This is a genomic window from Gracilibacillus sp. HCP3S3_G5_2 (assembly GCF_052063305.1).
Classification (GTDB): domain Bacteria; phylum Bacillota; class Bacilli; order Bacillales; family Amphibacillaceae; genus Gracilibacillus.
In genome coordinates this window covers 1-57671 of record NZ_JBQHXU010000002.1, presented here as the reverse complement: position 1 = coordinate 57671, position 57671 = coordinate 1, and the positions used below count along the sequence as shown (strand labels likewise).

55 protein-coding genes (1 of these 55 running past the window's edge) are annotated in these 57671 nt (G+C 35.9%); all 55 read left to right on the top strand.

Annotated features, from left to right (window positions below; translation table 11 throughout):
* A protein-coding gene (locus ACTNEP_RS02670; protein WP_441160046.1) for a chemotaxis protein CheA crosses the window boundary here: on the top strand, window positions 1-636 show its final stretch. The gene continues 1398 nt to the left of window position 1, outside the view; 636 of the gene's 2034 nt are visible here — the last part of the coding sequence; the start codon falls outside the window, past its left edge; the stop codon is at window positions 634-636.
* Between the two features lie 10 nt (window positions 637-646).
* Window positions 647-1114: a chemotaxis protein CheW gene (locus ACTNEP_RS02665; RefSeq protein WP_441160045.1), complete on the top strand. Its 468-nt coding sequence runs from the start codon at window positions 647-649 to the stop codon at window positions 1112-1114.
* 4 nt (window positions 1115-1118) lie between these two features.
* Window positions 1119-1745: a chemotaxis protein CheC gene (locus ACTNEP_RS02660; protein WP_441160043.1), complete on the top strand. Its 627-nt coding sequence runs from the start codon at window positions 1119-1121 to the stop codon at window positions 1743-1745.
* Window positions 1742-2233, top strand: coding sequence for a chemotaxis protein CheD (locus ACTNEP_RS02655; protein ID WP_441160042.1), 492 nt, complete (start codon window positions 1742-1744; stop codon window positions 2231-2233). The genes ACTNEP_RS02660 and ACTNEP_RS02655 overlap by 4 nt, the downstream gene beginning before the upstream one ends.
* A gap of 30 nt (window positions 2234-2263) precedes the next feature.
* Window positions 2264-3043 (top strand): FliA/WhiG family RNA polymerase sigma factor, encoded by a 780-nt coding sequence (locus ACTNEP_RS02650; protein WP_441160041.1) that lies wholly within the window; start codon window positions 2264-2266, stop codon window positions 3041-3043.
* A 2-nt stretch (window positions 3044-3045) separates the two neighbouring features.
* The gene (locus ACTNEP_RS02645; protein ID WP_441160040.1) at window positions 3046-4413 is read left to right on the top strand and encodes a DUF342 domain-containing protein; all 1368 of its coding nucleotides are present in this window, start codon (window positions 3046-3048) and stop codon (window positions 4411-4413) included.
* A 64-nt stretch (window positions 4414-4477) separates the two neighbouring features.
* Window positions 4478-4783, top strand: a complete 306-nt coding sequence (locus ACTNEP_RS02640) for a hypothetical protein (protein WP_441160038.1) — start codon at window positions 4478-4480, stop codon at window positions 4781-4783.
* A 10-nt stretch (window positions 4784-4793) separates the two neighbouring features.
* Window positions 4794-5267 (top strand): DUF6115 domain-containing protein, encoded by a 474-nt coding sequence (locus tag ACTNEP_RS02635; protein ID WP_441160037.1) that lies wholly within the window; start codon window positions 4794-4796, stop codon window positions 5265-5267.
* A 158-nt stretch (window positions 5268-5425) separates the two neighbouring features.
* Entirely contained in the window at window positions 5426-6193 is a 768-nt protein-coding gene (gene rpsB, locus ACTNEP_RS02630) for a 30S ribosomal protein S2 (RefSeq protein WP_441160036.1), read from the top strand.
* Between the two features lie 79 nt (window positions 6194-6272).
* Window positions 6273-7160 (top strand): translation elongation factor Ts, encoded by an 888-nt coding sequence (gene tsf, locus ACTNEP_RS02625; RefSeq protein WP_441160035.1) that lies wholly within the window; start codon window positions 6273-6275, stop codon window positions 7158-7160.
* 342 nt (window positions 7161-7502) lie between these two features.
* Complete coding sequence (gene pyrH, locus ACTNEP_RS02620; protein ID WP_441160033.1) at window positions 7503-8225, top strand: UMP kinase; 723 nt, start codon at window positions 7503-7505, stop codon at window positions 8223-8225.
* 2 nt (window positions 8226-8227) lie between these two features.
* Complete coding sequence (frr, locus tag ACTNEP_RS02615; protein ID WP_441160032.1) at window positions 8228-8785, top strand: ribosome recycling factor; 558 nt, start codon at window positions 8228-8230, stop codon at window positions 8783-8785.
* A gap of 130 nt (window positions 8786-8915) precedes the next feature.
* The gene (locus tag ACTNEP_RS02610; protein WP_441160030.1) at window positions 8916-9686 is read left to right on the top strand and encodes an isoprenyl transferase; all 771 of its coding nucleotides are present in this window, start codon (window positions 8916-8918) and stop codon (window positions 9684-9686) included.
* Between the two features lie 14 nt (window positions 9687-9700).
* Complete coding sequence (locus tag ACTNEP_RS02605) at window positions 9701-10483, top strand: phosphatidate cytidylyltransferase (RefSeq protein WP_441160029.1); 783 nt, start codon at window positions 9701-9703, stop codon at window positions 10481-10483.
* Between the two features lie 25 nt (window positions 10484-10508).
* Entirely contained in the window at window positions 10509-11651 is a 1143-nt protein-coding gene (gene dxr / locus ACTNEP_RS02600) for a 1-deoxy-D-xylulose-5-phosphate reductoisomerase (protein WP_441160027.1), read from the top strand.
* A 29-nt stretch (window positions 11652-11680) separates the two neighbouring features.
* Entirely contained in the window at window positions 11681-12937 is a 1257-nt protein-coding gene (rseP, locus tag ACTNEP_RS02595; protein WP_441160026.1) for an RIP metalloprotease RseP, read from the top strand.
* 34 nt (window positions 12938-12971) lie between these two features.
* Entirely contained in the window at window positions 12972-14672 is a 1701-nt protein-coding gene (locus ACTNEP_RS02590) for a proline--tRNA ligase (RefSeq protein WP_441160025.1), read from the top strand.
* A 682-nt stretch (window positions 14673-15354) separates the two neighbouring features.
* Window positions 15355-19641, top strand: coding sequence for a PolC-type DNA polymerase III (locus ACTNEP_RS02585; RefSeq protein WP_441160024.1), 4287 nt, complete (start codon window positions 15355-15357; stop codon window positions 19639-19641).
* Window positions 19642-20279: 638 nt separating this feature from the next.
* Window positions 20280-20753: a ribosome maturation factor RimP gene (gene rimP / locus ACTNEP_RS02580; RefSeq protein WP_441160023.1), complete on the top strand. Its 474-nt coding sequence runs from the start codon at window positions 20280-20282 to the stop codon at window positions 20751-20753.
* Between the two features lie 14 nt (window positions 20754-20767).
* The gene (gene nusA / locus ACTNEP_RS02575; RefSeq protein WP_441160022.1) at window positions 20768-21916 is read left to right on the top strand and encodes a transcription termination factor NusA; all 1149 of its coding nucleotides are present in this window, start codon (window positions 20768-20770) and stop codon (window positions 21914-21916) included.
* Window positions 21917-21928: 12 nt separating this feature from the next.
* Window positions 21929-22198 (top strand): RNase P modulator RnpM, encoded by a 270-nt coding sequence (gene rnpM / locus ACTNEP_RS02570; protein ID WP_441160021.1) that lies wholly within the window; start codon window positions 21929-21931, stop codon window positions 22196-22198.
* A 1-nt stretch (window position 22199) separates the two neighbouring features.
* Window positions 22200-22520, top strand: a complete 321-nt coding sequence (locus ACTNEP_RS02565) for a YlxQ family RNA-binding protein (protein WP_441160019.1) — start codon at window positions 22200-22202, stop codon at window positions 22518-22520.
* A 4-nt stretch (window positions 22521-22524) separates the two neighbouring features.
* The gene (infB, locus tag ACTNEP_RS02560) at window positions 22525-24591 is read left to right on the top strand and encodes a translation initiation factor IF-2 (protein WP_441160018.1); all 2067 of its coding nucleotides are present in this window, start codon (window positions 22525-22527) and stop codon (window positions 24589-24591) included.
* Window positions 24591-24869, top strand: a complete 279-nt coding sequence (locus ACTNEP_RS02555; RefSeq protein ID WP_441160017.1) for a DUF503 domain-containing protein — start codon at window positions 24591-24593, stop codon at window positions 24867-24869. The genes infB and ACTNEP_RS02555 overlap by 1 nt, the downstream gene beginning before the upstream one ends.
* A 27-nt stretch (window positions 24870-24896) precedes the next feature.
* A complete protein-coding gene (gene rbfA / locus ACTNEP_RS02550) occupies window positions 24897-25253 on the top strand; it encodes a 30S ribosome-binding factor RbfA (RefSeq protein ID WP_441160016.1) in 357 nt (118 codons plus the stop codon).
* 143 nt (window positions 25254-25396) lie between these two features.
* Entirely contained in the window at window positions 25397-26308 is a 912-nt protein-coding gene (gene truB, locus ACTNEP_RS02545) for a tRNA pseudouridine(55) synthase TruB (protein WP_441160015.1), read from the top strand.
* Window positions 26309-27262: a bifunctional riboflavin kinase/FAD synthetase gene (locus ACTNEP_RS02540; protein ID WP_441160014.1), complete on the top strand. Its 954-nt coding sequence runs from the start codon at window positions 26309-26311 to the stop codon at window positions 27260-27262.
* Window positions 27263-27389: 127 nt separating this feature from the next.
* Complete coding sequence (rpsO, locus tag ACTNEP_RS02535; protein ID WP_441160013.1) at window positions 27390-27659, top strand: 30S ribosomal protein S15; 270 nt, start codon at window positions 27390-27392, stop codon at window positions 27657-27659.
* A gap of 255 nt (window positions 27660-27914) precedes the next feature.
* Window positions 27915-30014 (top strand): polyribonucleotide nucleotidyltransferase, encoded by a 2100-nt coding sequence (pnp, locus tag ACTNEP_RS02530; RefSeq protein ID WP_441160012.1) that lies wholly within the window; start codon window positions 27915-27917, stop codon window positions 30012-30014.
* A 506-nt stretch (window positions 30015-30520) separates the two neighbouring features.
* Window positions 30521-31738 carry a M16 family metallopeptidase gene (locus ACTNEP_RS02525; protein ID WP_441160011.1) on the top strand — a complete coding sequence of 406 codons (1218 nt, stop codon included), beginning with the start codon at window positions 30521-30523 and terminating at the stop codon, window positions 31736-31738.
* A 19-nt stretch (window positions 31739-31757) separates the two neighbouring features.
* On the top strand, window positions 31758-31997 hold the full coding sequence (locus ACTNEP_RS02520; RefSeq protein ID WP_441160009.1) for a YlmC/YmxH family sporulation protein: 240 nt from the start codon (window positions 31758-31760) through the stop codon (window positions 31995-31997).
* A 227-nt stretch (window positions 31998-32224) separates the two neighbouring features.
* Window positions 32225-33103 carry a dipicolinic acid synthetase subunit A gene (dpaA, locus tag ACTNEP_RS02515; protein WP_441160007.1) on the top strand — a complete coding sequence of 293 codons (879 nt, stop codon included), beginning with the start codon at window positions 32225-32227 and terminating at the stop codon, window positions 33101-33103.
* A gap of 105 nt (window positions 33104-33208) precedes the next feature.
* Window positions 33209-33799 (top strand): dipicolinate synthase subunit B, encoded by a 591-nt coding sequence (locus ACTNEP_RS02510; protein ID WP_441160006.1) that lies wholly within the window; start codon window positions 33209-33211, stop codon window positions 33797-33799.
* A 96-nt stretch (window positions 33800-33895) separates the two neighbouring features.
* Window positions 33896-34951, top strand: a complete 1056-nt coding sequence (gene asd / locus ACTNEP_RS02505) for an aspartate-semialdehyde dehydrogenase (RefSeq protein WP_441160005.1) — start codon at window positions 33896-33898, stop codon at window positions 34949-34951.
* Between the two features lie 9 nt (window positions 34952-34960).
* Window positions 34961-36175, top strand: coding sequence for an aspartate kinase (dapG, locus tag ACTNEP_RS02500; protein ID WP_441160004.1), 1215 nt, complete (start codon window positions 34961-34963; stop codon window positions 36173-36175).
* A gap of 164 nt (window positions 36176-36339) precedes the next feature.
* On the top strand, window positions 36340-37215 hold the full coding sequence (gene dapA / locus ACTNEP_RS02495) for a 4-hydroxy-tetrahydrodipicolinate synthase (RefSeq protein ID WP_441160003.1): 876 nt from the start codon (window positions 36340-36342) through the stop codon (window positions 37213-37215).
* Between the two features lie 257 nt (window positions 37216-37472).
* On the top strand, window positions 37473-38192 hold the full coding sequence (locus tag ACTNEP_RS02490; protein WP_441160002.1) for a ClpP family protease: 720 nt from the start codon (window positions 37473-37475) through the stop codon (window positions 38190-38192).
* Window positions 38189-38410, top strand: a complete 222-nt coding sequence (locus ACTNEP_RS02485; protein WP_441160001.1) for a YlzJ-like family protein — start codon at window positions 38189-38191, stop codon at window positions 38408-38410. The genes ACTNEP_RS02490 and ACTNEP_RS02485 overlap by 4 nt, the downstream gene beginning before the upstream one ends.
* Window positions 38411-38557: 147 nt before the next feature.
* The gene (locus tag ACTNEP_RS02480; RefSeq protein ID WP_441159999.1) at window positions 38558-40870 is read left to right on the top strand and encodes a DNA translocase FtsK; all 2313 of its coding nucleotides are present in this window, start codon (window positions 38558-38560) and stop codon (window positions 40868-40870) included.
* A gap of 121 nt (window positions 40871-40991) precedes the next feature.
* Window positions 40992-41702: a GntR family transcriptional regulator gene (locus tag ACTNEP_RS02475; RefSeq protein ID WP_441160584.1), complete on the top strand. Its 711-nt coding sequence runs from the start codon at window positions 40992-40994 to the stop codon at window positions 41700-41702.
* Window positions 41703-41927: 225 nt separating this feature from the next.
* On the top strand, window positions 41928-43214 hold the full coding sequence (gene yfmF / locus ACTNEP_RS02470; protein WP_441159998.1) for an EF-P 5-aminopentanol modification-associated protein YfmF: 1287 nt from the start codon (window positions 41928-41930) through the stop codon (window positions 43212-43214).
* Entirely contained in the window at window positions 43204-44490 is a 1287-nt protein-coding gene (gene yfmH / locus ACTNEP_RS02465; RefSeq protein WP_441159997.1) for an EF-P 5-aminopentanol modification-associated protein YfmH, read from the top strand. Before yfmF ends, yfmH begins: the two co-directional genes overlap by 11 nt.
* Window positions 44491-44502: 12 nt before the next feature.
* On the top strand, window positions 44503-45222 hold the full coding sequence (gene ymfI, locus ACTNEP_RS02460; RefSeq protein WP_441159996.1) for an elongation factor P 5-aminopentanone reductase: 720 nt from the start codon (window positions 44503-44505) through the stop codon (window positions 45220-45222).
* Between the two features lie 134 nt (window positions 45223-45356).
* Window positions 45357-45614: a DUF3243 domain-containing protein gene (locus tag ACTNEP_RS02455; protein WP_441159994.1), complete on the top strand. Its 258-nt coding sequence runs from the start codon at window positions 45357-45359 to the stop codon at window positions 45612-45614.
* 256 nt (window positions 45615-45870) lie between these two features.
* Window positions 45871-46749, top strand: a complete 879-nt coding sequence (locus ACTNEP_RS02450; protein WP_441159993.1) for a helix-turn-helix domain-containing protein — start codon at window positions 45871-45873, stop codon at window positions 46747-46749.
* Window positions 46750-46892: 143 nt separating this feature from the next.
* On the top strand, window positions 46893-47471 hold the full coding sequence (pgsA, locus tag ACTNEP_RS02445) for a CDP-diacylglycerol--glycerol-3-phosphate 3-phosphatidyltransferase (RefSeq protein ID WP_441159992.1): 579 nt from the start codon (window positions 46893-46895) through the stop codon (window positions 47469-47471).
* A complete protein-coding gene (locus ACTNEP_RS02440; protein WP_441159991.1) occupies window positions 47471-48718 on the top strand; it encodes a competence/damage-inducible protein A in 1248 nt (415 codons plus the stop codon). The genes pgsA and ACTNEP_RS02440 overlap by 1 nt, the downstream gene beginning before the upstream one ends.
* Before the next feature lie 197 nt (window positions 48719-48915).
* Window positions 48916-49953, top strand: a complete 1038-nt coding sequence (gene recA, locus ACTNEP_RS02435) for a recombinase RecA (protein ID WP_441159990.1) — start codon at window positions 48916-48918, stop codon at window positions 49951-49953.
* 290 nt (window positions 49954-50243) lie between these two features.
* A complete protein-coding gene (gene rny, locus ACTNEP_RS02430; RefSeq protein ID WP_441159988.1) occupies window positions 50244-51800 on the top strand; it encodes a ribonuclease Y in 1557 nt (518 codons plus the stop codon).
* 138 nt (window positions 51801-51938) lie between these two features.
* Window positions 51939-52736 (top strand): TIGR00282 family metallophosphoesterase, encoded by a 798-nt coding sequence (locus ACTNEP_RS02425; RefSeq protein WP_441159987.1) that lies wholly within the window; start codon window positions 51939-51941, stop codon window positions 52734-52736.
* A gap of 127 nt (window positions 52737-52863) precedes the next feature.
* Entirely contained in the window at window positions 52864-53124 is a 261-nt protein-coding gene (locus ACTNEP_RS02420; RefSeq protein ID WP_003468886.1) for a stage V sporulation protein S, read from the top strand.
* Window positions 53125-53523: 399 nt separating this feature from the next.
* Complete coding sequence (locus ACTNEP_RS02415) at window positions 53524-54441, top strand: dipeptidase (RefSeq protein ID WP_441159986.1); 918 nt, start codon at window positions 53524-53526, stop codon at window positions 54439-54441.
* A 107-nt stretch (window positions 54442-54548) separates the two neighbouring features.
* Window positions 54549-56126 (top strand): tRNA (N6-isopentenyl adenosine(37)-C2)-methylthiotransferase MiaB, encoded by a 1578-nt coding sequence (gene miaB, locus ACTNEP_RS02410; RefSeq protein ID WP_441159984.1) that lies wholly within the window; start codon window positions 54549-54551, stop codon window positions 56124-56126.
* Window positions 56127-56546: a RicAFT regulatory complex protein RicA family protein gene (locus tag ACTNEP_RS02405; RefSeq protein ID WP_441159983.1), complete on the top strand. Its 420-nt coding sequence runs from the start codon at window positions 56127-56129 to the stop codon at window positions 56544-56546.
* Window positions 56547-56815: 269 nt separating this feature from the next.
* Window positions 56816-57511 (top strand): vancomycin resistance response regulator transcription factor, VanR-F/VanR-M family, encoded by a 696-nt coding sequence (gene vanR, locus ACTNEP_RS02400; protein ID WP_441159982.1) that lies wholly within the window; start codon window positions 56816-56818, stop codon window positions 57509-57511.
* Window positions 57512-57671 lie beyond the last annotated feature (160 nt).

Below are 57671 nucleotides of genomic sequence, written 5' to 3'. Positions count from 1 at the left end.
GCAATTTCCAATAACGTGATTACAACTGAAGAAGCTAATCAGTTAACAGATAAAGAAGTATATCAACTAATTATGTCTAGTGGCTTTTCAACTGCAGATAAGATTAGTGATGTCTCTGGTCGTGGTGTCGGTTTAGATGTTGTGAAGAATACTATTGAATCACTTGGTGGTAACATTACGATCGAATCTGAAGAAGGCAAAGGCTCGCTATTTTCCATACAACTACCATTAACTCTATCCATCATCTCTGTATTATTAGTAGAAGTTGAAAAGGAAAAATATGCAATCCCATTATCGTCTATTATTGAAACTGCCATTATTAATAGATCAGAAATTTTAAATGCACATAATAAAAAGGTCATTGACTTTAGAGGAAAAGTAGTACCGTTACTAGATTTAAAAAATGTATTTGAAGTACCAACTGAGAATGAAGAAGAGGAGTTATCTTCCGTTGTTATTATCCGAAAAGGAGACAAGATGGCAGGACTTGTTGTTGACTCCTTCATCGGTCAGCAAGAAATTGTTTTAAAATCGTTAGGTGACTATTTAGGAGATGTGTTTGCTATTTCAGGTGCTACCATTCTAGGCGATGGACAGGTAGCGCTAATTGTCGATACAAACTCATTAATAAATTAGGAGGGTTAACATGGAAGAAGCAATCAGCAATCACAAGTCGATTATTATCGAGTTGGACCAAGAAGAATATGCGATTCCTGTTGAAGTTGTTGGTGCGATTGAACGGATACAGCATATTACTAGAGTTCCGAAAACAGCAAATTTCGTTAAAGGTGTTATTAATCTCCGAGGAGTTGTGACACCAATTATTGATTTGCGAGAGCGATTCGGTATGACTACTACAGAATATACGGAAAGCACAAGAATCATCATTATTCATTTGGAGAAATATGATGTAGGCTTTATTGTCGATGCTGCTTATGATGTGTTAGAAATTCCAGAAGATATAATTGAACCTGCTCCACAAGTTATTGGAACAATTGATGCAGATTATATAAATGGGGTAGCAAAAGTCGGCAAGAGACTCATCATGCTTTTAGATCTGGAACGAGTATTATCACTAGAGTCATATCGCGCTGCAGCAGGGCAAGAAGGTTAAGTAAATGGTCAATATGGATAACCTATCGCAACAACATTTAGACGTGTTAAAGGAAATAGGTAATATTGGTGCTGGGAATGCTGCTACCGCACTGTCAAGTTTATTAGGAAAAAAAATAGAAATGACAGTCCCCTCAATTAAAATTGTCGGATTCAATGAATTAATGGAATATGTAGGTGGACCTGAACAAGTAATCGTTAGTGTATTCTTAAGAATACAAGGTGAAGCACCAGGAAGTATGTTCTTTGTGCTGTCACCCGAGGAATCGAGTTTATTAGTTGAACAATTAACGGGCGTATCCGGTGAAAATTTGGAAGAAAATGAACTGGCTATTTCAGCTATATCAGAGATAGGTAATATTCTTTCAGGGTCTTATTTGTCAGCTTTATCTGATTTTACATCTATTAATATGCAACCGACAGTACCTAATTTGGCGATTGATATGGCAGCAGCTATTTTGATGCAAGGACTTCTTGAGATATCTCAGGAAAGTGACTACGCAATTATTGTTGATACGAAGATAGAGGAAGAAGAACAATCAAATGAGTCGGTGAAAGGACATTTCTTTTTATTACCCGACCCTGACTCTTTTGATGAAATATTCAAAGCACTAGGGGTCGAAGAGAAATGACAACCATCGCAACTGTTGTTAAAGTAGGGATTGCAGATTTACAGGTTACAAAGATACCAAATACATTAAAAACTTCTGGATTAGGTTCTTGCGTGGGCGTTGTCATCTATGAACAATCTATAGCCGGACTTGCGCATGTGATGTTACCAGAATCAACTGCATCCAAAAAAGCAATAGCGAACGTAATGAAGTATGCAGATACAGCGATTGATTTACTTTTAGAACAGCTACTTTCTGAAGGAGCACGTAAATCAAAATTGAAAGCAAAAATTGCTGGAGGAGCACATATGTTTTCGTTTCAATCTGATAATAATATGTTGAAAATTGGTGAAAGAAATGTGGAAGCGGTGCTTGCAAAATTAAAAGAGCATAGAGTTCCTGTTGTAGCACAAGATGTTGGTGGAAATAAAGGGAGAACAATTGAATTCAATATTGAAACAGGTATGCTGGAAGTTCGAACAGTAAACAGTGGGGTTATGCAAATTTAAATAGTATTAGTATAGAAATGAGGTGATTCGATGGTCAAAGATACAATTGCAGAAAAAAGTTTGTGGAATAAATGGTTACATAATAAAGATGAGAAAAATACGAATGAATTAATTGAAAATTATATGTATCTTGTTCAATATCATGTCCAACGAATTGCTGTCAACCTACCGAAAAGCGTAAACAAAGATGATATTAAAAGTTTGGCACTTTTCGGATTGTATGATGCGATTTTAAAATTTGATAACACTCGTGATCTAAAATTTGACACTTATGCTTCGTTCCGTATAAAGGGAGCCATTATAGATGGGTTAAGAAAAGAAGATTGGTTACCTCGAACAACGCGTGATAAAGTAAAGAAAATAGAACATGCAATCGAAGTGTTAGAGCAATCGTTGCAGCGTGAAGCAACCCCTAATGAAATTGCAGAATATTTAGGGTTAACAACGGAAGAGGTAGAGGATTCATTAAAAGATAGCTTTTTTGCTAATCTTTTGTCAATGGAGGAGAAAAGTAAAAATACCTCAGAAGAAACAAAAGAAGGAATCGGCTATCTTATCCCAGATGATAGAGAACCTTTACCTGAAGAAAATATAGTACAAAAGGAAAATCACCGGGAATTAATAAAATGTATCCAACAATTAAACGAAAATGAGCAAATGGTATTAAGTTTGTTTTATGATAAAGAATTAACATTCACAGAAATTGGTAAAGTATTAGGCTTAACAACTTCAAGGATTTCACAAATTCATAAACAAGCCATAGTAAAGGTTCGTCATTTATTTAAAAAAAATAGTATAGGCGGGGCTTGATCATGAATGAAATAAAAGAAAAAATAGATATAAAAATCTCCAAAAATCGATTAGTAGCTACGTTGTATCTGAAAGACCCAGATACTATTGAAGAAATTACGCAAGAAGAAATTCTTCAGTTACTGGATAATTATGAAATAGTATTTGGAGTTATTAACTTATCTGAATTCGATTGGAAGCAAAAACTAAAAGATGATAGTGAATTTATCATTGCAGAAGGAAAAAAACCGGAAAATGGTATAGATGGAAAATTAATTGTGAAGCAGTCTACCGACAGTTCTTTAGCAGAAGAAGAAAAAAAGAATTTTAGAGATGTTACCAAAATTCCGATGGTTCAAGAAAATGATATATTAGCTCAATTAATACCTCCAACTGACGGTGAACCAGGAATTGATGTCTTTAATAACCTTCTTAAACAAAAGAAAGGTAAGCCTTACAAATGTAAACCAGGGGAAAATGTATCTTTTAATGAATCTGATCAAACTTTTATTGCCACCTCAGATGGACAATTATCCGTTGGTAATCACCTAATAAGCGTATATCCATTATATGAAATAAGTGGTGACCTATCACTTAAAACTGGTAATATTGAATTTAATGGTTCAGTAATCATAAAAGGAAATGTTCCTACCGGTTATCGTGTCACAGCTAAAGGCGATATAACTGTCTATGGGATTGTAGAAGCCTCTTTTATCGAAGCTGGTGGCAATATTTTAATAAAAGAAGGAATTGCAGGCATGGAGAAAGCAGTTATTACAGCTGGTTTGGATCTGGAAGCTGGTTATATTAATCAAGCAGAAGTGAAAGCAGGTAAAGACCTAAAAGTGAGAAAGTCAATCATGCATTCTAATTGTGTTGCACAAGATAATATTTTCTGTATTAATGGAAGTATTATTGGTGGTAGTTGTTCAGCTGGAAAAGTGATCGAAGTAAAAAACCTCGGAAATCTAGCTAATTCCAAAACAGAATTAGCGTTTGGCATCCAAAAACAGATATTAGATCGTGTAAGCGGTTTAAAGAAAAAACAAAAAGAATTAACGGAAAATCAACAGAAATTACAAATATTAGGAGAACGTTTAAAGCAGAAGAAAGATTCTGTTGGTGAGTTGTCAACGAAAGAAAGAATTACGTTACTTAAGCAGCGTAATATGCTAGAAAAAATGACAGAAAAACTACTAATAATTGAAAATGAATTAAATCAATTACAATTTGAAATAGGGAATTATAAAGGGATGAAATTAATTGTTAAAGGCAAAGCATATGAGAATGTTGAGTTAATGTTTGGCAAGTACAAGCGTGTTTTACATCAGGAGCATCGGTACTTTCAAGCTTACTTAGAAGAGAAAGAAATTACTATACAATCTCTTTAGCTAAACTGTTATACTAAAAGCAGAAAAATCTATCATTATTCATTTCAAATATAGGAGGCCTCCTATGAGTTGGAAAGCTGTAGAAATGCAGGTTGCATTACCTAGAACACAGGATGCTGGTAAGATACAAGATCAACTCCAGCAACAAGGAAGAATTGTTCAAAATCAACTGGCACAGTCAATGGCTAATGAGGAACTAAGAAAACGTAAACAGGTTTTAGAACAACAAGCAAGTGAACAATTAAAGAATAATAAGAAAAAAAGTGATAACCAATTTGAAGCAGCTTCAGGCGGTAAGAAAAAAGAAAACATCCATCCATATCATTATAGACATCCTTACTTAGGAAATAAAGTAGATTTTAGCGGTTAAGAGGTAAATTATGGTATATATATTATTATTAAGTAGTTTTATTATTCATATTGTAACATTTGTGATTATCCGTCAACTGAAATTAAAACAAGATACATTAGTAACAGTAGAAGAGAATGTCAATCAGCAAGTTAAAAATATTGAAGACACACTTGCTGTCTATCTAGTGGAATTAAAACAGGAGAATGAAAACTTTATGAAGCAAGTAGAAAAGTTTCATGAGCCTAAACATAAGATGGAAAATAAGAGCGAGGAACAACAAGTTAATAAACAACCAGTTGAAGTGGTCAATACTTATTCTGATACAACGGGGTATCAACCAATCTCAGATGTGGAGCAAGTGGAAGATGTGGTGGAGCATTCTATTACTGCATCTGTTCTTCATTTGTATGAAAAAGGTTATACTGTTGAAGAAATCGCTAAACAACTAGACAAAGGGAAAACAGAAATAGCACTTTTATTGAAATTTCAACAAAAAAAATGAATTATCGCTTGATTGCCATTATACATTATGGTATATTTATTTTCGGTGTTAAATACACACGTTTGTGGAAGGTGCAAGTGGTGCTAACTGTCGTTAGTCCTTGGATCATATGAAACAAATGGAGGAATAAAAACCAATTTACAGGAGGAAAAAAATTCATGGCAGTTATTTCAATGAAACAACTACTAGAAGCTGGTGTTCATTTCGGACATCAAACACGCCGTTGGAATCCAAAGATGAAGAAATATATCTTCACAGAGCGTAACGGTATTTACATTATTGACTTACAAAAAACAGTGAAAAAGGTAGAAGAAGCGTATAATTTCATTAAAGAAATCGCTGAAAACGATGGAACTGTTTTGTTTGTAGGTACAAAAAAACAAGCACAAGAATCAGTGAAAGAAGAAGCGACTCGTTCCGGAATGTTCTATGTAAACCAACGTTGGTTGGGTGGAACATTAACTAACTTTGAAACAATTCGTAAACGTATCAATCGTTTGAAAGATATCGAAAAAATGGAAGAAGACGGAACTTTCGAAGTATTACCTAAGAAAGAAGTTGTTGGTCTTCTTAAAGAAAAAGAGCGCTTAGTGAAATTCTTGGGTGGTATTAAAGAAATGAATAAAATCCCTGATGCTTTATTCATTATTGATCCAAGAAAAGAGCGCATTGCTGTTGCAGAAGCGCATAAGTTAAACATTCCGATCGTTGGTATTGTTGATACAAACTGCGATCCAGATGAGATTGATTATGTAATTCCAGCGAATGATGATGCAATTCGCGCTGTCAAACTTCTTACTGGTAAAATGGCAGATGCTATTTTAGAAGCAAAACAAGGAGAAGTAACAGAAGAAGTTGTTGAAGAACCTGCTCAAGAAGTAGAGGCTACTACAGAAGAAGCAGAAGTTGAATCTGTAGAAGAGTAATTAAAGGTTTTGGTGATAAGAGGGAGACCTTTTATCACCTTTTTTTCAGCAAGATATGATATTAAAGGAGGAATCTCTAATGGCAATTACAGCAAAATTAGTAAAAGAACTAAGAGAAAAAACTGGTGCTGGGATGATGGATTGTAAAAAAGCACTTCAAGAAACTGATGGTAACATTGATCAAGCAATTGACTATCTTCGTGAAAAAGGTATTTCTAAAGCTGCCAAAAAAGCAGACCGTATTGCTGCGGAAGGTTCAGCTTATGTGGAAGTGTCTGGTAATGAAGCGGTATTATTAGAATTGAACTGTGAAACTGACTTTGTTACGAAAAACGATCAGTTCAAAACGTTAGCACAAGATCTTGCTAAACATATTCTTTCACAAAAACCAGAAACTGTTGAAGAAGCTCTCAACCAACCACTTAACGGAGACGGTGAAACAGTAGAAGCGTTCATCAACGCTAACATTGCAAAAATCGGAGAGAAAATTTCCTTACGCCGTTTCACATTGTTTAATAAATCTGATAATGATGTGTTTGGTGCATATATCCATATGGGTGGTACCATTGGCGTAGTTACAGTTCTTGAAGGAACAACTGATGAGCAAGTAGCGAAAGACATTGCTATGCACGTAGCAGCTGTAAATCCTAAATATCTATCTCGTGATGCTGTTTCTGCAGAAGATGTAGAAAAAGAACGTGAAGTACTTAAAACTCAAGCTTTAAACGAAGGTAAACCAGAGCATATAGTAGAAAAAATGGTAGAGGGACGTCTTAACAAATTCTTTGAAGAAATTTGCTTGCTAGATCAAAGTTTTGTAAAAGACCCTGATCAAAAAGTAAAACAAATTGTGAAAAACCATAATGCAACAGTTAAATCTTTCGTTCGCTATGAAGTTGGCGAAGGTATTGAAAAACGTGAAGATAACTTTGCGGAAGAAGTAATGAATCAAGTAAACAAAAAATAACTTGAACAAAAAGAGGGGCACTTGGTGTCCCTTTTCTTTGAGGAGTTGTACGCGAAATCAAGTCTTTTCTATCAAGTTTAATTGTTTATCGTAGACTTCAAAGCAAGCTTGAAAAAATACTTAATCACTCACAATTACAAAATGCAGGGAATAGATATAACTGTGCGTGGGCGGTTTTCATTATGTGAAGAGAGGTAACTTTCTTTCGTCAAACATACATGATGAAATGATTTTATAAGAATACTACTTTATAATATATTTTAGAAAATGGAAGATTCTACTCCCTTTTACTTGGCGAAAATCTTCATTTTCTTTATAATATTTACATATATGGAGGTAATTATGGCTACTGCTAACTACAGAAGAATTGTTCTTAAATTAAGTGGTGAAGCTCTGAGTGGTGAACAAGGGTTTGGTCTTGAACCATCTATTATACAATCTGTGGCAAAACAGGTAAAAGATATTGTGGAATTAGGTGTAGAAGTTGCAATAGTTGTTGGTGGTGGCAACATATGGCGTGGTAAAGTAGGTAGTGAAATGGGGATGGATCGTGCTAATGCTGATTATATGGGGATGCTTGCTACAGTAATGAATTCATTAGCACTTCAGGATAGTCTTGAAAATGTAGGGATACCAACACGTGTCCAAACCTCTATCGAAATGCGTCAAGTGGCTGAACCATATATTCGCCGTAAAGCCATTCGTCATCTAGAGAAAAAACGTGTAGTTATTTTTGCTGCTGGTACCGGAAACCCGTATTTCTCCACTGATACAACTGCAGCATTACGGGCAGCAGAAATAGAAGCAGATGTTATTTTAATGGCAAAAAATAATGTAGACGGCGTATATACTGCTGATCCAAAAGTTGATAAACAAGCGAAAAAATATGATGAATTATCTTACTTGGAAATTCTCAATGAAGGATTAGGTGTGATGGACTCAACAGCATCATCATTATGTATGGATAATAATATACCATTACTTGTATTCTCCATATCAGAGGAAGGAAACATTAAAAAAGCGGTAATTGGTGAAAATATTGGAACGATTATAAGGGGGAGTTAAACATGTCTGAACAATTAATTAAAGAAACACGTGAGAAAATGGATCAAGCGGTAAAAGCATATTCTAAAAACCTGGCAACAGTCAGAGCAGGAAGAGCAAATCCGGCATTATTAGATAGTGTACAGGTAGAATACTACGGTGCATTAACACCGTTAAACCAATTAGCATCTATCTCAGTTCCAGAAGCACGTTTATTAGTTATTACTCCATTTGATAAATCTACTGTTTCTGATATCGAAAAAGCCATTCAAAAGGCTGATCTGGGATTATCACCGTCAAATGACGGAAATGTAGTTAGAATTAACATTCCTCCATTAACCGAAGAACGTCGTAAAGATCTCGTGAAAGTAGTTGGTAAGTATTCGGAAGAAGCTAAAGTGCAAATCCGTAATATTCGTCGTGATGCTAATGATCAATTAAAGAAAGACGAAAAAAATGGTGAGCTTACTGTAGATGATCTAAGAGCTTTTCAAGATGATGTTCAAACAGAAACAGATGCTCATATTAAAAAAATTGATGAATTAACGAAAGAAAAAGAACAAGAAATTATGGAAGTCTAAGCAAAAAAAAGGTAGAATAAATGATGAGTGTAGAAGCCCTCTTAATAAGAAGAGGGTTTTTCCACTTTACATGACTATCATACATACAATATGGAATGAATAGAACGGTTATAAATAATGGAGGATAATTATGCGGTTGTTTAAACTTCCTTTTAAAATAGTTAATCAAGACAGAAATGTGAAGATATCAGAAATAAAAACTGAAAACATACCAAAACACATCGCTATCATTATGGATGGGAATGGCAGATGGGCACAACGAAGAGGTCTGCCACGTGTTGCCGGTCATCGTGAAGGAATGGATAATGTTAAACGAATTGTAAAGGCAGCAAATCAATTACAAGTTGAGATTTTAACCTTATATGCATTTTCTACAGAAAATTGGAAACGTCCATCAAATGAAGTAGAATATATTATGAAGTTACCAATTGATTTCTTACAGCATTATTTGCCAGAATTAGTGGAAGAAAATGTGCGTGTTCAAACGATTGGCGAATTCGATGACTTACCAAAGAATACTAAAGCAGCCATCGTGAAAGCAAAAGAACAAACAGCAGATAATACGGGTTTAATTCTAAATATTGCGATAAATTATGGTAGTCGCTTTGAAATGATACGTTCGATCAAGGAGATTTGCCAGGAAGTACAGGAAGGTAAGTATGGGATCGAAGAAATTACAGAAGCTACCTTAAGTGAGCATTTATACACTTCTCATATAAAAGATCCGGATTTGTTAATTCGCACTAGCGGTGAATTGAGATTAAGTAATTTTTTACTTTGGCAATCTGCTTATACAGAATTATGGTTTACGGATACGTTGTGGCCAGACTTTAGTACGGAAGAATTTGAAAAAGCCATCAACGATTTTCAAAAAAGAAAACGTCGTTATGGTGGAATATAAGGTGTGAAAATAATATGAAAAAAAGAATAATCACAGCAATTATTGCTATTTTGCTTTTCTTTCCATTTATATTTTTAAGTGGTTTACCCTTTCAAATAATCATGTATATTATTGCGACAATAGGTTTTTTGGAGCTTTTACATATGAGAAAGATGACAAAATATCCTATACCTACAGTTTTAGGCGTTGTTTTATTATGGTCTCTGTTATTTCAAGATGAATATTTATTTTTTTCCACACGATTAGAACTGCTCATGTTTTTTGTGTTAGTTTTATTAGGATATACTGTGTTGCTTAAAAATAAATTTACATTTGAAGATGCGGGTTTTTTAATTTTAGCAGCAATCTATGTAGGTTTAGGCTTTTATTATTTCATTCAAACAAGGGATGTTGAAAATGGACTAGTTTATATTTTTTATGCTATTCTAGTGATATTGTCAACAGATACAGGGGCTTATTTTTTTGGGAGAGCATTTGGAAAACACAAGCTTTGGCCACAAATTAGCCCGAATAAAACAATAGAAGGTGCAATGGGTGGAATATTAGTAGCTTGCTTAGTAGCAATTGTTTTTCAAAAATTTTTCCCTGTACATGAATCATTGTTTTTAGTTATCATTGTTACCATTATAGCTTCTATGTTTGCTCAAATAGGTGATCTTGTTGAGTCAGCTATAAAAAGACATTATGATGTGAAAGATTCCGGGAAGCTATTGCCAGGGCATGGAGGTATATTAGACCGTTTTGATAGCTGGCTATTTGTATTCCCTTTATTACATTTTATTCATTTTATACCATAGACTATTAACAATAGGAGTTACCGTTATGAAAAATATCACATTATTAGGGGCTACAGGTTCTATTGGTCTACAAACATTGGATGTCATCAAGGAGCATCCTGATCAGTTTCGATTATATGGGATTGCATTTGGTAAAAATGTAAACAAGGCGACGGAAATAATCAAGACATTTAAACCAGAAATAATAGTAGCCCAAGATGAACAAGTAAGAAAAGAATTACTGATACATACTGGTGAGATTACAATCCTTATAGGTGAAGAAGGATTAAATGAAGTAAGTGCAGATCCAAATACGGATGTATTAGTTAATGCAGTAATGGGAAGTGTTGGGTTAAGCGCTACATTGACAGCTATTCAACATAGGAAGCAAATTGCAATTGCTAATAAAGAAACTTTAGTAACAGCTGGCCATTTAGTAATGGAAGCTGCTGAAAAGTATGGTGTAGATTTATTACCAGTGGATAGCGAGCATTCTGCTATTTTTCAAGCACTTAATGGAGAATCACGAACAGATATAAACAAAATTATCTTGACTGCTTCAGGTGGAAGTTTTCGAGATAAAAAGAGAGATGAATTACAAAATGTAACAGTAAAAGATGCTCTAAATCATCCTAATTGGAGTATGGGTGCGAAAATAACGATAGATTCCGCAACGATGATGAACAAGGGGCTGGAAGTGATTGAGGCACATTGGTTATTTGGAGTGCCCTACGACAGAATAGAAGTAATCCAACACAAAGAAAGTATTATTCACTCAATGGTTGAATATGCTGATAAGAGTGTGATAGCACAATTGGGAACACCGGATATGCGCGTACCGATACAATATGCATTGACATATCCTGACAGATTGCCATTATCACCTTCCAAGAGTCTTGATTTGGTGGAAATAGGTTCTCTTCATTTTACAAGCATGGATATGGAAAGATTCCCATGTTTAGCCTTTGCCTATCAAGCAGGCAAAAAAGGTGGCTCATTACCCACAGTTTTAAATGCTGCGAACGAAGTGGCAGTTGATTTATTCTTAAATGAAAAAATTACTTTTTTAGATATTGAAAACGTGATTGAGAACGCTATGTCAACTCACACTTTTATTAAACAGCCTGATTTGGAAACAATCAATTCGATTGATCAAGAAGTAAGATATAAAATGTATGAAAAATATTGATGTAGTGTTATAGGGAAGGAGTGCTTTGATTGACAACTGTAATTGCCTTTATTTTAATGTTTGGCCTTCTTGTTTTTGTACACGAATTTGGTCATTATTATGTTGCTAAAAAGACTGGGATGTTAGTTAGAGAGTTTGCAATTGGCTTTGGGCCTAAGGTATTTTCTACGGTGAAAAACGAAACATTATATACAATCAGACTGTTACCTATGGGGGGATATGTGCGTGTTGCCGGTGAAGATCCAGAAATAATAGATATAAAACCTGGACAACATATTGGCTTAACTTTTAATGAGAATGGGGAAGTCAATCAGATTATCGTAAACAACAAAGCAAAACATCCCGATGCTTTCGTGATCGAAGTAGAACATATTGATTTGGATCATGCATTAACTATACAAGGCTACGAAATTAATGAAGAAGAGAAGTATTCCTTCCGTGTAAATGAAAAAGCATTCTTTATAATGGATGAAAAGGCAACACAAATTGCCCCATACAACCGCCAATTTGCATCTAAAACTGTTGGACAAAGAGGGTTGCAATTATTTGCAGGTCCTTTAATGAACTTTGTGTTGACAGTAGTAATCTTTATGGTATTAGCGAATATCCAAGGGGTACCAGTGGAGGATGTACGAATCGGGTCCGTTGTTGATAATAGTCCTGCTCAGGAAGCTGGTTTTCAACCTGATGATACGGTAATTGAGATTGAAGGACAAAGTATTAGTAAATGGGAAGAGTTTCAAGAGATCGTTCAAGCAAGCCCAGATGAGCCTTTGGAAATGATCGTTTTACGAGATAATCAACAAGTTTCCCTTGAGGTTACTCCTGCACTAATTGAAACACCTGAACAAAATGTCGGACAAGTAGGTGTAACGCTAGCATTAGAGAAATCTTTCATTCGGACTATACCATATAGTTTAGAAGAAACATACCGTTGGTCCACTTTGATTTTAACAAATTTAGGGAAACTGATAACGGGTCAATTCTCTATTGATATGCTATCTGGACCGGTAGGGATATACGATGCAACCGATCAAGTTGTGAAAACTGGCTTTTTGAATTTTTTAACTTGGACAGCAGTATTAAGTGTCAATTTAGGGATTATTAATTTATTGCCTTTACCTGCATTAGATGGAGGAAGGTTATTGTTCGTTGGCTTAGAAGCCGTACGTGGAAAGCCGATCGATCCTCAAAAAGAAGGTGTCGTCCATTTTATTGGATTCGCGTTATTGATGCTATTAATGATTGTCGTTACATGGAATGATATCCAGCGATTGTTCTTATAACATGAAATTTTGAAATTACTGAGGTGAAATAGAGATGAGACAAAGTCAAACGTTAATTCCTACTTTAAAGGAAACACCTGCAGATGCAGAGATTAAAAGTCATCAGTTGTTGCTACGAGCAGGGTATATCAGACAAACTGCTTCAGGTGTCTACAGTTTTTTACCAATGGGAAATAGAGTATTAAAAAATGTAGAAAAAATTGTACGTGAAGAAATGGAAAAAGCTGGAGCTGTAGAAATGTTAATGCCTGCTCTGCAACTGTCTGATCTGTGGAAAAAAACAGGAAGATGGTATACGATGGGACCAGAATTGATGCGTTTAAATGACCGTCATGATAGAGAGTTCGCGTTGGGTGCCACCCATGAGGAAGTAGTAACAAGTCTTATTGGGGATGAAGTGAAAAGCTATAAAAAGCTACCTCTCTACGTTTACCAAATTCAAACGAAATTCCGAGACGAAAAGCGTCCTAGATTTGGTCTTTTAAGAGGACGAGAATTTGTTATGAAAGATGCCTATACTTTCCACACTGATCAAGAGAGTCTTGACGAGGCGTATCAGAAAATGTATCAGGCATATCAAAATATTTTTAGTCGTTGTGGGCTGAACTTCCGTGCAGTACTTGCAGATTCGGGTGCAATGGGTGGAAAAGATACGCATGAATTTATGGTATTATCGGAGATCGGGGAAGATACAATCGCCTATTCTGATAGTTCTGATTTCGCAGCAAATATTGAAATGGCACCGGTCAATATTACCTATAAACCGAGTGAGGAAGATGCACTGGATTTAGAAAAGGTTGATACACCTGGCTATAAAACGATGGTTGAAGTTTCTGAGTTTTTAGGACAACCTTTAAAAAAAGGGATTAAGTCATTACTGTTCAAAGTAGATGAACGTTATGTATTAGTTTTATCCCGTGGTGACCATGAAATCAATGACATTAAGCTAAAGAATGCGCTTGATGCTATGACTGTTGAGTTAGCACCAGAGGAAGAAATAAAACAACTGTTAAATGCGGAAAAAGGATCAATTGGGCCGGTTCATATACCTAAAGAAGTGGAAATCATTGCCGATCATGCTGTTCAAGCTATCCGTAATGGTTATTGCGGGGCTAATGAAAATGACAAACATTACAAAAATGTCAATCCAGATCGTGATTTTACGGTATCTTCTTATCAAGATCTTCGCTTTATCCAGGAAGGGGATCCTTCTCCTGATGGCCAGGGAACGATTAAATTTGCCAGAGGGATTGAAGTAGGACACATATTTAAATTAGGAAGTTTTTATGCCGAAAAATTAGGTGCTAAATTTTTGAACGAACAAGGTAAACAGGAAACGATGACAATGGGGTGTTATGGTATTGGAGTGTCACGTACATTAGCGGCTATAGTAGAACAATACCATGATGACAACGGAATTAAATGGCCAAAAGAGATTACGCCATATCAGGTCCATTTAATCGCAGTAAATCCGAAAAATCAGGATCAAATGATTGTAGCAGAGGAGATATATGAAAAACTACAGCAACACAACATCTCTGTATTATTTGATGATCGTAAAGAACGCCCTGGTGTTAAATTTGCTGATAGTGATTTAATAGGATTACCAGTAAGGATAACAGTTGGAAAAAAAGCAGGAGAAGGATATGTAGAGTATAAATTGAGAGATAACGGCGACCAAGAAGATCTTCACGTGTCAGAATTAATTGATAAAATCAATTCATTACTAAAATAACCACATTCCCTTGTCTCAATATCTTAGGCAAGGGAATTATCTATTTAACAAAAAGACATCCATTCAATAGAATATGTCACAGTTTACATATACTACGAAGTAACTGGACATGGATTTGCTCTTCCATTCTGCATTTTGATGAATGCTGCCATACACTCCGGCAGAATACTGCGCTTTTAGTCAAGGGCATAAGTGCAACATCTATTCAAGCAAAAATCGCTTTTGTAGTGTTTTCTATGCCGTCGGGCTCGGCTTCAGCTCTCGCTGTCCCACAGGAGTCTTCGTATTCTGCTTCCGCTATTTTTTCTCTGATTTATAGAAAGAAATGAAATCATGGTACTAAATTTTTCTGTTTTGTTATAGTGCTAATCGGCTGTAAATGCCCCTTTAGCATAGTCGCAGCCTTTGCTACATATGGTGGAGAAAGCGATTGGTTGATTTCGGATTAGTGTTGTAGGGCATATCTTAACGAAGGCAGCTGGAGTGGCGCGTTATGATCACGATATATGTCAAAATTACTTCATAGGTGACTGTGCATTTAGTTTCAAACAAACAGTATTTTCACAACTTCGCAGTTTGTATCAGTTCCGAAGTTTTTTAGGAGAGAAGTTGGAACTGATTTTTGTGTGGTTTTGTCTTGTGATAAAATAATAGGAAGATTAATAGGTAAAGGGGAACGAAAATGAGCATCTCTAATCAAGAAAAATTTCAGTTACTAATGAAACAGATTGGTATAGCTGATGACATGAAGAATAAATACTTTCAAAAAGGTGCAATTGAAAAATTAGAAGTATATCGCTCTAATCAGTTATGGCACTTTTATTTCCATTTGGAACGACCAATTCCCGCAGATATATATCAAGCATTTATTTTAAAGTTAACCGAAGCTTTTTCATCTATAGCAAAAGTTTCTTGGACGATTAATGTTGATCAGCAAGAAATAAATGATCAGGAATTATTTCATTATTGGCAAATCTTTTTATCAGAGCTGGTTAGAGAATCACCTAAATACCGCACATTTGAACATAAAAAACCTTTATTTAACGATAATAATATTATGTTAACTGTTAGTAATCAAATTGAAGCGCAATGGAATAAAAGTATTCAAACACAATTTGATCAATTCTGTCTGAAAGCTGGATTACCGAAACGGATGATCCAACTTGATGTAGCTGCACAGCAAGAAGAAATTGAAAAATTTCAACAGGAAAAAGCGATGGAAGATCGCAAGAAAGTAGAAGAAGCCTTTAAAGAACAAGAGAAACGGGCAAAAGAAGCGAAGCCGGAAAGTCCTTCAGGTCCTGTTCAAATCGGGTACCCTATTAAAGAAAATGCTTTGCCAATGAAAGATATTGTTGAAGAAGAAAAAAACGTTATCTTTCAAGGTTATGTATTCGATGCTGAAATTAGAGAATTACGATCAGGAAGACATCTACTTATTCTAAAAGTTACAGATTACACCGATTCTTTTCAAATTAAGATGTTCTCCAAAGGTGATCAAGATGTGGAGAAGTTTAAGCAGTTAAAAGAAGGTATGTGGATTAAGGCTAAAGGAATGGTTCAAACAGATAATTTCACGAATGAATTAACGATGATGGCGAAGGATATTCAACAGGTATCTTCTATCACTCGAGAAGATCAAGGATATGAAGGGGAAAAACGTGTTGAATTACACACACATACGTTAATGAGCCAAATGGATGCGGTTGTGTCTGCTTCGAATTTGATTGAACAAGCAGGTAAATGGGGGCATAAAGCTATTGCCATTACTGATCATGCAGTTGCCCAAGCATATCCGGAAGCATATGCTGCCGGACAGAAACATGGTGTCAAAGTTATATATGGTGTGGAAGCTAACATAGTCGATGATGGAGTACCGATTGCTTATAATGAAGCAGATCGTACTTTGGCTGATGATACGTATGTTGTATTTGACGTGGAGACAACGGGATTATCTGCCATATATGATACCATTATAGAACTTGCAGCTGTTAAAGTGCACAATGGCGAAATAATTGATCGGTATGAATCTTTTGCCAATCCCCATCACCCTTTATCTGAAACAACTACAAACTTAACTGGCATTACAGATGATATGGTAAAAGATGCGCCAGAAGTGGAAGAAGTCTTAAAAGAATTTCATGAATGGATGGGAGATGCTATTTTAGTAGCCCATAATGCGGATTTTGATATGGGATTCTTAAATACCGGTTTTAAACGTATTGGTTATCAAGAAGCTAGTAATCCTGTAATTGATACGTTAGAATTAGCACGTTTACTATTTCCGGAATTGAAGAATCACCGTTTAAATACACTTTGTAAGAAGCTAGATATCGAACTTACTCAGCATCACCGTGCTATATATGATGCCGAGGCAACAGGCTATTTACTATGGAAGTTTGTTAAACTATCAGTTGAGCGTGGTATTACGAATCATAATCAGTTTAATCAGCATATGGGAGAAGGAAATGCATATCAGCGTTCACGTCCTTTCCATGCCACATTATTAGCAGTAGACCAGGAAGGATTAAAAAATATTTATAAATTAGTATCATTAGCGCATATTGATTATTTCTATCGTGTACCTCGAATACCGAGGTCAAAGTTGCAACAATATCGAGAAGGTATTTTAGTTGGTACTGCCTGTGATCAAGGGGAAGTATTTGAAACGATGATGCAAAAATCAAAAGAACAGGCGGAAAAAGTGGCTAAGTTCTATGATTTTATTGAAGTGCAACCACCTGAAAACTTTGTCCACCTTTATGATAGAGAATTAGTTCAAAATGAAGCACAGTTATTTGATATTATTCGAAATATTGTTCAACTTGCTGAAGAGCTTGGGAAGCCTTGTGTGGCGACAGGAAATGTCCATCATCTGGAAAAGAATGATAAGGTATATCGTCAAATTCTGATCGCTTCACAAAGTGGTAACCCACTAAACAGACAAACATTACCAAATACGTATTTTCGGACAACAAATGAGATGATGGCAGCATTCTCGTTTTTAGGAGAAGAAAAAGCGAAGGAAATTGTCATCACAAATCCGAATGCTATTGCTGACCAAATTGATGAGGTAAAACCAGTAAAAGAAGATCTCTACACACCAAATATTGACGGTGCAGAGGAAGAAATAAGAGAATTAAGTTATAATTTTGCAAAATCAGTCTATGGTGATCCAATTCCGGAAATTGTCGAAAAACGGATTGAAAAGGAATTGAAAAGTATTATTGGTCATGGATTTGCGGTTATTTACTTAATATCACAAAAACTAGTGAAAAAATCGTTAGATGATGGTTATTTGGTTGGTTCACGTGGTTCTGTCGGTTCGTCCTTAATTGCGACTTTTACCGAGATTACAGAAGTTAATCCATTACCACCTCATTATGTATGCCCGGAATGTAAACACAGTGAGTTTTTCAATGATGGTTCTGTCGGCAGTGGTTTTGACTTACCGGATAAAAATTGTCCAAAATGTAATGCAGAATTGAAGAAAGACGGACAAGATATACCATTTGAGACTTTCCTAGGCTTTAAAGGGGACAAGGTTCCAGATATTGATTTGAACTTCTCGGGTGAATATCAGCCACGTGCTCACAATTATACGAAAGTACTTTTTGGTGAAGATAATGTATACCGAGCAGGAACAATTGGTACGGTAGCAGAAAAAACGGCATATGGGTATGTTAAAGGATACGCGAGTGACAAAGAATTAACGATAAAACAAGCTGAAGTAGACCGATTAGTGAAAGGATGTACCGGTGCTAAAAGGACAACAGGGCAACACCCAGGTGGAATTATAGTTGTTCCGGATGATAAGGAAATATATGATTTTACACCAATTCAATATCCAGCAGATGATCGAAATTCTGAATGGAAAACTACCCATTTTGATTTCCATTCCATTCATGACAATTTGTTAAAGCTTGATATACTTGGACACGATGATCCAACCATGATTCGTATGCTTCAGGATTTAAGTGGCATTGATCCACAAACCATTCCGACTGATGATGAAGAGGTTATGAAGATTTTTTCTGGACCTGAAGTACTAGGGGTTACCCCAGAACAAATCATGTGTAAGACCGGAACATTAGGTGTACCTGAATTTGGAACTAGATTCGTACGTCAAATGCTTGAAGATACAAAACCAAAGACATTTGCTGAATTAGTTATCATTTCTGGACTGAGCCACGGTACAGATGTATGGTTAGGCAATGCGCAAGAACTTATTAATAACGGTATTTGTGAATTACCGGATGTAATAGGTTGTCGGGACGATATTATGGTCTATTTGATGCATAAAGGTTTAGATGCCTCACTGGCATTTAAAATTATGGAATTTGTCCGAAAAGGGAAAGGGCTACAACCAGAATGGATTGAAGAAATGAAGAAACATGATGTGCCAGATTGGTATATTGATTCCTGTAAAAAAATAAAGTACATGTTCCCTAAAGCTCACGCTGCAGCATATGTATTAATGGCGATTCGAATTGCTTACTTTAAAGTACACTATCCTATCTATTTTTACGCTGCGTATTTTACAGTAAGAGCAGATGATTTTGAATTAGATACAATGATCAAGGGATCAGAATCCATTCGTAAACGCATCAAAGAAATCTTGGAAAAAGGAAACGATGCACCACCGAAGGAAAAAAGTTTACTTACGGTATTAGAATTAGCGTTAGAAATGTGTGAACGAGGCTTTCATTTTCAAAAGGTAGATTTATACCGATCTTCAGCGACAGAGTTTTTAGTAGATGGGGACAGTTTGATCCCACCGTTTAATGCTGTTGATGGTTTGGGGACAAACGCTGCGATCAATATTGAAAAGGCACGAGAAGATGGAGAATTTCTATCTAAAGAAGATTTAAGAGAACGTAGTCGCATTTCTAAAACTGTATTAGAGTACCTAGATCAACATGGCTGCTTAGAAGGAATGGCAGAAAAAAATCAATTATCATTGTTCTAATAAATAAGGCATGTTACGCGTTCTTAATGGGAGAACTATATGTAAGGAAATGTTGAGCGATAGGGAATGTCACAATCCAATAGTAGTGGTATTTATCTGTTGGAGGAAACTTTTATTGGAGAAATCCAGTAAATCCCTTGCATTATTTCCCTATTCATGCTATATTTTATACAGATTTCATTTGAAGCGACTGAAAAGAGTGGGGATTCCCACTCTTTCTTCTTAGCTGTCACCCAAGAGCGATATAGGGTTTTGATAAATCCCTTGCCATTTTTTGGCAAGGGATTTATCATTCCGACTTCACTTATAGGTGAAAGGTTCAATAATGTTGTCGGGGTACATATATTATTCCGCAAAAACGATTGTATTTCATGTATCAAGGTGCTTAATGTCTGTAAGCCTCAACTTCAAGCTTCAAGTAACACAAGGATAAGTTTAGGGTTAACAGACGTTAACACCTGATAAGTTTCGCTAATGATCAGAGAGGGGCAACCCCCACTGTTCATCGTCTAACTTTATATAAAGTAAACCGTTACTTAGCAACCGGCATCTCATATGGAACCAATTTAAGTGTGTATCGTTTAGTAAATATGGGAAATATATTTTAAGAACATAACTGCAGTAGAGGAGGTATTTCAATGGCAAACAAGATAGTGCAACAAACAGAAGAACTCGTTCTCCCCATATTAAAGGAGCTTTCATTAGAGCTAGTAGATGTCGTCTATGAAAAGGAAGGCCCAAATTGGTTTTTACGTGTATACATCGATAAAGATGGCGGTGTAGATATCGAGGAATGTGGTCAAGTTTCTGAAAGATTAAGTGCCAAGCTAGATGAAACAGACCCTATTAGTGAAGCATATTTCTTAGAAGTGTCTTCTCCAGGAGTAGAACGTCCATTAAAAAAAGAAGCTGATTTTGAAAATAATATCGGAAAGCATGTGTATGTGAAGCTTTATGAGCCGATAGCTGGTGAGAAGGAATTCACAGGAGATTTAGTTGATTTTAAGAATGGTTATGCAACTATTCGATACAAAGATAAAACGAAGCAAAATGAAGTGGATGTTCCTATGACGAAAATTGCTAAAGCTCGTCTGGCTGTAACTTTTGATTAAAGGGGGAAACTTTTGTGAACAGAGAATTGTTCGATGCAATGAATTATTTGGAAAAGGAAAAAGGGATTAATAAAGAAATCCTGATGGAAGCGTTAGAAGCTGCCCTGATTTCGGCCTATAAAAAGAATTTTAAATCAGCAACCAATGTTAGAGTAGATCTAAATGAAGAATCTGGAACGATGGGTGTTTTTGCACAGAAAGAAATTGTTGAGGAGGTAGAAGACCATAATCAACAAATCTCACTTGAAGAAGCACATAGTATTAACCCAGCATATGAGATTGGTGATGTAGTGGAAATTGAAGTAACACCTAGAGATTTTGGGCGGATAGCAGCACAAGCAGCAAAGCAGGTTGTTACACAAAGAGTCCGAGAAGCTGAACGTGGAATTATCTATAATGAATATATTGACCGTGAGGAAGACATTATGAATGGTACGATACAACGGATGGATGGTCGCTTTATTTACGTGAATTTAGGAAAAGTTGAAGCAAAATTACCTGAATCTGAATGTATGCCAACGGAAACATATAATGTTCATGACAGAATTAAAGTCTACGTAACAAAGGTAGAAAATACTAATAAAGGTCCGAATATCTTTGTTTCCAGAACTCATCCTGGACTATTAAAACGTTTATTTGAAATGGAAGTGCCAGAAATTTATGATGGTACGGTCGAAGTTAAATCTGTAGCACGTGAAGCAGGAGACCGTTCGAAAATTTCCGTTCATGCCGAGGATCCGGAAATAGATCCTGTTGGTTCTTGTGTTGGTCAAAAAGGACAAAGAGTACAGACAATTGTCGATGAATTAAAAGGAGAAAAAATAGACATTGTCGAATGGTCAGAAGATCCTGTTGTCTATGTATCCAATGCACTAAGTCCATCAAAGGTTGTCCAAGTACTTGTTAATGAAGATGAAAAAGCAACTACTGTAATAGTTCCTGATTATCAATTATCATTAGCGATTGGTAAACGAGGACAAAATGCTAGATTAGCTGCGAAATTAACGGGTTGGAAAATTGATATTAAGAGTGAATCCGAAGCTAAAGAAGAAGGGCTTATTGCAGAAGAAGATCTGGATGAAAGCATTGAGACTTTAGAATACGAGGATAACGTAGAATATGAAGAATCCTACGAAGATATGGACGAAGATCTGTTTAAGTAAGGAGGAATTCATATGATGAAAAAACGGAAGGTACCACTAAGAAAATGTGTTGTTACACAAGAAATGATGCCTAAAGGATCCTTAATTCGAGTGGTGAAAACGAAAGAAGGCGAGGTTTTCGTTGATCCAACTGGTAAAAAGAACGGGCGAGGAGCTTATGTTTCTAAAGATCTACAAGTAGTGGATCAGGCAGAAAAATATCGCGCGCTGGAAAAACAGTTGGACGTTAAGATCCCGCAAGAAATATATGACGAGTTAAGAGTACAGATTGAAGGCGAATAAAGTGGAAAATAAAAAATCTTATCTTAATATAATTGGATTGGCCAACCGTGCTGGAAAATGCACGTTTGGGGAAGAACTAATAGTCAAAGAAATTCAGTCAAAAAAGTCAAAGCTAGTTTTAATTGCAAGTGATATTGGTGATCAAACACGAAAGAAATTAACGGATAAGTGTCATTTTTATAACATTCCTTATTTCTTTGTGGATGATCGTGATACACTTTCACAAGCAGTAGGTAAATCAGGTCGTGTAGCTATTTCCATTAATGAACAAGGATTTGCGAAGAAATTGATTGCATTACTTGATGAAAATATTCGGGGGTGAACGTATGTCAAAAATACGAGTATATGAGTACGCAAAGCAAGTAAATAAATCCAGTAAAGAAATTATTAATAAACTGAAAGAGTTAGAGCTTCCAGTTTCCAATCATATGTCTACTATTACAGATGATATGAAAAAAAAGCTTGATCAAAGCTTTCAATCAAAGCCGAAAGAACAACCACAAAAAAAATCAGGAAATCAAGCAAATACAAAATCTCAAAATAATCAACAAAACAAAAAACAAAAGAAAAAGAATAATCATCATCATAAGCAACAAGACAAAAGACAAGAAACAAAGAAACCAACTAATACCCAACCACAATTGCCTGATAAAATAACCTATTCCGGCTCCATAACAGTTGCAGAGTTAGCGGAAAAGTTAAAGAAAGAGACAAACGAAATTATTAAAAAGCTAATGTTTTTAGGCGTCATGGCAACAAAGAACCAAGATTTAGATGAAGATGCGATAGAATTAATTTGTGGTGAATATGGAGTAGAAGTGGAACAAGAAATAGAAGTGGATAAAGCAGATCTGGAAACATACATTGAAGAAGATGATCCGAATAAATTAGAGGAACGCCCACCAGTAGTAACAATTATGGGACACGTTGACCATGGTAAAACTACGTTGCTTGATTCCATTCGCCATACGAAGGTAACGGAGGGTGAAGCTGGTGGAATTACCCAGCATATTGGTGCATATCAAGTAAGAGAAAACGGCAAAAAAGTTACTTTCCTTGATACACCAGGACATGCCGCGTTTACGAGTATGCGTTCGCGAGGTGCTCAAATAACAGACATTGCTATTTTAGTAGTAGCAGCTGATGATGGTGTTATGCCACAAACGATTGAAGCAATCAACCATGCTAAGGCAGCGGAAGTACCAATAATTGTAGCAGTGAACAAAATGGATAAAGAAGGCGCAAATCCGGATCGTGTCATGCAAGAACTAACAGAATATGAATTAATCCCTGAAGACTGGGGCGGAGACACTATCTTCGTACAATTATCTGCATTAAAAGGTGAAGGAATTGACGATCTATTAGAAATGATTCTTCTTGTGGCAGAAGTGGAAGAATTAAAAGCAAATCCAAATCGTCGTGCGGATGGTACTGTTATTGAAGCACAATTGGATAAAGGTCGAGGTTCTGTTGCATCATTACTTGTACAAAATGGTACACTAAAAGTAGGAGATCCTATTGTAGTTGGTAATACGTTTGGTCGTGTTCGTGCGATGGTCAATGATTTAGGTAAACGTATTAACTCTGCTGGACCTTCCACGCCTGTTGAGATTACGGGTCTTAATGAAGTACCTTTAGCAGGAGATCGATTCGTTGTCTTTAAAGATGAAAAACAAGCACGCCAAATTGGTGAAATGAGACAAGAAAAACAATTGGAAGAAAAACGTGGTACACAGTCTCGTGTCAGTTTGGATGATTTATTCGAACAAATCAAACAAGGTGATATCAAAGATATAAACGTGATTATCAAGGCAGACGTCCAAGGATCTGTCGAAGCATTAGCTGCTTCATTACAAAAAATTGATGTAGAAGGTGTTAAAGTTAACATCATTCATACTGGTGTTGGTGCAATCAAAGAATCAGATATTATTCTTGCTTCAGCATCTAACGCTATTGTTATTGGGTTTAATGTTCGACCAGATAATAACGCAAAAAAAGCAGCTGAATCTGAAAATGTTGATATTCGTCTTCACCGAGTTATTTATAAAGCAATTGAAGAAGTGGAAGCAGCGATGAAAGGTCTCCTAGATCCTGAGTTTGAAGAGAAAGTAATTGGGCAAGTAGAAGTAAGAGAGATCTTTAAAGTATCCAAAATTGGAACAATTGCAGGTGCTTACGTTACCGATGGAAAAATAACTAGAGATTCCGGAATTCGCTTAATTCGTGACGGTGTTGTTATTTACGAAGGTGAAATTGATACATTGAAACGATTTAAAGATGATGTAAAAGAAGTAGCTCAAAACTATGAATGTGGTATAACGATTAAAAATTACAATGACATAAAAGAAGGCGATGTAATCGAAGCATTTGTGATGGAGGAAATTGAAATTTAATGATCACTTATGCAGAAGTAGAAATCTTTTTGTATGAATGTCAATCGTTAAAAGATAAACGATCTGTATTAAAGAGAGTGAAGAATCGTCTCAGAAAAGAGTTAAATATTGCGATCGCTGAATTGGATTTTCAGGATTTATGGCAGCGATCTAAGCTAGGGGTTGTAACTGTCACCCAGTCGAGTGAAATTGGTGAACAAATTATCCAACAAGCATTAAGGATAATCGATTCTTTTACGGAAATTGAACGAACTCTAACAAATACAGAACTTAGATGAAGTAAGATGAGGAAAGAGGTGATATAGATGGGAGAATTACGCTCTAATCGAGTCGCCGAACAAATGAAAAAAGAGCTTGGTGATATCATATCTCGTAAAATAAAAGATCCTAGAGTAGGGTTTGTAACAATTACCGATGTTGAAGTAACCGGAGATCTGCAGCAAGCGAAAGTTTTTATTTCGGTTCTGGGTGATGAAAATAAAAGACAGGAAACGCTAATTGGTCTTGCTAAAGCAAAAGGTTTTATCCGTTCAGAAATTGGCAAACGAATCAGATTAAGAAAGACACCTGAATTAATATTTGATTTCGATGATACCATCGAACGTGGAAACCGAATCGAACATATCCTGAAAGAATTAAATCAATCTGAAAAAGATCAATAAGAACAGAAAACCCTTGTCCTTTACAAGGGTTTTCTTCCTGAATTAACGAATTCTCTAAAATATATACTGCATTCAACTTATGGAATAAATTGCTATAAAAAGGGATCGCTTTTTGTTTACAATATATAGTGTGGAGGTGACGTATGGACGGGATTTTGCCATTATGGAAAAATAGAGGGATGACATCTCATGATTGTGTTTTTAAGGTTAGAAAATTACTACAGACGAAAAAAGTAGGACATACTGGGACATTGGATCCGGAAGTGGAAGGCGTACTACCCATTTGTATCGGCGAAGCAACTAAAATCGTTCCCTATTTAACCGATACGACTAAAACTTATCGAGCAACAGCAACTCTTGGCTTTTCTACAGATACGGAAGATCAAACAGGAACGATTGACATCCGAAAAGAAATAGATACGGAAATATCGAGTGAGTACATTAAAGGTGTATTACAGCAATTTTGTGGGGAAATTACACAAAAGGTTCCTTTATATTCGGCAGTGAAAGTAAAGGGAAAAAAGCTTTATGAATATGCGAGAGCAAATGAACCAGTCGAAAGACCATTTCGTCAAGTTATGATCCACAATATTCGTTTTTTGGCTGCTACATATGATAAAGTAAAAAAGACACAGTCTATAGATTTTGAAGTTACATGTTCTAAAGGTACTTACATTCGCACATTATGCGTCGATATCGGAAATGCGTTAGGCTTTCCCTCCCATATGTCCCATTTGATAAGGATAGCTACTGGAAATTTGTCAGAGCAAGATACTGTTACGCTTGCCCAAGTTCAGGAGTACATAGCCAATGATCAGCCAGTCCCAATTTTGTCAATCAATAAAGGTCTTGCTCATTTAGATGAATTAGAAATAGATGAAGAAACAATGAAAAAGGTGGTAAATGGCCAAAAACTACCACTACCTAATCCTACTCCAAAAACGACTTTTTTCCGGTTGACTTATAACAATAGCGTGGTAGCTATTTATCAAATACATGATAATAAGAAAGAAATAAAACCAGCACGTGTTTTCAGACTGAATGAAGGAAAGTAGGTGAAACAGGTGAAAGTACAACCACTTGTATACCCCCATAATTTAAAAAAAGACAACCTGCCAGAAACCGTGGCGGCTATTGGTTTTTTTGATGGAGTCCATAAAGGGCATCAAACTGTCATTCAAGAAGCTATCAATATTGCCAGCGAATCGGAAAGAGAATCAGCAGTGATTACGTTTGATCCACATCCTTCCGTAGTACTACAAAAAAATAAGAACCAGGTAAGGTACATAACCCCTATTGATGATAAAATTAAACAGCTTGAGGCACTAGGGGTTGATAGAGTATATGTAGTTCGTTTTGATTCGCAATTAGCACAGCTGACACCGGAGGAATTTATTGACGAATTTGTGATCACGTTACATATCACTCATTTAGTTGCAGGGTTTGATTTTACCTTTGGACATAAAGGTGCAGGTAATATGGATAATATTCAGGAATTAGTTGGCAATAATCTTGAAGTAACAACCATAAGCAGGTTAGATTATCAGGATGAAAAAATTAGTTCTACGAGAATACGTAATGAATTGAAACAAGGAAATATGAAAGAAGTAGAGCTACTGCTAGGTAGGCCATATTCCCTAGTTGGAGAAGTTATTCATGGAGATAAACGAGGACGAACAATAGGGTACCCAACGGCTAATCTCAAAATAGAGAATGCTTTTCTGTTGCCTAGAATAGGTGTTTATGCCGTTGAGGTAAAAATTGGAGATAAACAATATTATGGTATGGCAAGTATTGGATATAACCCAACATTTACTGATGATAGAGTAAATACGAAACTCGAAGTACACATTTTTGATTTTGATGAGAATATTTATGGAGAAAAAATAAAAGTGTATTGGAAAAAATATATCCGCGACGAGGAAAAATTTTCAGGAATAGATGAATTGGTGGAAAAGTTGAAAGAAGATGAGGAACAAAGTCGTAAATTTTTTTCAATAAATGAATAAAACTACTTGCATTTTAAGTCGAAAAGTTGTAACCTTTAATACGGAAACCATCCACTTGGCAATTCGATTTCTCCGGCGATTGCTAGGGGATCGGGGTTTCAAGCTGAAATATTAGGAGGTGAATAGGATGGCTATCACACAAGAACGTAAAAATGAACTCATTAATGAATTCAAAACACACGAGAATGACACTGGATCACCAGAGGTTCAAATTGCTGTCCTTACTGAGGAAATTAATAATTTGAATAATCACTTACGTATTCATAAGAAAGATCACCATTCACGTCGTGGTCTATTAAAAATGGTAGGTAAACGTCGTAACTTGTTAAATTACTTACGTAATAAAGATGTTGCACGTTATCGTACACTAATTCAAAAATTAGGTTTACGTCGATAAACCAACAAAAAGCGGGAGGGATCCCGCTTTTTCTGTATCTAAAAAAATAATGGAAATAATAAGCCTATTTGCATAAAATATCTGACTGTTGTTTATATAATTAAATGACATAATTGATTAAATCAATGCAAAATAGAAAATACTAATATTATTCCAAAACTTGTTGAATAAATGGAACTAGTTACATATGCGTTAACAACATGCTAAAATAACAGTAGTAATGTACAAGCATAGTGTTTTGAGAGGAGTACAATAATGGTAGAAGAAAAGCAAGTATTTTCAACTGAAATTGCTGGTAAACCATTTCGAGTGGAAATCGGTGAACTGGCAAAACAAGCAAATGGTGCATGTATGGTGCATTATGGTGACACAGCAGTACTAGCAACTGCAACAGCTTCAAAAGAACCAAAGGATTTACCTTTCTTTCCGTTAACAGTCAATTATGAAGAGCGATTATACGCTGTTGGGAAAATCCCTGGAGGATTTATAAAGAGAGAGGGTAGACCTAGTGAGAAAGCAGTATTAACATCGAGATTGATCGATCGTCCGATCAGACCATTGTTTCCAGATGGTTTCCGTAATGAAGTACAGGTAATTAGTACGGTTATGAGTGTAGACCAGAACTTACCTTCTGAAATTGCAGCAATGATTGGTTCTTCGATTGCATTAGGTGTATCAGATATTCCCTTTGGTGGACCTATTGCAGGTGTAGTAGTTGGTAGAGTAGACGGCAATTTTGTCATAAATCCAACATTAGAAGAACGTGAAAAAAGTGATATTGATCTCACTGTAGCCGGTACAAAAGATGCGATTAACATGGTGGAAGCAGGAGCAAACGAAGTACCAGAAGAAATCATGTTAGAAGCTATAATGTTCGGTCACGAAGAAATCAAACGATTAATTACTTTTCAGGAAGAAATTATCGAAGCACTACAAGTAGAAAAGATGGAAATTCAATTATTTGAACTTAATGAATCCATAATGGAAGAAGTTGAGAAGAAGGCCAAAGATCGACTTGTAGAAGCAATCCAAGTACAAGAGAAACATGCACGTGAAGCAGCAATTGAACAAGTTAAGGCTGAAATTAAAGAGGAATATGAAGAAGCCGAAGAGGAAACACTTAAACAAGTTGCAATGGTGTTAGATAAGATTGTTAAAGAAGAAGTTCGTCGTTTGATTACGAAAGAAAAAGTACGACCAGATGGACGTAAAATAGATGAAATCAGACCATTGTCTTCAAGAATTGGCGTTTTACCTCGTACACATGGTTCTGGCCTGTTTACACGTGGTCAAACACAAGCCTTAAGTGTTTGTACATTAGGTGCGTTAGGAGATGTGCAAATTTTGGATGGTTTAGATGCAGAAGAATCCAAACGATTTATGCATCACTATAATTTTCCATCCTTCAGTGTTGGGGAAACTGGACCAATCCGTGGACCAGGTCGACGTGAAATTGGCCATGGAGCTTTAGGTGAACGCGCATTAGAAAAAGTAATTCCAGACGAAAAAGAATTTCCATACACTATTCGTCTTGTTTCCGAAGTATTAGAGTCTAATGGTTCTACATCACAAGCTAGTATTTGTGCTAGTACATTAGCAATGATGGATGCAGGTGTTCCGATTAAAGCACCAGTTGCAGGTATTGCGATGGGACTAGTTAAATCGGGAGAAGACTATACGATCTTAAGTGATATTCAAGGCATGGAAGATTTCTTAGGAGACATGGACTTTAAAGTAGCGGGTACTGCAAAAGGTGTTACAGCATTACAAATGGATATTAAAATTGAAGGATTATCACGTGAAATCCTAGATGAGGCTCTAACACAAGCGAAAAAAGGACGTATGCACATTCTTTCTCATATGTTAGAGACGATTCAAGAGCCAAAACATGAATTATCTGATTATGCTCCTAAAATTTTAACGATGGATATTAATCCCGATAAAATTCGTGATGTCATTGGGCCAAGCGGTAAACAAATCAATCAGATCATTGAAGAGACTGGCGTTAAAATTGATATTGAACAAGATGGTCATGTCTTTATTTCTTCAACAGATACAGATATGAACAAGAAAGCTCAAAAATTAATTGAAGATATTGTTCGTGAAGTAGAAGTTGGTCAAATGTATCTTGGTACAGTAAAACGTATCGAAAAATTTGGAGCATTTGTTGAGTTATTTAAAGGCAAAGAAGGACTTGTTCATATCTCAGAATTAGCTGAAGAGAGAATTGGTAAAGTGGAAGATGTGGTATCTATTGGCGATCAAATTATGGTGAAAGTAAAAGAAATTGACCGTCAGGGACGTATCAATCTCTCAAGAAAAGCTGTTTTGATCGAACAAAAAGAAAACAATTAATCAAAGAAGAAGCTGGCCAACCAGTTTCTTTTTTTAAAATCTGCAGAAAATATAAAAGACTTACATAAAACATATACTGCGAATTAGATTTACTTTTCTTCCATTCTGAAATTCGGTGTGTTTGTGCAACACTGCGGGAAAATAGTACGCTTTCCATCGGAACAGCTCAGCTTGATCAGAAAGCAAAAATCGCTTTCCTGTAGAATCTTCAGCTCGTGCTTCCCGTAGGAGTCTACGTATTTTCCCTCCGCTTAGTAAAGTGTTCAGATTATAGAAAATATAGGTCCTTAGGAATTAATTTCTATAGTTTTCCCACTTCCATAAGATGGACCATTACATTAGCGTAGGTAGAAAACGTAGTATTCTGCCGAAGCGAATGGTAGCACATCAACAGTCAGATTGGAAGAAACCTTCATTAAGGAGAATCATTAGTTCGCAGTAAGGTATGTGATGAATTAGCTTAGGTAGGGTGAGGATTTATAGTATGGAATTTAGGAGGATTTGGATTGTTACATCGTAAGGAATGCAGTAATGGAATGCGTATTGTTTTGGAAGAAATCACTTCTGTAAGATCCGTAACAATTGGCATATGGATTAAAACTGGTTCAAGAGATGAACCGGCTGAACTAAACGGCATATCTCACTTTATTGAGCATATGTTATTTAAAGGAACAAAAAATCGAACATCACAAGAAATAGCGGAGGCATTTGACGGCATTGGTGGCGAAATTAATGCTTTTACTTCAAAAGAATATACCTGCTTTTATGCCAAAGTCCTGGATACACATAAAGAAATGGCGATCGAAATATTGGCAGATATGATACTTCATTCTAGCTTTGACGAAACGGAAATCGAAAGAGAGAAAAAAGTAATATTAGAAGAAATCAATATGACAGAGGATACTCCAGATGATATTATTCATGATTTATTGGCCAAAGTAGCTTATCAACAACATCCATTAGCAAAACCAATATTAGGTTCAAAGCCTTCTGTTAATCAGTTAGCACAACAAGATATGTTGGATTACTTACAAAGTAAATACATTCCCGATAATATGGTGGTATCGATCGTTGGTAACGTGGATATCAGTTTTATTAATGAGGTGGAAGCTATTCTCTCGTTTGAAAGAAGTACAACATCTTCCCCTAAAATTTCTGATAGACCCGATTTTAATGCTGGGCAAATATCACAAATGAAAGAAACAGAACAAGCCCATTTGTGTGTTGGTTATGAAGGTGTCGGGATTGAGGATAAACTGGAATATGCAATGATGATGGTGAATAATGTATTAGGAGGTAGTATGAGTTCCAGGCTATTTCAAGAAATAAGAGAAAAATGGGGAATGGCATATTCTATTTTTTCTTATCATAGTGCATTTGTGGATAGTGGCTTATTGACCATCTACGCAGGTACATCCAAAAATCAGTTGGACATAGTGCAAGAAAAAATTCATCAAATTGTAAATCAGTTAAGAAAGAAAGGATTATCCGATAAAGAGTGGCAAAATAGTAAAGAACAATTAAAAGGGCTTTATATGTTAAGTCTTGAAAGTACAAACAGTAAAATGAGTCGTAATGCAAGAAATGAATTACTATTACAAGCTCATCCTTCACTCGATGATATCATGAAAAAAATAGATGATGTCAAAATGGAGGATGTTCAAGATATTCTAGAAACGTTACAGTCTGATAGAGCGGCAACTGCCATTATTTCACCTGAATAACAGAATGGAGGTGGCAATCATGCGTTTTAATGATTTAAGCAGCAAAGAATTAATTGACTTGACAACAGGTTCTAGACTGGGGGTTTTAGGGCAAACTGACCTTGAAATTGATGAAAAAACAGGTCAAATCTTATCTTTTACCATACCACAATACAGTATGTTTGGTTTAAGAAAGTCAGATGCTTATTCACGGATTGATTGGAAACAAATAAAAAAAATCGGAGACGATATGATCATTGTAGAAACTGAAGAAGTGTGAAAAACGAAGCCATTGGAAGCTTCGTTTTTTTGTCGAGTAAAAATGTCTCTCCATTATAAATAACGCTATTTTACCTGCCTAGGTGTGTGACTTTTTTTGTTTAAGTCATTCGTGTAGAGCTTTTCTTCTTTCCTAGGTTATTTGCCTCTTCACTTCTGTTTTATGTTTTCATATGATAATTTTAGGTAGACTTTTATGCTTAGACAGAGATTTGGTGAGGTGACAAGATGCAGAAGACAAAAAACATTGCCATTATTGGCGGCGATGCTCGCTATTTGCCTTTAATTCACGCCCTAAAAACAATTGATCATCTACGAATTCGAATATTAGGCTTTGAACAAGTAGAGCAAAGTTATACAGGTGTAATGCAATCTACCATCGAGAATTTAGATACATCTGAATTAGATGGTATTATTTTACCGATAACTGGTATCGACGATGAAGGTATCGTCGAAACAATGTTTTCAAATGAAAAGATTCGATTAACTGAAGAATGGTTCCAATCAATACCAAAGCATTGTGTAGTGTTTACTGGTATCACTACTCCAAAACTAGATCAATTTATCGAGAAGAGTGGTTTACACTTAATTAAATTAATGGAAAGAAACGATGTAGCTATTTACAATTCCATCCCAACAGCTGAAGGAGCGATAATGCTTGCTATTCAGCATACTGATTTTACTATTCACCAGGCAGAGGTATTTGTATTTGGATTTGGCCGGGTTGGGAAAACAACAGCAAATAGTTTTGCAGGCCTCGGAGCTAAAGTGACGGTTATTTCAAAGGATGAGTCCGAACTAGCACGTGTATATGAAAGGGGTTGGCAAGGATATCGGTTAGATCAGGCAGAGAATCATATAGCTAAATGTCAAATTCTTATCAATACAATACCGGCAAAAGTAGTAGAGCAATCTTTAATAGAAAAGATGAATAGCCAGGCGATCATTATCGACTTAGCTTCTAAACCAGGTGGTATTGATTTTGAATACGCGAAAACTAGAGGTATAAAAGCAATCCATGCATTAGGTTTACCAGGAATGGTAGCTCCGACAACAGCTGGAGAAATTTTGGCTGATTGTATTGCTAAATTACTATTTACCTCCTAAAAAGTAACACACAGATGAGCTGGGCATATACTGGGCATATAACGTAAGCCCAAGTAGTAAACCCTGTGATTCTGTATAAGGATTACAAGTATAGGAGGTATTTTAGTGGATTTAAAAGGGAAAAAGATTGGTTTTGGTTTAACTGGATCACATTGTACTTATGCAGATGTTTTTCCGCAAATGGAGAAATTAGTTGAGTTAGGAGCGGAATTGGTTCCTGTAGTTTCCTATACATTTAAAGAAACAGACAGTAAATTTGGTAAAGCGGATGATCATATGGAACGAGTTCGGGAAATAACAGGGAGAGAGCCGATCGCAACTATTGTGGATGCAGAACCTTTAGGACCAGTGGAACCGTTAGACCTAATGGTATTAGCTCCTCTAACAGGTAACACCATGAGTAGACTTGCCAATGCGATAACCGATAGCCCTGTGCTGATGGCTACTAAAGCAACGATAAGGAATGGAAACCCAGTCGTAATTGGTGTATCAACAAATGATGCTTTAGGGTTAAACGGTGTGAATTTAATGCGTTTGATGTCTACTAAACTTATATATTTTGTACCATTTGGTCAGGATGATCCAATAAAAAAACCAACTTCCATGGTCTCGGATATGACATTAATTCCTGAAACAATAAAAAGCGCTCTTGAATACAAGCAAATTCAACCGGTTATTATCGAAAGAAACAAGTAATTTTTTATGGAAATAATGAAAGAATGCTGAATAATATGTTATGATAAAAAAGATAATCAAATCAATTTTGAATTAAGTGGAAGGGGACAATAACACATGACAACAGGGGAACAATATAATGTAGCAGTAGTCGGAGCTACTGGTGCCGTTGGAGCAAAAATGCTAGAAACATTGGATAAAAAGAACTTTCCTATCAAAGAATTACTTTTATTATCTTCTAAACGTTCAGCAGGTAAAGAAATGGAGTTTAAAGGTAACACATATACAGTACAAGAAGCTACTCCAGAAAGTTTTGAAGGGGTAGATATAGCACTATTTTCTGCTGGAGGTTCAGTTTCTAAAAAACTGGCACCAGAAGCAGTAAAACGAGGTGCGGTTGTAGTAGATAACACAAGTGCATTCCGAATGGATCCAGAAGTACCGTTAGTTGTACCGGAAGTAAACGAAGAGGATATCCAGAAACATAATGGAATTATTGCCAATCCGAATTGTTCTACAATCCAGATGGTGGCTGCTCTTAAACCAATTCAAGATCTATTCGGTTTGTCTAGAGTAATTGTTTCCACATATCAAGCAGTATCAGGTGCTGGAAATGAAGCAGTGGATGAATTACTCTCTCAGTCTAAATCGTTTTTAGAAGGGGAAGAATTAGAGCCTGAATTATTACCGGTAGCTGGGGAAAAACGTCATTATCCAATTGCCTTTAATGCATTACCACAAATTGATGTGTTCCAAGATAATGGTTATACGTTTGAAGAAATGAAAATGATAAATGAAACAAAGAAAATCATGCATGATGATACAGTTCACGTTGCAGCTACTTGTGTACGTTTGCCATTCTTTACTTCTCATGCAGAAAGTGTTTATGTGGAAGTAGATAAAAATGACGTAACAGTTGATCAATTGAAAGAAGTAATTAGTAATGCAGACGGTGTTATTTTACAAGATGATCCGGATAATCAAGTATATCCAACACCACTAGAAGCAGCGGGTAAAAGTGAAGTATTTGTTGGCCGTATCCGTAAAGATTTAGATAATGAGAAAGGGTTCCATCTATGGATAGTTTCAGATAACTTATTAAAAGGAGCAGCATGGAATTCTGTACAAATTGCTGAATCTCTTATTAAAAATAACTGGCTTAAAAATAAATGAGGTGGAATCATGCGGGTATTGGTTCAAAAGTTTGGTGGAACATCAGTAAAAAATAAAGAAACTAGAGAATATGCCATTCGCCATATTAATGAAGCATTAGCGGAAGGCTATAAGGTAGTTGTAGTTGTTTCTGCGATGGGGCGATATCCAGAGCCATATTCGACTGATTCTTTATTAACATTGATTGATGGGAATAATTCCAAGCTAAGTAACAAGGAAAAAGACTTATTATTATCCTGTGGCGAAACAATTTCTGCTACTGTGTTTACTAATGATTTACTACAGCATGATATAAACGCTGTTGCAATAACCGGTGGAGAAGCAGGAATTATCACGACTAGTATTTTTTCCAATGCACAAATTAAAACTGTCGATACAAAAAACTTATATCATCTTTTAAATAACCATCAAGTAGTAGTAGTAGCCGGATTTCAAGGTAAAACGGAGAACAATGAAGTTACCACTATTGGCAGAGGTGGGAGTGATACCTCTGCCACTGCATTAGGGGCTGCTTTACAAGCAGAATATGTTGATATTTTTACTGACGTAAATGGTATTATGACAGCAGACCCTCGACTTGTTGCTAATGCACAAAAGCTGGATACTATTTCTTATACAGAAATAAGTAATTTAGCTTATCAAGGGGCAAAGGTTATCCATCCTCGAGCAGTCGAAATTGCGATGCAAGCGAATGTTCCTATAAGAGTCCGTTCTACAAAGCTGAAAGATAAAGGAACACTTATTACGAATGTACCTGAGACAGATTATTCAGAAAGTGTACATGATCGATTGGCTACAGGGATTGCATATGTTAATCATATTACCCAAATAAGAATTGAAGAGGCAAAGGAACCCCAGCAATTGCATGTGAAAGTTTTTAAAGCGATGGCTGAAGCAGGGATATCTGTTGATTTTATTAATATATCGCCAAATGGCGTGATATACACGATATTTGAAAGAGATGAAAAATTAGCGAAGCAAGTACTGGAGTCATTACAAATTAAACCGACTATTACAAAAGACTGTGCGAAGATTTCTTTAGTTGGTGCAGGGATGTCAGGGGTCCCTGGTGTTACTTCTAAAATCGTACAGACCTTAACAAATAAAAAGATACCGATTTTACAATCTGCAGATAGTCATCGAACGATATGGGTGTTAATCCAAAATGTCCATTTAGAGACAGCACTTAATGCGTTGCATGAAGCTTTTCAATTAGAGAAATAATATTTCTATTGATGAATTCGTAAATTCATGGCATAATTATGTTCGCCATTTTTCTATAAATGAGGCCTATCGCAAAATAACAACAATTAAATGAAGCAAAAATAAAGCAATATATGTTTAACATTTGCAAATCAGGTGAAGGAGATTGGAAAGGAGATGGTGACATGATCGATTTCGGAAGATTGTTAACTGCAATGGTTACACCATTTGATGAAAATAATCGTATCGATTTAAATATGACGACTCAATTAATTGAGCATCTAATTGCTACCGGATCGGATGGACTGGTGGTAGCTGGTACAACAGGTGAATCTCCGACGTTAAGTCACGAAGAAAAAATAACATTATTTAAACATGTGGTAAAAGTGGTGGATGGACGTGTATCTGTAATAGCTGGAACTGGTAGTAATAATACACAGGCGTCTATTGAACTGACCAAAGAAGCTGAGCAAATAGGAGTGGACGGCGCATTAGTTGTCACGCCTTATTATAATAAACCAAATCAGGAAGGGTTATATCAGCATTATGTAGCGATAGCAAAAGAAACCGAATTGCCGATTATGTTGTACAATATTCCATCAAGAGCGGTTGTACGTTTGAATGTTGAAACAGTTGTAGCATTGTCACAAATTGATAATATTGTAGCAGTAAAAGATTCTACTGGTGATTTGGACGGAATCGCCTCTATAATTGAACAAGTGGACACCGGATTTTCTGTCTATAGTGGTGATGACTCATTAACATTACCAATTCAATCTATTGGTGGATCGGGAATAGTTTCTGTTTCTTCTCACATTATTGGAAATGAAATGAAAGAGATGATTGAACTATTCGAGCAAGGTAAAGTGAAAGAGGCAAGTAAACTTCATCGAAAGTTACTTCCTATCATGCGTGCATTATTTATGGCACCATCTCCTTCGCCGGTCAAATCTGCCTTAAGGTACAAACAAATCGACGTAGGTTCTGTTCGACTTCCATTAGTGCCGTTATCACCATTTGAAGAACAAAACTTGTACCGAGTTATGGACTCATTTCAATAAAAACAGTAAGAATCTGTTTCATAAAGCTTGGAACAGGTTCTTTTTTATGGCGCTAAAGCAAATCAGCATTCTTTATCGCGGTGCAAAATGTCTGTGAGACCCCCACTGATCATAGTCTCTCTATATTTCACAAACATAATTGGCGATGATGTGATCGCATGGAATAGAGAATGTTTTTTAAATTACGGGTGGCACAGAATGAAATAAGCTAGCTAGTTCATACTAATTACAAATATGAAGTAAAGGGGTAATTAGGTATGAAAGAACAAAAACAAGAAACAAAAGATAAAGAATCACAATCGTCATCATTGGTAGAAAAGATCCAACAATTAGGACAGTCCACCATACCCAATGCACCAGACTCAAATATTCATGTATTATCGATAATAGGTCAAGTGGAAGGACATGTTCAACTACCACCACAAAATAAAACAACCAAATACGAACATCTGATTCCACAAATAGTCGCAATTGAACAAAACCCTAAAATAGAAGGGCTAGTCGTAGTATTAAATACTGTCGGCGGTGACGTAGAAGCAGGACTTGCTCTATCGGAAATGCTTGCATCATTATCGAAACCAACTGTTTCAGTTGTATTAGGAGGAGGACATTCGATTGGTGTACCAATTGCTGTGTCAACTGATTATTCCTTTATTGCTCCATCGGCAACAATGACCATTCATCCTGTACGTCTTACAGGTCTTGTAATTGGTGTGCCACAAACATTCGAATATATAGATAAAATGCAGGAGCGTGTAATCCAATTCGTAACGGAACATTCTAATATTAAAGCAGAAAAATTTAAAGAGTTAATGTTTGAAAAAGGGAACTTAACAAGAGATATAGGAACAAATGTAGTTGGACAAGATGCTGTCAAGTATGGTTTAATCAATGAGGTCGGTGGTATAAGTGGTGCAATGTCGAAATTGAACGAGTTAATTGAAAGTAAAAAGAATTCTCAGGAGTTGATACAATGATATTATATACACCGCTTAGTATGGAGGAAATTCATTATTCTGAAAAGGACTACCAACAATACGAGTTCATTAGCTATCAAAATAAACCATGCTGTATACAACGATTAGAGAACGGTGATATGCAAATTGTCCAATTGTTATCAACAGATCCAAACGACTTTTTGCTTGAACAATTTTATCCTGGTACAGTTATAAAAAATGATAAAAGTATCCAATAGAATATTCGTTCTATTTTTCATTCTATGCTATAATAGAAATCAGAATAGCGCTCATTTTGACCCTTGCTAACTATCAGCAAGGGTATTTCATACATATTATACTTGTATTGGAAACAATGTGGAATAGGGAACTTGAGGAGTGTTTATATGGCAAAAAGAAAAAAAAGAAGAAAAAAACAACCGTTAAAAAAAAATATAAAAAAAGAATTACTAGGGCTGTTATTAGTGTTTTTAGCTATTTTCGGTAGTGGCGCCACGATGATTAGCGATGGTGCTATTTCATCTCTTTTAGAAAATATTTTTCGATTTTTCTTTGGAACTTGGTATTTTATCGTTTCACTATTTCTATTATTTCTAGGTATCTATCTGATGGTGAAACGAAAATGGCCAAAAGTATTAACGCGAAAGTGGATAGGCACTTATTTAATTTTAGCAGGCTTCTTATTAATGACTCATATTCTTACATTTGAATCAGCTTTTAATCGATCTGTTGATTATCCTTCGATTATAGGTCAAAGCTTTTCCTTTTATACGGAATACATTAGAGGTGAACGTTCGGCGGCTTATCTTGGTGGTGGGATGATTGCTGCCATCATGTTTGCAATCAGTTATTTTCTGTTTTCAAGTACCGGTGCGATGATTGTCGCTGCATTTATGATGTTAATAGGTGTGATCGTTTTTAGTAATCTATCAATAGGAGATTTATTTTCAACTCTTTTTGATAAATTACAAGAGAAACAACAACAAAGTATCCAACGATTTACAACTTGGAAAGAAAAAAGAAAAGAAAAAAGAAGTAAAACAGAAAGTAAGGATACACTGCTTGAAAGGGAGCAGGATTCTAATGATAGTGAGTTGCCAGCCATTGCCTATGCAAATGAAGAAGTAGAGGTAATAGAGCAGAATAATAATGAGCAATTAGAAACGATCAATACGGAAGAATTGACAAAGGATGAAGAGATAAAAGAAGAAAATTGGGAGATGTCTAAGGCAGAACAATTGCCAACAAGGGAATTTGAGAACCAGGATTATCAATTACCATTAATGAACATATTAGAACTACCGAAAAACTTTGGAAAGCAACAAGAAAAAACATACATCCAACGAGTTGTCCGCAAATTAGAAACAACGTTCCAAAGTTTTGGTGTAAAGGCACGTGTGACAAAAGTTCATGTTGGGCCATCTGTGACAAAATATGAAGTATATCCTGAAGCAGGGGTAAAAGTTAGTAAAATTGTTAATCTACATGATGACCTGGCACTTGCTTTAGCAGCGAAGGATATTCGTATAGAAGCCCCAATTCCAGGAAAATCTGCGGTCGGAATTGAAGTGCCGAATGAAGAGACAGCGATGGTTACATTACGCGAGGTGCTTGAATCCAAAAAAAATCAAATTCAAAATAAGCTAGCGTTTGCTTTAGGAAAGGATATTGCTGGTGAAGCGGTGATTGCAGAACTAAATAAAATGCCGCATTTGTTAGTTGCTGGTGCAACAGGTAGTGGTAAAAGTGTTTGTATTAACGGCATTATAACAAGTGTTCTAATGAGAGCTAAACCTCACGAAGTAAAGATGATGATGATTGATCCCAAAAAAGTAGAATTGAATGTGTATAACGGTATTCCACATTTACTTACACCAGTAGTGACGGATCCTAAGAAAGCTGCAAGGGCATTAAAAAAAGTAGTAGCCGAAATGGAAAGACGCTATGATTTATTTTCAGAAACAGGGACAAGAAATATTGAAGGGTATAATGAGTTTATTTTGCGCCATAATGCAGCAGAAGAAGATCAGCAACCACAACTACCATATATTGTCGTAATTGTAGATGAGTTAGCCGACTTGATGATGGTTGCATCAAATGAAGTAGAGGATGCTATCACGAGATTAGCACAAATGGCACGAGCTGCAGGTATTCATTTGATTATCGCGACGCAAAGGCCATCAGTGGATGTTATTACTGGTGTTATTAAAGCGAATATCCCTTCAAGAATTGCCTTTAGTGTATCGTCCCAAACGGACTCAAGAACAATTCTTGATTCTGGTGGTGCCGAAAAACTATTAGGTCGTGGTGATATGTTATTTATCCCCGTCGGGTTATCCAAGCCTGTTCGTATTCAGGGTGCATTCTTATCGGATGAAGAGGTTGAGCGCGTAGTTGACCATTGTATCGAGCAACAAAAAGCACAATATCAGGAAGAAATGATTCCTGAAGAAGAGACAGAAGTTGTAGAAAAAGTAGATGATGACTTGTACGACGATGCTGTACAATTAGTACTTGAAATGCAAAGTGCAAGTGTTTCGATGTTACAAAGGCGTTTTAGGATCGGTTATACCCGTGCTGCCAGGTTAATTGATGCGATGGAGGAAAGAGGAATTGTAGGCCCTTATGAAGGCTCCAAACCAAGAACAGTTTTACAAAGCCAAGCATCAGATGATATGACAGCAAATTCTTCATCTTAGTACTAGAAATACAAAAGAGACAAAATAATCTTTATTCTTCGATTTAAAAGTGTTATATTTGTTTGTAATAACTTACTTACATTAGTATATAGATTGGTTGGGGGAAACTAAGTTGTCTAATATGAATAATGGATCAACCACTTCGGCAGTGCATTATATAAAAAATTTAATCGAGGATGGACATTATAAAGAAAAAGAAAAACTGCCTACAGAATACGAATTAGCAAAAAATTTAGGTGTGACACGTAAAGAAATCAGTGATGCTATTTCTATTCTAGAGGAAGAAAATGTCTTAATTCGAAGACCGGGAGTTGGTGTTTTTGTACATGCAAAGCCAATCCTATCATCCGGAATTGAACAGCTTGGTAGTGTGACAGAAATGATACAGAAGTCAGGTAAAAAACCAGGTGTACAGTATATATCTGCAGAGTTAACAGATCCTACAGATGAAGATAATCGTCGGTTTGATCCATTAGAAATCGAGAAGTTCGCTCAGCTTGAGCGAGTAAGAACAGCAGATGGTGAGCCTGTCGTTTACTGTATAGATAGAGTTGATCATCGTTATCTGCCTTTAGAGTTAATTCATAGTCAGGAGTCTGTCTTTCAAGCCCTACAAACATATGCAAAAAAGGAAATAGATTATGCGGTTGCCTATATTGAACCGATTGGTTATCATGAAAGGATTTCACCCATTCTAAATTGTGAGCCAGACCAAGCATTATTACTATTACGACAGATGCATTACACGAGAGAAAACGAACCAGTACTATATTCGGCAAATTTTTTTAGAGCAGATGTTTTTAGTTTTTATGTTTTAAGGAAAAGACTATAATATAGAATAGACGTATCAGTAGAAGCTTAAAAACCCGTTTTTGATTTTGGATAAAATGGAACGGGTTTTTAAGCTTTTCATAAAGGTTATACTTAAAGTAAGTGAATAGGTTTGTTAATCATTAGTTGGATTTAATACCTCTCGGTGACCTTCTGTTTAAGCATAATATTTGGTTTTTTTGATAGAATATATAAGACAACAAATTAATTTAAAGGAGTAGAGTATATGGTAGAAACTTCTGAACAAATCATCCCAAAAGAAGGGTATGATTTACATCTTATACATACGAAAAAATTTAAAACTATTCACCTTTCACTTAAATTCACATCCAAATTAACTAGAGAAAATGTTACAAAAAGAGCGTTACTTCCTTACATTTTGCAGCAAGGAACAGAAAAGTATCCTACTGCGATCAAATTACGTCAACATCTAGACGAGTTATACGGAACGGTATTATCAGTCGATAGTAGTAAAAAAGGGGAAAATCATATTTTAACGATTCGATTAGAATTGGCTAATGAACAGTATATTTCAGGTTCACAGGATTTATTAAATAAAGGAATCGCTTTCCTTCAAGAGGTTATATATCAACCTAAATTATTCAATAACTCGTTCGATCCAAAAATAGTAACCCGTGAAAAAGAAACGTTACGAAGTAAGATCGAATCGTTAAAAGAGGATAAAATGAGTTTGGCCAATACACGGATGATTGAAGAAATGTGTAAGGAAGAGGCATATCGTTTACGTGTCCACGGTTATGAAGAAGATTTGGATGAAATAACAGCAGAGGACCTTTACACATATTATCAGCAAATATTAAATCAGGATCATCTCGATATTTTTGTAGTAGGAGATATTGAGGAATTAGACGTAGAGGAAAAAATCACAGGTTTGGTAGCAGATAGAGAACAAAGACCAATTGAAAAAACGAATAATACTGTGATTGATAAAGATGCACAAACACTCATCGAAAAAGATGATATCAAGCAAGCAAAATTACATTTCGGTTATCGTACCAATATTACGTTTGATGATGAGGATTATCCGGCCTTACATGTTTTTAACGGCTTATTTGGTGGATTTCCTAGTTCTAAATTATTTATGAATGTTCGAGAAAAACATAGTTTAGCGTATTATGCTGCGTCAAGGATTGAAAGTCATAAAGGCTTGATGTTTGTCTTTAGTGGCATTGCTCCAGAACAATACGAAAAAGCTAAGCAAATAATTTTAGAACAAATGGGGCAAATGCGGAATGGTGAGTTTAACGATAATGAACTTAATGAAACAAAAGAAATGACCATTAATCAATTGCGAGAAACATTAGATAATCCACAAGGAATGATTGAATTACACTATCAAAGAGTACTGGCACAATCATCTATAACACCAGAACAGCTACTGGAGAAAGTTAGAGTGGTTACAAAAGATCAAGTAATGAATGTTGCCAACAAAATAAAACTAGATACCGTTTATTTATTGACGAGCAAGGAGGCGGAGCAAGGTGAAGCATAAGCATTATCAACAAATTGAGGAACATATATATTCAGAAACACTTTCAAATGGCCTACGCGTGTTTATTTTACCGAAGCGAGAGATGGCAAAAACATTTGCGATATTTACAACTAATTACGGTTCGATAGATCAAAGCTTTGTTCCACTGAATGAACAGAATTACCAGACGGTTCCTGATGGCATTGCACACTTCTTAGAGCATAAATTATTTGAAAAAGAAGATCGTGACGTTTTTCAGGATTTTTCAAAGCTAGGTGCTTCAGCTAATGCTTTTACTTCTTTTACGAAAACTGCTTATTTATTTTCTGCTACGTCAAAAATAAAAGAGAATTTACAAACACTTGTAGATTTTGTTCAAGATCCCTATTTTTCAGAGCAATCTGTTGAAAAAGAAAAAGGCATTATTGCACAAGAAATAAGAATGTATGATGATCAGCCAGACTGGAGAGCATTTTTCGGAACCATTAAAAGTCTTTATCACCACCATCCTGTACAAATTGATATTGCAGGAACGGTAGAGTCGATCCATAATATTACGAAGGATGATTTATATACGTGCTATCACACCTTTTATCATCCTAATAACATGGTTCTATTTATTGCAGGAAATGTTGACCCTGAAGAAACTATGGAATTTATAAAAAATAATCAAGAGCAAAAGAACTTTGATCCACCACAACCGATTGCCCGGAAATTTCCAGATGAGCCAAAAGAAGTTGCAGAAAAAGAATTAACCATTAAAATGCCTGTCTCTGTACCAAAAGCATTGGTTGGTATCAAAGAGCATGTAATTCCTGAAGATCCTAAAGAATTTATGTTAAAAGAATGGTTAACAGATATCGTATTAGATCACCTATTCTCTAAAAGTGGTGTTGCATATGAACGTTTGTATGATGCTGGGCTTATTGATCAATCGTTTAGCAGTGAGTCACATTTAGAACGTAATTTCGGGTTTAGTATTATTGGCGGAAATACGAAAGATCCTCAAAAATTAACACAGATGATTAAACAAGAGCTATTAAATCTGCAAACTACTTCGATCGATCAACAAAGTTTCGATCGGATCAAAGGTAAAAAAATTGGTCAGTTATTACGTGCTATGAATTCATTAGAATTTATTGCTAATCAATACACACATTATCAATTATTGGGAATCGACTTCTTTGAAAGTATCAATTGGTTAGAAAACCTGACATATGATGATATGCAATCTTTTACACAAAAATGGATTACCGAAGACCAACTTTCGACTTGTTTTGTTAAAGCAGATGAATAGAGGATAAAAATGATGGAGAAGAGAACAGTTATAACTGGTGCAAGCGGGGAAATTGGCATGGCTATAGCCAGGCAATTAGCAACGCAGAACCATAAACTTCTGCTACACTATAATCAAAACAAAACAGCAATAGACAAACTGCTGAAGCAAATACCAAATAACACGATAATCGATGTAATTCAATCAAATTTAGCCAATAGGCATGGTTTAAATCAATTTATTAGTCAGTTACCATCAGATATTAATCACTTCATTTATACAAGCGGAAAAGCTTATTATGGGTTATTTCAGGATATGGAAGAGCAAGACATGGATGATATGCTACAATTACATGTGAAATCTCCATGGAAAATAACGCAAACGTTAATTCCAGATATGGTGAGAAATCAATTTGGGCGCATTATCTTGATTTCTTCGATTTGGGGTGAAATAGGAGCTAGTTGTGAAGTGGCATATTCGACTGTTAAAGGTGCACAAAATGCCTTTATAAAATCACTGGCAAAAGAGCTAGGTCCAAGTCATATTTTTGTTAATGGGGTTAGCCCTGGTTTTATTGATACGAAAATGAACCAGGCATTAACTAATGAAGAGAAGCAACAGCTGATTCAGGATATTCCACTACAAAGAGCAGGTAAACCTGATGATGTTGCAGATGCTGTTCAATTTCTTTGTAGTGACCAATCTACTTATATTCAAGGTGAATTAATCCGAGTGAACGGTGCTTGGGGATGATTCTTGTTTATCACGGTGCTAAAAGTCTGTATCCCCACAGGTCATCGTCTCCTTTTATCTTCCTTTTGTTAGTATGCATATTTTATTCAAATTATCGAAAGATAGTAATGTATGCTGATAAAGGAGGAATGAACATGTCTGTAATTGACAACTTTGAGTCATGGAAGGATTTTTTAGGAGATCGTTTGCACGAGGCGCAAAATAACGGAATAAGTAATCAGGCAATATCTGAGCTTGCATATGATATTGGTAACTATTTATCAACAGAAGTGCAAGCTAAAAACGATCAAGAAAAAATGTTACGTGACTTATGGAATGCAGCAGATGAACAAGAACAGCATGCCATTGCGAATATTATGGTGAAGCTAGTTCAAAGCGAAGGTACAAAATAAGGCAGTTTAACAAACCCTGTAAAGCATATATACTATGCTTTATAGGGTTTTTAACAGTTATTGCAACAAATTTTTGATAAATTTTTCTTTAATTTGTCAGATTCATGGATATTTCTCTTTTCAATCGATTTATTTTAAGATATGATTAAGATATGTTGTTTAAAATGAAACAAAACGGAACAAATAAACGTCTAATTAGATAGAGTACATAATATGTTCATATATATTGATTAAAGATTGATGGATGGTGTTACAGATGGGAATTGGAGAAAGATTAAAAGAAGAGCGAGAACGCAAAAATATGTCATTAGAAGATGTTCAAAACTTGACCAAAATACAAGTAAGATATTTGAATGCAATCGAGCAAGAGCGATTTAATGTTATGCCTGGTTCTTTTTATGTACGGGCTTTTATTAAAGAATATGCAACCATACTTGGTTTAGACCCCGAAGAATTAATACAGGAGTACAAACATGATTTACCTTTCGATAATGAGGAAACTGTCGTACATTCTCGGGTGAGAAGTAGTAAAAAAAATAGAACTTCTACCAAAACACCGGTTATTTTTTCGTTTATCCCCAGTGTTATCGTCGTTTTGTTGATTATAGGTATAGTTCTATTAGTGTGGTTGTTTAAACAAGGTTATTTTTCAGGAGATGAGGTGAATCCGGCTCCTGTTGGTAATAATGATAATTCAGCAGGAGAGTCAGTTCAGCTCCCTCCTGCTCAAGAAACAACCCCGGCTGATGAAGAGGATGAGGCCGAGAACGAAGAGGAAGAACCAATTGAAGAGGAACAAGAAGAAGTTACGGAATTGTCTTTGGATAGTTATGAAAATAATGATTCTTACTATACTTTTACAACATCATCAGAGGACATATCATTGGTTATCACTACTGAAAATATGAATTGGCTTGAGATTGCTGATGAGACAGGTGAGAGCTTATATGAAAAGACTTTTACGACAGATGAAAGTCCACTAGAGGTTGATGTTTCAGAAGTAGAGGAGCTATATTTAAGATTTGGTGAACCACAAACCATAAATATAGAGTTAAATGGTGAAGTGCTTGAATTATCGGATGAAGTAAACGCATCTCAGGTTCAAAGAGTTTGGATTACGATCGAAAAACAATAAATGCTTTCATAACCCTCTTTGCATGGATAAAGAGGGTTTGTTTTTACCACATCAGACTCGTTTTTTATTAAAAATAAATCAAAAAAAACAAATAGCAAGGCTTCGACCTTTGCTTTCCAAGTAATATGAAGGAGTGTTTTGAAATGAATATACCTAATCGAATAACATTATCACGAATTATGTTAATTCCAATTTTTATCTTATTATTATCTTATCCATTTGATTGGGGGATATGGAATGTAGGCGATGAGTCGATTCCAATTGCTCATCTGGTAGCCGTCATAATTTTTGCGATTGCTTCAGCAACTGATTGGCTTGACGGTTACTATGCTCGAAAATACCAACTAGTGACAAACCTTGGCAAATTCCTTGATCCTATGGCAGATAAACTGTTAGTTTCCGCTGCATTTATTTTATTAGTGGCCCTCGAAATGGCCCCTGCATGGGTGGTAATTGTTATTATTAGTCGAGAATTCGCAGTTACTGGTTTACGTCTAGTTGCCGCAGGAGAGGGTGTTGTACTTGCAGCAGGTCAGCTGGGGAAATTTAAAACGGTTCTGCAAATACTTGCCATTATTTTCTTGTTGCTTCAGAATGTACCATTTGCAATGATTGGGTTACCAATTGATATTATATTATTATATGCAGCTCTAATCATCACTATTGTGTCAGGAGTGGAATATTTTGTAAAAAATTGGCATGTGATGGGAGACTCTAAGTGATGGCAGAGGTTAAAGCAGAATTGATCTCCGTGGGAACAGAACTTTTGTTAGGGCAAATTGTCAACACCAATGCTGCATGGCTCTCCGAACAATTAGCTGATAAGGGTATTTCTGTTTATTATCATTCAGTAGTAGGGGATAATTTTCATCGTTTGACAAACGTTTTTCGTACAGCAGAAAAAAGATCTGATATCGTATTGGTAACTGGTGGTCTCGGTCCAACCGAAGATGATTTAACAAGGGAAGCATTTCAGCATATTTCTGGATTATCCATTATCGAAGACCAGGATACATTAGCTAAAATAGAAGCTTTTTTTGTTAAGAATAACCGTCCGATGACACCAAATAATAGAAAGCAAGCGAATGTATTCGAAGGATCCAAAGTGTTGCATAATTCGGTTGGAATGGCTCCTGGGATAATCGTAGAATGTCATCAGACTATTTGGGTTTTTATGCCAGGGGTGCCACGTGAAATGAAAGCTATTATGATGGAAGAAGTACTACCATTCTTACATGCTAGGTTATCTCTAAACACAGTTATCAGGTCTAGAATGTTACGGTTTATTGGAATCGGTGAGTCACAACTAGAGTATGAATTGAGAGATTTAATATCCAATCAAACGAATCCTACGATTGCTCCTTTAGCATCTGAAGGTGAAGTAGCTTTACGGCTCACTGCAAAAGCTGACAATAATGATAGAGCGCTACAGCTTATCGATCAGGTTGAGTTGAAAATAAAGGAACGGGTTGGGCAATACCTCTATGGTTACGATAACGTGAATATTGAACAGAGTGTTTTTGCATTATTAAATCAAAAGAATTTAACAATTGCTAGTGCAGAAAGCCTGACAGGAGGAGCCTTTGCTGCCAGGGTAGTTAATCAAAGTGGAGCATCTGCGATATTTAATGGTGCAGCGGTGGTATATCAACCATTCGCTAAGGCATCCGCATTAAAGATATCTGACGAACTAATCACAAAGTATGGAACAGTTAGTAAAGAATGTGCCGAAGCAATGGCTTCTCAAGTGAAGACGATTTATCAATCAGTAATAGGCATTAGTTTTACCGGAGTTGCTGGCCCTGATGAAATAGAAAATCAACCTGTTGGCACGGTTTATATATCGATTTGTAATAAAGAGAATCAGCATTATACCGAAAAATTTCAATTTAATGGTGATCGTCAGTCGATTCGACAGCGAGCAGTCAAAAAAGGCTTTGAGTTGCTATATTATCAACTAAAAAAATAATGAAAATTTATATTTAAAATCGTTGCAAAAGCATTTTTCTATAAGAGCTATTAAATAGAAAAAATGCTTTTGTTCTTGATTTACGTAAAATTTATTTTTATTTTTATGAAAACAATGGGAACATTTATTCGTTTTTTACTTGTGAAAAGTCGTAAAAGGTTGTAAGATAGTGATAGGAATATGAAGGAGGAATTAATGTGAGTGATAGAAAACAAGCCTTAGATATGGCTTTAAAGCAAATTGAAAAACAGTTTGGAAAAGGTTCCATCATGAAGCTTGGTGAACAGGCAGAACAAAAAGTTGCGACCGTTTCTAGTGGATCTATTGCCGTAGACGTTGCATTGGGTGTAGGTGGTTATCCACGTGGACGAGTAGTTGAAATATATGGACCGGAATCATCAGGTAAAACAACAGTCTCCCTTCATGCAATTGCTGAAGCACAGCGAGCAGGTGGACAAGCAGCTTTTATTGATGCAGAGCATGCACTTGACCCGGTATATGCAAGAAAATTAGGTGTCAATGTTGATGAGCTGTTGTTATCTCAACCTGATACTGGTGAACAAGCTTTAGAAATTGCTGAAGCACTTGTTCGTAGTGGTGCAGTTGATATTATTGTTATTGACTCTGTTGCTGCGTTAGTACCAAAAGCGGAAATCGAAGGGGAAATGGGCGATGCACACGTTGGTTTACAAGCACGCTTAATGTCTCAAGCCTTACGTAAGTTATCTGGTGCAATCAATAAATCTAAGACAACAGCAATATTTATTAACCAAATCCGTGAAAAAGTCGGTGTAATGTTCGGAAATCCGGAGACAACACCTGGTGGTAGAGCATTGAAATTTTATTCTTCTGTTCGATTAGAAGTAAGACGTGCTGAAACATTAAAAATAGGTAATGATATGGTTGGTAATAAAACACGAATTAAAGTGGTAAAGAACAAAGTAGCTCCACCATTTAAACAGGCAGAAGTTGATATTATGTATGGTGAGGGAATATCTAGAGAAGGAGAAATCCTAGATATTGGTTCGGATTTAGACATTGTCTTGAAAAGCGGAGCATGGTATTCCTATAACGATGAAAGACTTGGTCAAGGACGAGAAAATGCTAAGCAATTCTTAAAAGAGAATCCAACAGTAGCCGAGGAAATCTATCGTGCAATTCGAGCACATTATGATATTGAAGATGGCAGCACGGAAGTAGAAGAAGAACTTCAAGAAAGTTTATTAGATGAATAAAAATGAAGACTCCGTAGTCTATATTGACTGTGGAGTTTTCTTTTTTGGCTAGACTTCTATGCGTGATTAATGTATGCTCACTAACATTATTAAGTCTTTAGATTCAAGGCTTTTAGCTCATTAATCCTTATCTGAACAAAAACTTACAATCCTTGACATTCTAAGAATAGAAGATTAAAATTAACATGTATAATTTCAAAATTATTATACATTTAATTTATTTAAAACGTATTATTGTACATGCCGACTTAAAAAATTTGTACAAGTTTATAGCAATAGGAGGTGAAATTATGGACACAGGAATCATCATCTCCATTTTGCTTACATTTGTCGGTATTGTTGTTGGTTATCTGATTAGAAAAAGCATTGCAGAGAAGAAAATTTCCAGTGCTGAGGAATTAGCCAAACAAATTGTGGAAGAAGGCTATAAAAACGCTGAAGTTGCGAAGAAAGAAGCATTACTAGAAGCGAAGGACGAAAATCATAAAATTCGTCAACAAGCTGAAGAAGAGCTCAGAGAACGTCGAGCAGAAATTCAAAAGCTTGAAAGTCGTCTCATGCAAAAGGAAGAAAACCTCAATCGTAAGGATCAAACTTTAGACAAACGTGAGCTAATGTTGGAAAAAAAGGAAGGTTCGCTTACAGAAAAACAACAACAAATTGAAGAAATGGAAAGCAAAGTTGGAGCCATGTTAAGCGAGCAACAAGCAGAATTAGAACGGATATCAGGATACACCACGGATCAAGCAAAACAAATCATTTTGCAACGTGTGGAAGAAGAAGTTACACATGAATCTGCCTTAATGATTAAAGAAGCAGAAAATCGTGCGAAAGAAGAAGCTGATAAGAAGGCGAAACACATCTTATCCCTTGCATTGCAACGATGTGCTGCTGATCATGTAGCTGAAACCACCGTTTCCGTAGTCAATCTTCCGAATGATGAGATGAAAGGTCGAATTATTGGTCGTGAAGGACGCAATATTCGCACTTTAGAAACACTGACAGGTATTGATCTAATAATTGATGATACACCAGAAGCAGTAATCTTATCTGGTTTTGACCCGATTCGTCGAGAAATTGCTCGAATCGCATTAGAAAAACTAGTGCAGGATGGGCGAATTCACCCGGCTAGAATTGAAGAGATGGTGGATAAATCAAGACGTGAAGTTGATGAGTATATTCGCGATTTTGGAGAGCAGACAACTTTTGAAATAGGAGTTCACGGTCTTCATCCTGATTTAGTGAAGATATTGGGTCGATTGAAATATCGAACAAGCTATGGACAGAATGTATTAAAACACTCTACAGAAGTAGCTTATTTATCCGGTCTATTAGCTGCTGAGCTCGGAGAAGATCAAACACTCGCTAGACGTGCCGGTTTATTACATGACATTGGTAAAGCAATTGATCATGAAGTGGAAGGCAGCCACGTAGAAATCGGTAAAGAGCTAGCAACGAAATATAAAGAGAATGAAGTTGTTATTAATGCAATTGCATCACACCATGGTGATGAAGAAGCAACGTCTGTTATCTCAGTTATCGTTGCTGCAGCAGATGCACTTTCAGCAGCAAGACCAGGTGCAAGAAGTGAAACATTAGAAAATTACATTAAACGTTTAGAAAAACTAGAAGAAATTTCTGAGTCATATGCTGGCGTTGAAAAATCGTTCGCTATACAAGCAGGACGAGAGATCCGAATAATTGTGAAGCCAGACGAAATTGATGATGCAGAATCTACTAAGATTGCAAGAGATATTCGAAAACGAATAGAAGAGGAATTAGATTATCCGGGACATATAAAAGTAACCGTAATCCGCGAAACTCGCTCAGTAGAATATGCAAAATAGAGAGACTTACAAAGTCTCTCTATTTTTATGCTTGTATGTTTCTTACTTTACTAGTGTAGTTAAAAGATGCCGTGTCAAATTGACTTTTAGAAAATTGTGTGCAAAACTATGGTTACTAAAAAAGAAAGGTAGAAGTGCATGAAGATTTTATTTATTGGTGATGTCGTAGGTTCACCAGGAAGAGATATGGTACAAGAATATTTACCAAAATTGAAAGCAAAATATCAACCACATGTAACGATTGTTAACGGGGAAAATGCTGCAGCGGGAAAAGGGATCACCGAGAAAATTTATAAAAGCTTACTTGAGTGGGGAGCGCAAGCACTTACAATGGGCAATCATACATGGGATAAGCGGGAGATTTTCAATTTTATTGATGATGCGACCTACATGGTTCGTCCTGGTAATTTACCACCCGATACACCTGGAAATGACATAGTCTATATCAAATCAAATGGACAAGAAATCGCAGTTATCAATTTGCTTGGCCGAACGTTTATGCAGCCAGTTGATGACCCGTTTCGTAAAATAGATGAATTGATCGCCGAAGCAAAAAAGCGTACCAATATTATTTTTGTTGATTTTCATGCAGAAGCCACTAGTGAAAAGCAAGCATTTGGGTGGTATTCTGATGGAAAAGCAAGTGTAGTGGTTGGTACTCATACACATGTGCAAACGGCAGATCATCGAATATTACCAAATGGTACTGCATATATAACAGACGTCGGTATGACGGGTCCTTATGATGAGATATTGGGTATGGAAAGAGAAGCGGTGATAAAGAAATTCCTTACAGGATTACCTGTTCGCTTTGAAGTACCGAAATCAGGTAGAACCCAGTTAAGCGGTGTAATTATTGATGTCGACAATACTACTGGAAAGGCTTTAAAAATGGATCGCATTCAAATTAATGATGATCATCCATTCTTTTCCTAAAGAATGGCCTATACTACAGATTATTTGAATTTTTAAGGGCAATCCTTCATAATAAAAAGGAATATCTTTCAATATCATGAATATAGTAAAAGTGGAATAACAATAGCATTTGAAGGAGGTACCAGGAATGGACATATTAAAAGTTTCAGCAAAATCAAACCCGAATTCTGTAGCAGGCGCACTTGCAAATGTATTACGTGAACGTGGTTCAGCGGAAATCCAAGCGATAGGTGCCGGTGCACTTAATCAAGCAGTGAAAGCAGTTGCAATCGCACGTGGTTTTGTTGCTCCGAGTGGAGTTGATCTCATATGCATCCCCGCTTTTACTGATATTATGATTGATAACGAGGAACGTACAGCAATAAAGTTAATTGTCGAGCCAAGATAATACGGAATATTAGTAACCTGTTTGTTAATAGACAAACAGGTTTTTATATACAGTAGATTATGTATATAGTACATAATCTGGGGAGTATCTAAAAGTTGGTTTCGTTTTTCTTTACCAAATGGATCTTCAGTTCTGGTGAGTCCCACTGGAGTCTTCCATTAGGCCTACACTAATAAAGTAGATCTACTTTTTGAAAGCGAAAGACTATAGATATTAATTTCTAAGGAGCTTTGTTTTCTATAGTCAGAATACTATGCTAAGCGTAGTATTTTCCCGCAACAGATGCATGCACTCACCCTAATTCAGAACGGGAATTAGTTCGCAGTTATGTATCTACTAGGAGTGTAAAGAAATGGTTGGAAGCGATTCATTTCCATTATCTTTCTGGGGGGAATACATATGATTATTGATTGTCATTGTGATGCATTATACAAGATGTGGTCACACTGTATTGATTTTACAGACGAATCGTTTTTGGATGTAAATTATCAAAAGTGGATGCAAAGTTCTGTCAAAGTGCAATGTTTTGCTATTTATATTCCAGAATATATCCCGACAGAAGCTAAATATTCGGTGGCAGTACATATGGTAGATCTTTTTTTTGAAAAAATAATTAAACCGTTTTCCGATATTCAGTTTATTCAAACAAAAGAAGAAATCGAACGGTTACAACCAAATGAAAAAGGTGCAATGCTAACATTAGAAGGATTAGATTGTATTGGGGGAGACCTTTACAAACTGAGAACACTTCTTCGGCTAGGAGTTAAAATGATAGGTATGTCTTGGAACCAGGCAAACCTTGCAGTAGATGGATTAGAAGAACCAAGGGGGAGTGGACTGACCGCGTTTGGCAAAGAAGTAATTACACTGGCTAATCAAGAAAAGGTATGGGTGGATCTTGCGCATATATCAGAACGAGGCTTTGATGAAGCCGTTGATCTCGCAGAAAATTTAATCGTTTCACATGCAAACAGCCGAACTGTTTGTACTCATTTCCGTAATTTAACGAATGCACAGGCGCGTAAAATTATAGAGAAAGATGGATTAATAGGTATCACTTTCGTCCAATACTTTGTTACAGCAAATTCTTCTGCAACAATTCATGACCTTTTGTTACATATCTCCTATTTTTTAAGTATTGGAGGCGAAAATCATCTAGTATTTGGCTCAGATTTCGATGGAACAGATCGATTTATAGAAAACCTGTCATCGATTGAGCAATTTAGTAACTTACAAGCTGCAATGAATCAAAAACTTTCTCCAATTGTAATTAAAAAAATTTGTCACCAGAATTTCATCGATCACTTTCCTACTTAATTCATAAATTGTCAGTAATATCGCTTTGTATTTAAACGGTTTATCCCCTATAATAGATGAAGTAGTTTTATCTTTATGATTGAGTAGTAAGAAAGGAGATAAATAGCATGAATGAAAAACAACGTTTAGAAAGTCAGCAAATTAGCCAAAAGAGTTCAACGGACGTAAAATCCGATGCGAACGATAATTTGGATCGTTTAAAAAACATGTCAAGTGATGAATTAATTTCGAAATATTTTCAAACAACTTATGAACCACCAAACATGCGCAAAGCAAAGAAGCGTTTGAAAAAGGATGTAGATATTCATTATGATTTTGACATCCCTCTAGAGATGAAAGCGATTGGTAAGGGAAAGAAGTTTCTTATCCGTACATATGGATGTCAAATGAATGAGCATGATACGGAGGTAATGGCTGGTATTCTTTCACAAATGGGTTATACGCCTACGGAAGATACAAATGATGCGGATATTATCCTCTTAAATACTTGTGCAATTCGTGAGAATGCAGAAAATAAGGTTTTTGGAGAACTTGGTCACTTAAAACCATTAAAAACAGAAAACCCTGATTTAATTTTAGGGGTTTGTGGGTGCATGTCTCAGGAAGAATCAGTTGTTAATCGTATATTGAAAAAACATTCATTTGTTGACTTAATCTTTGGTACACATAACATTCACCGTTTACCACAGTTAATTAACGAAGCGATGTTTGGCAAGGAAATGGTTGTTGAAGTTTGGTCAAAAGAAGGGGACATTATTGAAAACCTTCCAAAAGCACGAAAAGGTAAAATCAAGGCATGGGTAAACATCATGTATGGTTGTGATAAATTCTGTACGTACTGTATTGTTCCATATACAAGAGGTAAAGAACGTAGCCGTATGCCTGAAGATATTATTCAGGAAGTTCGTCATCTTGCTGCACAAGGATATAAAGAAATTACATTACTAGGTCAGAATGTAAATGCATATGGAAAAGATCTTGATTTTGAGTATGGCCTCGGTGATTTAATGGAGGAAATAAGTAAAATAGATATTCCACGTGTTCGTTTTACAACGTCACACCCTAGAGATTTCGATGATCGCTTAATTGAAGTACTAGCTAAAGGTGGTAATCTCCTGGATCATATTCACTTACCAGTACAATCAGGAAGCTCTGACATTCTTCGCGTAATGGCGCGCCGATATACAAGAGAAAGCTACTTAGAATTAGTAAGAAAAATTAGAGAAGCAATGCCGAACGCAACTTTAACAACAGATATTATCGTCGGTTTCCCTAATGAAACAGATGAACAATTTGAAGAAACGATGTCACTTGTAGAAGAAGTTGGATTTGAAAGTGCTTATACATTTATCTATTCACCGAGAGAGGGTACACCAGCTGCACGTTGGGAAGACAACATCCCGATGGAAGTAAAGAAAGAACGTCTGCAACGGCTAAATGCGCTAGTGAATAAGCAATCTGCAGAAGCGATGAAAAAGTATAAAGGCCAAACAGTCAAAGTATTAGTTGAAGGGGAAAGTAAAAAAGATCCGGAAGTTTTATCTGGTTATACGGAAAAAAATAAATTAGTAAACTTTAGAGGACCTAAATCTGTCATTGGTGAAATTGTAGAAGTGAAGATTACTAACACGAAAACATGGACTTTAGACGGAGAAATGGTTGAATCAGCAGTAGAGGTGAAATAAATGGCGAAATATACAAAAGCAGAAGTGATGGAAGAAGCTCACCAGTTAGCTAACAAAATGGCTAATATGGAAGAAATTGATCGTTTCAAACAATTAGAAGCAAAATTGAATGAGAATAATAAAGTTCAAAGTTCCATAAAAAAAATTAAAGCATTACAGAAGCAAGCTGTTAATTTTCAAGCTTATGGTAAGCACGAAGCATTAAAGCGTGTGGAAGCTGAAATTGACCGTTTGCAAGCAGAGATTGATGAAATCCCAGTCGTCCAAGAGTTTAAAGAGTCACAGGTAGTCATTAATGATCTGCTACAACTTGTGACGAATACCATTGCTAGAGAAATTACAAATGAAGTAATACGTTCAACTGGTGGGGATGTACTGGCAGGAGAAACAGGATCCAAAAAAGGGCAAAGCCATTGTTAGTTTAGATAAAAAGTATGATCAGCTAATAAAGTTGATCATACTTTTTTGTAATGCTGAAAGACTATCTAGTTATATTATTTCATTCCACCTTCTTGAATGTTAAAATGTGACAATCTAATATATTTATCCATTGAACGAATCCTCTTGAACAAATAAAGAAAATAATAGAAAATACAAAGGAGTATTGCTTTTACCTAAAAATTATCATGATAAATAATGGCATTAAGTGATAATTTACTAGAATGAACTATGAACAAGGAGTGGAATAGATGAAACGTATCTCAATTTTAGTTGTTGATGATGAACAGGAGATTAGAGATTTAATTGCCATCCATCTAGAAAAAGAAGGATATGATATTATCAAAGCATCTGATGGACGAGAAGCCATTCAAATTATTGAGACAACTGAAATTGATTTGCTGATTTTGGATATAATGATGCCAAAAATAGATGGATATGAAGTAACACGGCGAATACGTGGTCAACATAATATGCCTATTATATTTCTGAGTGCAAAAACATCTGATTTCGATAAGGTACAGGGCCTTGTTATTGGGGCTGATGATTATATGACAAAACCATTTTCACCTATTGAATTAGTAGCTCGTGTAAATGCTCAGTTAAGACGCTTTATAAAGTTGAATCAAACGCAAACAGATAACAAATTGACCTTAGAATTTGCTGGGCTAGTAATTGTTCCTGATCAAAGAAAAGTTATGCTATATGGAGAAAATATTGAGCTAACTCCAAAAGAGTTTGATATATTGTATTTATTAGCAAGTCACCCAAAGAAGGTTTATAGTGTGGATAATATCTTTCAACAGGTATGGGGACAAGCATATTTTGAAAGTGGTAATACCGTTATGGTCCATGTGAGAACTTTGCGGAAAAAACTGAAAGAAGATAAGCAAAAAAATAAATGGATTAAAACAGTTTGGGGAGTGGGGTATACTTTCAATGGTTAATAGGGTACGCAAATTTCGTTCAAAAATGGTGTTGCTTTTTGGTTTGAGTGGGCTTGTCAAGAAAAGTGTGTAAGTTATTCTAAATACTTTAACACACGTTCATTAAGGTGATCATGAATTAACAGCTGATTCATGACCATTGCCCATTGTTGAATATGGC

Bases quoted from the DNA above. Each gene is read 5' to 3' on its own strand.
- ACTNEP_RS02665 (WP_441160045.1), top strand. From the start codon at position 647: ATGGAAGAAGCAATCAGCAATCACAAGTCGATTATTATCGAGTTGGAC.
- ACTNEP_RS02660 (WP_441160043.1), top strand. From the start codon at position 1,119: ATGGTCAATATGGATAACCTATCGCAACAACATTTAGACGTGTTAAAG.
- ACTNEP_RS02655 (WP_441160042.1), top strand. From the start codon at position 1,742: ATGACAACCATCGCAACTGTTGTTAAAGTAGGGATTGCAGATTTACAG.
- ACTNEP_RS02650 (WP_441160041.1), top strand. From the start codon at position 2,264: ATGGTCAAAGATACAATTGCAGAAAAAAGTTTGTGGAATAAATGGTTA.
- ACTNEP_RS02645 (WP_441160040.1), top strand. From the start codon at position 3,046: ATGAATGAAATAAAAGAAAAAATAGATATAAAAATCTCCAAAAATCGA.
- ACTNEP_RS02640 (WP_441160038.1), top strand. From the start codon at position 4,478: ATGAGTTGGAAAGCTGTAGAAATGCAGGTTGCATTACCTAGAACACAG.
- ACTNEP_RS02635 (WP_441160037.1), top strand. From the start codon at position 4,794: ATGGTATATATATTATTATTAAGTAGTTTTATTATTCATATTGTAACA.
- rpsB (WP_441160036.1), top strand. From the start codon at position 5,426: ATGGCAGTTATTTCAATGAAACAACTACTAGAAGCTGGTGTTCATTTC.
- tsf (WP_441160035.1), top strand. From the start codon at position 6,273: ATGGCAATTACAGCAAAATTAGTAAAAGAACTAAGAGAAAAAACTGGT.
- pyrH (WP_441160033.1), top strand. From the start codon at position 7,503: ATGGCTACTGCTAACTACAGAAGAATTGTTCTTAAATTAAGTGGTGAA.
- frr (WP_441160032.1), top strand. From the start codon at position 8,228: ATGTCTGAACAATTAATTAAAGAAACACGTGAGAAAATGGATCAAGCG.
- ACTNEP_RS02610 (WP_441160030.1), top strand. From the start codon at position 8,916: ATGCGGTTGTTTAAACTTCCTTTTAAAATAGTTAATCAAGACAGAAAT.
- ACTNEP_RS02605 (WP_441160029.1), top strand. From the start codon at position 9,701: ATGAAAAAAAGAATAATCACAGCAATTATTGCTATTTTGCTTTTCTTT.
- dxr (WP_441160027.1), top strand. From the start codon at position 10,509: ATGAAAAATATCACATTATTAGGGGCTACAGGTTCTATTGGTCTACAA.
- ACTNEP_RS02590 (WP_441160025.1), top strand. From the start codon at position 12,972: ATGAGACAAAGTCAAACGTTAATTCCTACTTTAAAGGAAACACCTGCA.
- ACTNEP_RS02585 (WP_441160024.1), top strand. From the start codon at position 15,355: ATGAGCATCTCTAATCAAGAAAAATTTCAGTTACTAATGAAACAGATT.
- rimP (WP_441160023.1), top strand. From the start codon at position 20,280: ATGGCAAACAAGATAGTGCAACAAACAGAAGAACTCGTTCTCCCCATA.
- rnpM (WP_441160021.1), top strand. From the start codon at position 21,929: ATGATGAAAAAACGGAAGGTACCACTAAGAAAATGTGTTGTTACACAA.
- infB (WP_441160018.1), top strand. From the start codon at position 22,525: ATGTCAAAAATACGAGTATATGAGTACGCAAAGCAAGTAAATAAATCC.
- ACTNEP_RS02555 (WP_441160017.1), top strand. From the start codon at position 24,591: ATGATCACTTATGCAGAAGTAGAAATCTTTTTGTATGAATGTCAATCG.
- rbfA (WP_441160016.1), top strand. From the start codon at position 24,897: ATGGGAGAATTACGCTCTAATCGAGTCGCCGAACAAATGAAAAAAGAG.
- truB (WP_441160015.1), top strand. From the start codon at position 25,397: ATGGACGGGATTTTGCCATTATGGAAAAATAGAGGGATGACATCTCAT.
- rpsO (WP_441160013.1), top strand. From the start codon at position 27,390: ATGGCTATCACACAAGAACGTAAAAATGAACTCATTAATGAATTCAAA.
- pnp (WP_441160012.1), top strand. From the start codon at position 27,915: ATGGTAGAAGAAAAGCAAGTATTTTCAACTGAAATTGCTGGTAAACCA.
- ACTNEP_RS02520 (WP_441160009.1), top strand. From the start codon at position 31,758: ATGCGTTTTAATGATTTAAGCAGCAAAGAATTAATTGACTTGACAACA.
- dpaA (WP_441160007.1), top strand. From the start codon at position 32,225: ATGCAGAAGACAAAAAACATTGCCATTATTGGCGGCGATGCTCGCTAT.
- asd (WP_441160005.1), top strand. From the start codon at position 33,896: ATGACAACAGGGGAACAATATAATGTAGCAGTAGTCGGAGCTACTGGT.
- dapG (WP_441160004.1), top strand. From the start codon at position 34,961: ATGCGGGTATTGGTTCAAAAGTTTGGTGGAACATCAGTAAAAAATAAA.
- dapA (WP_441160003.1), top strand. From the start codon at position 36,340: ATGATCGATTTCGGAAGATTGTTAACTGCAATGGTTACACCATTTGAT.
- ACTNEP_RS02490 (WP_441160002.1), top strand. From the start codon at position 37,473: ATGAAAGAACAAAAACAAGAAACAAAAGATAAAGAATCACAATCGTCA.
- ACTNEP_RS02485 (WP_441160001.1), top strand. From the start codon at position 38,189: ATGATATTATATACACCGCTTAGTATGGAGGAAATTCATTATTCTGAA.
- ACTNEP_RS02480 (WP_441159999.1), top strand. From the start codon at position 38,558: ATGGCAAAAAGAAAAAAAAGAAGAAAAAAACAACCGTTAAAAAAAAAT.
- ACTNEP_RS02475 (WP_441160584.1), top strand. From the start codon at position 40,992: ATGAATAATGGATCAACCACTTCGGCAGTGCATTATATAAAAAATTTA.
- yfmF (WP_441159998.1), top strand. From the start codon at position 41,928: ATGGTAGAAACTTCTGAACAAATCATCCCAAAAGAAGGGTATGATTTA.
- ymfI (WP_441159996.1), top strand. From the start codon at position 44,503: ATGGAGAAGAGAACAGTTATAACTGGTGCAAGCGGGGAAATTGGCATG.
- ACTNEP_RS02455 (WP_441159994.1), top strand. From the start codon at position 45,357: ATGTCTGTAATTGACAACTTTGAGTCATGGAAGGATTTTTTAGGAGAT.
- ACTNEP_RS02450 (WP_441159993.1), top strand. From the start codon at position 45,871: ATGGGAATTGGAGAAAGATTAAAAGAAGAGCGAGAACGCAAAAATATG.
- pgsA (WP_441159992.1), top strand. From the start codon at position 46,893: ATGAATATACCTAATCGAATAACATTATCACGAATTATGTTAATTCCA.
- ACTNEP_RS02440 (WP_441159991.1), top strand. From the start codon at position 47,471: ATGGCAGAGGTTAAAGCAGAATTGATCTCCGTGGGAACAGAACTTTTG.
- rny (WP_441159988.1), top strand. From the start codon at position 50,244: ATGGACACAGGAATCATCATCTCCATTTTGCTTACATTTGTCGGTATT.
- ACTNEP_RS02425 (WP_441159987.1), top strand. From the start codon at position 51,939: ATGAAGATTTTATTTATTGGTGATGTCGTAGGTTCACCAGGAAGAGAT.
- ACTNEP_RS02420 (WP_003468886.1), top strand. From the start codon at position 52,864: ATGGACATATTAAAAGTTTCAGCAAAATCAAACCCGAATTCTGTAGCA.
- ACTNEP_RS02415 (WP_441159986.1), top strand. From the start codon at position 53,524: ATGATTATTGATTGTCATTGTGATGCATTATACAAGATGTGGTCACAC.
- miaB (WP_441159984.1), top strand. From the start codon at position 54,549: ATGAATGAAAAACAACGTTTAGAAAGTCAGCAAATTAGCCAAAAGAGT.
- ACTNEP_RS02405 (WP_441159983.1), top strand. From the start codon at position 56,127: ATGGCGAAATATACAAAAGCAGAAGTGATGGAAGAAGCTCACCAGTTA.
- vanR (WP_441159982.1), top strand. From the start codon at position 56,816: ATGAAACGTATCTCAATTTTAGTTGTTGATGATGAACAGGAGATTAGA.